Source organism: Gordonia sp. SGD-V-85 (assembly GCF_001456905.1).
Lineage (GTDB): Bacteria > Actinomycetota > Actinomycetes > Mycobacteriales > Mycobacteriaceae > Gordonia > Gordonia hongkongensis.
The window spans coordinates 1-57,671 of sequence record NZ_LNQO01000005.1 but is presented as its reverse complement, the minus strand read 5'-3'; the positions used below and the strand labels follow the sequence as shown (position 1 = coordinate 57,671).

The 57,671-nt window shown below is 68.3% G+C and carries 45 protein-coding genes and 1 pseudogene (1 of these 46 running past the window's edge); 17 read left to right on the top strand and 29 right to left on the bottom strand.

What is annotated here, in order from left to right:
- Window positions 1-1,202, top strand: the final stretch of a protein-coding gene (locus tag AS181_RS07325; RefSeq protein WP_058250941.1) for an arabinosyltransferase domain-containing protein. It extends 2,281 nt beyond the left edge of the window; 1,202 of the gene's 3,483 nt are visible here — the last part of the coding sequence; the start codon falls outside the window, past its left edge; the stop codon is at window positions 1,200-1,202.
- Between the two features lie 229 nt (window positions 1,203-1,431).
- On the opposite strand, the gene AS181_RS07320 is transcribed toward AS181_RS07325, so the two are convergent.
- The 13 genes from AS181_RS07320 to glf form a co-directional block, all read right to left on the bottom strand.
- Window positions 1,432-2,982 (bottom strand): acyl-CoA carboxylase subunit beta, encoded by a 1,551-nt coding sequence (locus AS181_RS07320; RefSeq protein WP_058250940.1) that lies wholly within the window; start codon window positions 2,980-2,982, stop codon window positions 1,432-1,434.
- A gap of 50 nt (window positions 2,983-3,032) precedes the next feature.
- Entirely contained in the window at window positions 3,033-8,363 is a 5,331-nt protein-coding gene (gene pks13, locus AS181_RS07315) for a polyketide synthase Pks13 (RefSeq protein ID WP_058250939.1), read from the bottom strand.
- 116 nt (window positions 8,364-8,479) lie between these two features.
- Entirely contained in the window at window positions 8,480-10,381 is a 1,902-nt protein-coding gene (gene fadD32, locus AS181_RS07310; protein WP_058250938.1) for a long-chain-fatty-acid--AMP ligase FadD32, read from the bottom strand.
- 257 nt (window positions 10,382-10,638) lie between these two features.
- A complete protein-coding gene (locus AS181_RS07305; protein WP_058250937.1) occupies window positions 10,639-11,649 on the bottom strand; it encodes an LLM class F420-dependent oxidoreductase in 1,011 nt (336 codons plus the stop codon).
- Between the two features lie 234 nt (window positions 11,650-11,883).
- Window positions 11,884-12,897: a cutinase family protein gene (locus tag AS181_RS07300; RefSeq protein WP_058250936.1), complete on the bottom strand. Its 1,014-nt coding sequence runs from the start codon at window positions 12,895-12,897 to the stop codon at window positions 11,884-11,886.
- Between the two features lies 1 nt (window position 12,898).
- On the bottom strand, window positions 12,899-13,435 hold the full coding sequence (locus AS181_RS07295; RefSeq protein WP_058251122.1) for a DUF732 domain-containing protein: 537 nt from the start codon (window positions 13,433-13,435) through the stop codon (window positions 12,899-12,901).
- Window positions 13,436-13,705: 270 nt separating this feature from the next.
- Entirely contained in the window at window positions 13,706-15,229 is a 1,524-nt protein-coding gene (locus AS181_RS07290) for an alpha/beta hydrolase-fold protein (RefSeq protein WP_058250935.1), read from the bottom strand.
- Window positions 15,230-15,747: 518 nt separating this feature from the next.
- Window positions 15,748-16,737, bottom strand: coding sequence for an alpha/beta hydrolase (locus tag AS181_RS07285; protein WP_004021369.1), 990 nt, complete (start codon window positions 16,735-16,737; stop codon window positions 15,748-15,750).
- 382 nt (window positions 16,738-17,119) lie between these two features.
- Window positions 17,120-19,207, bottom strand: coding sequence for a flagellar motor control protein ZomB (gene zomB, locus AS181_RS07280; protein WP_058250934.1), 2,088 nt, complete (start codon window positions 19,205-19,207; stop codon window positions 17,120-17,122).
- Complete coding sequence (locus AS181_RS07275) at window positions 19,194-20,114, bottom strand: decaprenyl-phosphate phosphoribosyltransferase (protein ID WP_058250933.1); 921 nt, start codon at window positions 20,112-20,114, stop codon at window positions 19,194-19,196. The genes zomB and AS181_RS07275 overlap by 14 nt, the downstream gene beginning before the upstream one ends.
- Complete coding sequence (locus AS181_RS07270; protein ID WP_396275665.1) at window positions 20,111-20,896, bottom strand: phosphatase PAP2 family protein; 786 nt, start codon at window positions 20,894-20,896, stop codon at window positions 20,111-20,113. The genes AS181_RS07275 and AS181_RS07270 overlap by 4 nt, the downstream gene beginning before the upstream one ends.
- On the bottom strand, window positions 20,880-22,820 hold the full coding sequence (locus AS181_RS07265) for a glycosyltransferase (protein WP_058250932.1): 1,941 nt from the start codon (window positions 22,818-22,820) through the stop codon (window positions 20,880-20,882). Before AS181_RS07265 ends, AS181_RS07270 begins: the two co-directional genes overlap by 17 nt.
- Window positions 22,821-24,029: a UDP-galactopyranose mutase gene (gene glf, locus AS181_RS07260; protein WP_058250931.1), complete on the bottom strand. Its 1,209-nt coding sequence runs from the start codon at window positions 24,027-24,029 to the stop codon at window positions 22,821-22,823.
- A gap of 428 nt (window positions 24,030-24,457) precedes the next feature.
- Here glf and AS181_RS07255 point away from each other — a divergent pair, with 428 nt between their 5' ends.
- From AS181_RS07255 to AS181_RS07235, 5 genes are all read left to right on the top strand, one after another.
- Window positions 24,458-25,129: a glycosyltransferase gene (locus AS181_RS07255; protein ID WP_231742333.1), complete on the top strand. Its 672-nt coding sequence runs from the start codon at window positions 24,458-24,460 to the stop codon at window positions 25,127-25,129.
- Complete coding sequence (locus AS181_RS07250; protein ID WP_058250930.1) at window positions 25,126-26,076, top strand: acyl-CoA dehydrogenase family protein; 951 nt, start codon at window positions 25,126-25,128, stop codon at window positions 26,074-26,076. The genes AS181_RS07255 and AS181_RS07250 overlap by 4 nt, the downstream gene beginning before the upstream one ends.
- The gene (locus tag AS181_RS07245) at window positions 26,073-26,855 is read left to right on the top strand and encodes a PIG-L deacetylase family protein (RefSeq protein WP_058250929.1); all 783 of its coding nucleotides are present in this window, start codon (window positions 26,073-26,075) and stop codon (window positions 26,853-26,855) included. The genes AS181_RS07250 and AS181_RS07245 overlap by 4 nt, the downstream gene beginning before the upstream one ends.
- A gap of 78 nt (window positions 26,856-26,933) precedes the next feature.
- The gene (locus tag AS181_RS07240) at window positions 26,934-27,590 is read left to right on the top strand and encodes a class I SAM-dependent DNA methyltransferase (RefSeq protein WP_058250928.1); all 657 of its coding nucleotides are present in this window, start codon (window positions 26,934-26,936) and stop codon (window positions 27,588-27,590) included.
- Window positions 27,591-27,683: 93 nt separating this feature from the next.
- Window positions 27,684-28,367 (top strand): GAF and ANTAR domain-containing protein, encoded by a 684-nt coding sequence (locus AS181_RS07235; protein ID WP_082652882.1) that lies wholly within the window; start codon window positions 27,684-27,686, stop codon window positions 28,365-28,367.
- Window positions 28,368-28,371: 4 nt separating this feature from the next.
- On the opposite strand, the gene AS181_RS07230 is transcribed toward AS181_RS07235, so the two are convergent.
- Window positions 28,372-29,955 carry a SpoIID/LytB domain-containing protein gene (locus tag AS181_RS07230; protein WP_231742331.1) on the bottom strand — a complete coding sequence of 528 codons (1,584 nt, stop codon included), beginning with the start codon at window positions 29,953-29,955 and terminating at the stop codon, window positions 28,372-28,374.
- 463 nt (window positions 29,956-30,418) lie between these two features.
- On the opposite strand from AS181_RS07230, the gene AS181_RS07225 reads away from it, so the two are divergent.
- Entirely contained in the window at window positions 30,419-32,152 is a 1,734-nt protein-coding gene (locus tag AS181_RS07225; protein ID WP_058250927.1) for a peptidoglycan recognition protein family protein, read from the top strand.
- Between the two features lie 27 nt (window positions 32,153-32,179).
- On the opposite strand, the gene AS181_RS07220 is transcribed toward AS181_RS07225, so the two are convergent.
- Genes AS181_RS07220 through AS181_RS07210 form a run of 3 tightly spaced genes read right to left on the bottom strand, consistent with a single transcriptional unit; the run spans window position 32,180 to window position 34,640 of the window.
- Window positions 32,180-33,019 carry a Cof-type HAD-IIB family hydrolase gene (locus tag AS181_RS07220; RefSeq protein ID WP_058250926.1) on the bottom strand — a complete coding sequence of 280 codons (840 nt, stop codon included), beginning with the start codon at window positions 33,017-33,019 and terminating at the stop codon, window positions 32,180-32,182.
- Window positions 33,019-33,831 carry a lysophospholipid acyltransferase family protein gene (locus AS181_RS07215; RefSeq protein WP_058250925.1) on the bottom strand — a complete coding sequence of 271 codons (813 nt, stop codon included), beginning with the start codon at window positions 33,829-33,831 and terminating at the stop codon, window positions 33,019-33,021. The genes AS181_RS07220 and AS181_RS07215 overlap by 1 nt, the downstream gene beginning before the upstream one ends.
- Before the next feature lie 38 nt (window positions 33,832-33,869).
- The gene (locus AS181_RS07210; protein WP_058250924.1) at window positions 33,870-34,640 is read right to left on the bottom strand and encodes a lysophospholipid acyltransferase family protein; all 771 of its coding nucleotides are present in this window, start codon (window positions 34,638-34,640) and stop codon (window positions 33,870-33,872) included.
- Window positions 34,641-34,854: 214 nt separating this feature from the next.
- On the opposite strand from AS181_RS07210, the gene AS181_RS07205 reads away from it, so the two are divergent.
- From AS181_RS07205 to AS181_RS07195, 3 genes are all read left to right on the top strand, one after another.
- A complete protein-coding gene (locus AS181_RS07205; protein WP_058251117.1) occupies window positions 34,855-36,459 on the top strand; it encodes a Rieske 2Fe-2S domain-containing protein in 1,605 nt (534 codons plus the stop codon).
- A 16-nt stretch (window positions 36,460-36,475) separates the two neighbouring features.
- On the top strand, window positions 36,476-37,090 hold the full coding sequence (locus AS181_RS07200) for a TetR/AcrR family transcriptional regulator (protein WP_058250923.1): 615 nt from the start codon (window positions 36,476-36,478) through the stop codon (window positions 37,088-37,090).
- Between the two features lie 87 nt (window positions 37,091-37,177).
- Window positions 37,178-38,614 (top strand): lipase family protein, encoded by a 1,437-nt coding sequence (locus AS181_RS07195; protein ID WP_058250922.1) that lies wholly within the window; start codon window positions 37,178-37,180, stop codon window positions 38,612-38,614.
- Between the two features lie 51 nt (window positions 38,615-38,665).
- Here AS181_RS07195 and AS181_RS07190 read toward each other — a convergent pair whose 3' ends face one another.
- A complete protein-coding gene (locus tag AS181_RS07190) occupies window positions 38,666-40,996 on the bottom strand; it encodes a molybdopterin oxidoreductase family protein (protein WP_058251116.1) in 2,331 nt (776 codons plus the stop codon).
- A 302-nt stretch (window positions 40,997-41,298) separates the two neighbouring features.
- On the opposite strand from AS181_RS07190, the gene AS181_RS07185 reads away from it, so the two are divergent.
- A complete protein-coding gene (locus tag AS181_RS07185) occupies window positions 41,299-41,511 on the top strand; it encodes a hypothetical protein (protein WP_058250921.1) in 213 nt (70 codons plus the stop codon).
- A 72-nt stretch (window positions 41,512-41,583) separates the two neighbouring features.
- Here the strand turns inward: AS181_RS07185 and AS181_RS07180 are convergent, their stop codons facing one another.
- The 4 genes from AS181_RS07180 to AS181_RS07165 all read right to left on the bottom strand — a co-directional run bounded on the left by AS181_RS07180 (window position 41,584) and on the right by AS181_RS07165 (window position 44,849).
- On the bottom strand, window positions 41,584-42,093 hold the full coding sequence (locus AS181_RS07180; protein WP_058250920.1) for a GNAT family N-acetyltransferase: 510 nt from the start codon (window positions 42,091-42,093) through the stop codon (window positions 41,584-41,586).
- Window positions 42,094-42,133: 40 nt separating this feature from the next.
- Window positions 42,134-43,387 carry a lipase family protein gene (locus AS181_RS07175; protein ID WP_058250919.1) on the bottom strand — a complete coding sequence of 418 codons (1,254 nt, stop codon included), beginning with the start codon at window positions 43,385-43,387 and terminating at the stop codon, window positions 42,134-42,136.
- Between the two features lie 102 nt (window positions 43,388-43,489).
- Window positions 43,490-44,377: a DMT family transporter gene (locus AS181_RS07170; protein WP_058250918.1), complete on the bottom strand. Its 888-nt coding sequence runs from the start codon at window positions 44,375-44,377 to the stop codon at window positions 43,490-43,492.
- Between the two features lie 52 nt (window positions 44,378-44,429).
- Window positions 44,430-44,849: a VOC family protein gene (locus AS181_RS07165; protein WP_058250917.1), complete on the bottom strand. Its 420-nt coding sequence runs from the start codon at window positions 44,847-44,849 to the stop codon at window positions 44,430-44,432.
- Between the two features lie 73 nt (window positions 44,850-44,922).
- On the opposite strand from AS181_RS07165, the gene AS181_RS07160 reads away from it, so the two are divergent.
- Window positions 44,923-45,498 (top strand): helix-turn-helix domain-containing protein, encoded by a 576-nt coding sequence (locus AS181_RS07160; RefSeq protein WP_058250916.1) that lies wholly within the window; start codon window positions 44,923-44,925, stop codon window positions 45,496-45,498.
- 76 nt (window positions 45,499-45,574) lie between these two features.
- On the opposite strand, the gene AS181_RS07155 is transcribed toward AS181_RS07160, so the two are convergent.
- From AS181_RS07155 to AS181_RS07145, 3 genes are all read right to left on the bottom strand, one after another.
- Entirely contained in the window at window positions 45,575-46,510 is a 936-nt protein-coding gene (locus AS181_RS07155) for a hypothetical protein (protein WP_058250915.1), read from the bottom strand.
- A 14-nt stretch (window positions 46,511-46,524) separates the two neighbouring features.
- On the bottom strand, window positions 46,525-47,784 hold the full coding sequence (gene serS / locus AS181_RS07150; protein WP_058250914.1) for a serine--tRNA ligase: 1,260 nt from the start codon (window positions 47,782-47,784) through the stop codon (window positions 46,525-46,527).
- A 66-nt stretch (window positions 47,785-47,850) separates the two neighbouring features.
- Window positions 47,851-48,276, bottom strand: coding sequence for an ankyrin repeat domain-containing protein (locus tag AS181_RS07145; RefSeq protein WP_231742329.1), 426 nt, complete (start codon window positions 48,274-48,276; stop codon window positions 47,851-47,853).
- 81 nt (window positions 48,277-48,357) lie between these two features.
- Between AS181_RS07145 and AS181_RS07140 the strand changes: the two genes are divergently transcribed.
- Window positions 48,358-49,326, top strand: a complete 969-nt coding sequence (locus tag AS181_RS07140) for a cation diffusion facilitator family transporter (protein WP_058250913.1) — start codon at window positions 48,358-48,360, stop codon at window positions 49,324-49,326.
- Window positions 49,327-49,472: 146 nt separating this feature from the next.
- Here the strand turns inward: AS181_RS07140 and AS181_RS07135 are convergent, their stop codons facing one another.
- From AS181_RS07135 to AS181_RS07125, 3 genes and pseudogenes are all read right to left on the bottom strand, one after another.
- The gene (locus tag AS181_RS07135; RefSeq protein ID WP_435082192.1) at window positions 49,473-50,615 is read right to left on the bottom strand and encodes an HNH endonuclease; all 1,143 of its coding nucleotides are present in this window, start codon (window positions 50,613-50,615) and stop codon (window positions 49,473-49,475) included.
- 659 nt (window positions 50,616-51,274) lie between these two features.
- A pseudogene (locus AS181_RS07130) lies at window positions 51,275-52,309 on the bottom strand (crotonase/enoyl-CoA hydratase family protein).
- The gene (locus tag AS181_RS07125) at window positions 52,305-53,954 is read right to left on the bottom strand and encodes an acyl-CoA dehydrogenase family protein (protein ID WP_058250912.1); all 1,650 of its coding nucleotides are present in this window, start codon (window positions 53,952-53,954) and stop codon (window positions 52,305-52,307) included. Before AS181_RS07125 ends, AS181_RS07130 begins: the two are co-directional and overlap by 5 nt.
- A 121-nt stretch (window positions 53,955-54,075) precedes the next feature.
- Here AS181_RS07125 and AS181_RS07120 point away from each other — a divergent pair, with 121 nt between their 5' ends.
- From AS181_RS07120 to AS181_RS07105, 4 genes are all read left to right on the top strand, one after another.
- Complete coding sequence (locus tag AS181_RS07120) at window positions 54,076-54,819, top strand: PaaX family transcriptional regulator C-terminal domain-containing protein (protein ID WP_197414679.1); 744 nt, start codon at window positions 54,076-54,078, stop codon at window positions 54,817-54,819.
- Between the two features lie 110 nt (window positions 54,820-54,929).
- Window positions 54,930-56,063: a septum formation family protein gene (locus tag AS181_RS07115; RefSeq protein WP_058250910.1), complete on the top strand. Its 1,134-nt coding sequence runs from the start codon at window positions 54,930-54,932 to the stop codon at window positions 56,061-56,063.
- A gap of 4 nt (window positions 56,064-56,067) precedes the next feature.
- Window positions 56,068-56,418 carry a metallopeptidase family protein gene (locus tag AS181_RS07110; protein WP_058250909.1) on the top strand — a complete coding sequence of 117 codons (351 nt, stop codon included), beginning with the start codon at window positions 56,068-56,070 and terminating at the stop codon, window positions 56,416-56,418.
- A 105-nt stretch (window positions 56,419-56,523) separates the two neighbouring features.
- A complete protein-coding gene (locus tag AS181_RS07105; protein WP_058250908.1) occupies window positions 56,524-57,024 on the top strand; it encodes a hemerythrin domain-containing protein in 501 nt (166 codons plus the stop codon).
- Window positions 57,025-57,200: 176 nt separating this feature from the next.
- Here the strand turns inward: AS181_RS07105 and AS181_RS07100 are convergent.
- Window positions 57,201-57,671, bottom strand: a 471-nt coding sequence (locus AS181_RS07100) for a transposase (protein WP_175404290.1), incomplete at its 5' end; no start/stop codon positions are given.

Sequence of the window (57,671 nt, the reverse complement as noted above, 5' to 3'; positions counted from 1 at the left end):
GGACGCAGCGCAATTCGTGGTCGTGGCTGAGCTCGAACGTCAACGCGCTCCAAGGACAGCCGTGCGCACTCGCCGATGCCGTACTGGTGGAGGACGATCCGAACGCCGGACTGCTGTCACCCGCGCGAGTGGCGGGACAGGACAACCCGTCGCCGGGCGCCGCGCTGGCCGGAACCGGGATGGAAGGGTTCGACCCCAACGGAGTGGCGTCGGACCTGTCCGAGGAGACCGAAGAGGAAGCCGAGGAGTCCTCGTCGGGCACCTCGACCGCGGAAGTCGACCGCACCCAGTCCGATCCGACCGAGGACGGCACCGGCGCCGAGACCGACACCACGACCGGTTCCAGCGACACCAGCGGTGGGCAGACCGCCCAGGCCGGCGTCAACGGGTCGACCGTGAAGCTGCCGTTCGGTCTGTCACCGAGCCAGACCCCGGTCCTCGGAACCTACAACTCCCCCAGCGGCACCGGTCGCCTCACGTCCGACTGGTATCAGTTGCCGGAGAACCCCTCCGGCGAGCAGCCGCTCGTCACGATGTCGGTGGCGGGGCAGGTCGAGTACATCGACGACCTCGCCGTCACCCGGCCCGGACAGCGAGTGCGACTGCAGTTCGGCCGCGTCGCGCCGGACGGCACGGTGGCACCGGCCGGTCAGATGGTGCCGCTCGACATCGGTGGTGCCCCCGAGTGGCGCAACCTGCGCTTCCCGATGGACCAGGCGCCCCCGGGCGCGACGGTGGTCCGCGTTCTCGCCGAGGACACCTCGACGCTGCGCGACCAGTGGCTGGCCGTCACCCCGCCGCGCGTCTCGTCGATGGTGACGCTGAATTCGCTGGTGGGCAGCGAGGATCCGGTGCTCATCGACTGGGAGGCCGGTCTCGCCTTCCCGTGCCAGCGTCCCGCCCAGGTGAAGTACGGGGTCCTGGAGACACCGGAGTGGCGGATCTCGCCGGACCGCGAAGGCGAACGGGTCAACTCGCAGCGCTGGATGGCCGGCGACTCCGGCGGCCCGCTCGGCATCATCGAGAACGAGTTGCGGCCGCGCGTGTACCCGTCGTACCTGCGCAACGACTGGGCCAAGGATTGGGGCATGCTTCAGAGCCTGACCCCGATCCTCCCGCAGACCGACGCCGAATTGACCATCACCACCGACACCCACCACGGACTCTGGACCCCGGGACCCATGCGGGCGGTGAAGAACTAGGCAGTCCTGCTACCCGCGCACTACCACGCACTCTGCTCCCCGAGGAGCGCCCGGACCTTGCGGAGGGCGCGTCGTCACGAAGGGGTCTTCGCGACCCGAGTCACCAAGACCCTTCGTGACGCTCGCAAGCTCGCTCCTCAGGGAGCAGGGGATCTGCAACTTTCTCGGATCAGGGAGCGGAGGGCGGTACAGGTAGCGCTCGCACCTCAGAGCGGAGCGAGGCCCGTCGCTAGATCGGCATCAGGAAGTGCTTGCGCGGGGTCTTGAGGACCTCCTTGTCGCGCAACTGCGCCAACGCCTTGCGGAGCTGCAACCGGGTCTCGGCGGGTTCGATGACCGCGTCGACGTAGCCACGCTCGGCGGCGAGGTAAGGGGTGGCCATCATCGTGTTGTAGAAGTCGATGAACTCGCGGCGGATCTTGTCCGCCTCGGCGGCCGAGAGACCTTCGGTCTGGCGTCGGGTCAGCACCGCGGCCGCCGACTCGGCGCCCATCACCGCGATCTTCGCTGTCGGCCAGGCGAAGTTGACGTCGGCACCGAGGTGCTTGCTGCCCATCACCGCGTAGGCGCCGCCGTAAGCCTTGCGCAGCACGACGGTCACCTTGGGGACATCGGCTTCGACGTAGGCGTACAGGAAGCGGCCGGAGCGTCGGATGGTGCCCTTCTGCTCCTCCGCGAGACCCGGGAGGATGCCCGGGGTGTCCACCAGGAACACCAACGGGATGCTGAAGGCGTTGCAGATGCGCACGAAACGCGTCGCCTTCTCCGACGAGTCGGTGTCGAGCACACCCGACATCACGCTCGGCTGATTGGCGACCACACCCACCGACCGGCCGTCGACCCGTGCGTACCCGGTGATGATGTTGGGCGCGAACAACTCTCCCACCTCGTGAAAGGCGCCGTCGTCGAACAGCTTGATGATGATGTCGTGCATGTCGTACCCGGCGTTGTCGTTGTCGGGCATGAAGTCGTTGAGCGACAGATCGGACTCGGTGATCTCCGGCTCGAGACCCGGGTTGACGACGGGCGGCCGCTCGTAGGCACTCGACGGCATGTACTGCAGGTACTCACGGACCCAGTCGAACGCGGACTTCTCGTCGGGGGCGACGTGATGGATGTTGCCCCACCGCGCCTGATTGTGCGCGCTGCCGAGGTCCTCGGCCGAGATCTCCTCGCCGTTCACCTGTTTCAGCACATCGGGTCCGGTCACGAACATGTACGACTTGTCCTCGACGGCCACCAGGATGTCGGTGTTGGCGGGGGTGTAGACCGCGCCGCCGGCGCACTTGCCCAGGATCACCGAGATCTGCGGCGCGAGACCGGAGAGCAGATCGTTGCGGCGACCCATCTCGGCGTACCACGCGAGTGAGGTGACGGCGTCCTGAATCCGCGCGCCGGCCGAGTCGTTGATACCGACCATCGGGCAGCCGATCTTGCCCGCCCACTCCATCAGCGAGGCGACCTTGCGGCCGAACATCTCACCGACGGTTCCGCCGAAGACCGACTGGTCGTGGGAGAACGCCGCCACCGGGCGCCCGTGCACCAGCCCGTGTCCGGTGACCACGCCGTCGCCGTAACCACTCTCGGCCGCACCCGGCATCTTCGCCAGCGCACCGATCTCGACGAAGGTCCCGGGATCGAAGAGCATGCTCAGACGCTCACGCGGAGAACAGATCCCCTTCGCCGCGCGTTTCGCGAGCGCCTTCTCGCCTCCCGGCTCGCGAGCGGCCTCCAATTTCTGACGGAGGTCGGCGAGCTTGCCTGCGGTGGTGTCAGCCACGGTGTCTCACTTTCTACGCGACCACTGATTGACGATGAGCAGCCGTGCCGCTACTGCTCATCGAGCCGTCCGACCCGCGCGGCCAGGTCGTTGCCGATCTTGGCGATGTACGGCTCGTCGACGATCGAGAGGTGGTCACCGCCGACGTGGATGATCTCCAGGTCGTCGACGACCTCACCCCAGCGGCCGTCTTCGTCTATCTCGGCCCACTGCGGTTCGAGTTCGACGGCGCCGGCGTGCATCTTGTCGGCCCGGTACAGCACGACCTTGCCGTCGTAGGGTTCCGGCGCGATGCTGCTCAGCACGCGGTTCTCGATGAACGAGGTCCGCTGGTGTTCGATGATGCCGCCGGGGATCTTGGTGCCCGACATCGACATCATCTCCATGATGATCGCGAACTGCCCCTCGTCGTCGGCCTCGACGAGCCGATCCATCGGGATCGGTACATCGGGGTCGAGGTCGTAGTTGCGGATCGCGAACTCCTTCCAGCGCTCGAGCCGCGCCCGCTTGCTGTCCGGCGTCTCGGTCATGTCCGCGCGAGGGCGCACCACGTCGATGAGGCCCACGAAGGCAACTTCTTCCCCGGCCTCACGCAGGAGTTGCGCGACGCCATAGGCGAGCGCACCGCCGAAGGACCAGCCGACCAGCACGTACGGGCCGTTCGGCTGCAGCTCACGCAGGCGCGGAAGGTATTCGCGCACACGGTCTTCGATCGATCCCTCGACTCCACGGTCGAAGCCGATGACGGGCCGGTCCGCCGGCAGACGCTTCAGCAGCGCCTCGTAGGCGGAGGTGTTCCCGCCCGCGGGATGGAACAGCAGGATCGGCGTAGGATCGCCGGCGGACGGGTCATAGACCTTCTTGCCGTCCGGGACGAGGCGCAGGTAGCGCAGGAACCCGTCGGTCGACGCGCCGGCATCGAGATGCTCGCGCACGTAGTTCGACATCTCCTCGATCGTCTCGGAGTCGAGGATGTCCTCGACGTCGAGATCTCCGCCGGTACGCTCGTTGAGGCGATCGGTGAGCTGCTGGGCCACGTCCTCCGACAGCACCGGCAGCTTGTTGAAGATGCCGCCGGCCGAGGCCTTGGTGACCACCGCGTACGTGCCGAAGGTCAATCGCTCGGCGGCATCCCGCGGCGGCACGTCCGAGCCGGCCGCCTCGGCGACGGCCCGCTGCGAGGTGATGTCGGTGGCCGGCTTCGGGGTTGCCGCGGGAGCGGCCGACTCCTCGACCGCCTCCTCGCGTGACGACACCTCCGGTTCGGGCGAGTTCGCGACCGCCTGCTCGACGTCGGCCAGATCCTCGGCGATGTGCCGCTTCGGCTCCGGCGACTGCTCGCCGGGCTTGTCGGACTGGCCGGCCGGTGCGGAGGCTGCCGACTCACCACCGCCGGCGTTCTGCTCGTCGATGTAGGCATTGAGCGCCGCGGTGTCGAGTTCGCCACCGCCGGCGGCATTCTGGGCGAGATCGTCGAGCTGATCGCGATGCGTCACCGCGAAGTCGACGAACTTCTCGACGTCGGCGAGGTTCGCCTGGCGCATCGCCTGCAGTTGCAGCTGCGGGATGTCGAACTCGTACTCGACGCGGTTCTTGATCCGCACCGCCATCAGCGAGTCGAGACCGAGCTCGATCAGCGGGATCTCGCGCGGCAGGTCCTCGGGGTCGTAGCCCATGGACTCGCCGACGATGATTGCGAGCCGATCACCCACCGTCTCACCGGATTCGGGACTCCATCGGTTGCCGATGTCGTCGACGACGTCGTCCTCGACGACCACCGTGTCATCGGCGAACACCTCGGCACCGGACCGTTTCGGGGCTGCGGGCGCGGCCGTGACCTCGCCTGCGGTGTCGTCGAGGTCACCGGTCACCGCCGCCTCGAACAGCAGCTGGAAGTTCTTGTCCGCCTTGGCGTGCACGGTCACCGCCGCACCGCCGGGATGCGGGCTCAGCGTCGTCGTGAGGGTTCCCGATGCCGGGATGGCGCTGTGCGCGACCGACGCCCCGACAGCCGCATTCGCCAGGACCTGGGCCGCCGCGGCACGCACCAGTTCACGCGGATCGGTGACCGCGGCCGCGTTGACCTCCCAGGCGTGACGGCCGTCGGGCAGTGCCACGTGCGATCCCGGGACCGTGCCGGCCGAGCCGCCCGAGGAGATCTTCGCGGTGAGCCAGAACTCTTTGCGCTCGAAGCGGGTACGCGGAATGGCCGCGTGACCACCGCGACCGAACAGCGACGCGACGTCGACCGGATGTCCGTGCACGTAGAGCTTCATCAGCGCGTTGACGAGTCCGTAGCTCTCGTCCTCCTTACGCCGCAGCGTCTCGATGAGCTCGGCGTCGTGCAGCCCAGCCGAGAAGGTCACCGCGGCAACGGAGATCAGGACGGCCGGGTTCGGCGAGAGCTCCAGGAAGGTGCGGTGGCCGTTCTCGACCGACTTCGCGATCGCCTGGCTGAACCACACGCTGTGGCGCAGGCCCTTGGTGAAGTAGTCGATCGTGTGGACGGGCTCGTGGCCGGCGCGGTAGAAGACCTCGCGGTCGACCGAGCTGTAGAACCCGGTGGTGGGCCGCAGCGGCGTGATACCGGTGAGCTCGTAGGCCAGTTCACCCAGCAGCGGGTCCATCTGCGAGGTGTGGCTGGCGCCCTTGGTAGCCAGTTTGCGTCCGAGCTTGCCCTCCTTCTCGGCACGCTCGACGATGGCGTCGACCTGCGACTCCGGTCCGCCGATGACGGTGTGCGTCGGAGCGGCGTAGACGCAGATCTCGAGGTCGGGGTAGTCGGTGAGGACGTCGGTGATGTCCTCGGCGCTGTACTCGACGAGCGCCATCAGGCGGATGTCGTCGCCCTGGAGCATCGACTCGCCCTCGCCCATCAGGCGCGAGCGCTGGCAGATCACCCTGGTCGCGTCTTCGAGCGAGAGGCCGCCGCTGATGTACGCGGCCGAGGCCTCGCCCATCGAATGCGGCACGAGCACACCGGGTTCGGCGCCGTGGTGCCGCAGGGTGTCGGCGAGCGCGACCTGGATCGTGTAGATGCCGACCTGGCTCTGCTCGATGCCGTAGGTCTGCTCGTCGTCGACGAACATCTCCGCGATCGAGTACCCGAGCTCGTTCTGCACCAGCTCGTCGACCCGGTCGACGTACTTGGCGAAGATCGGGTTCTCGGTGTAGAGCTGCTTGGCCATCTTGCGGTGCTGCGAACCGAATCCGGAGAGCAGCCAGACCGCGGACGCGGCGTCGGGCGAATCCGACGAGTAGACAAGCGGATTGCTCTTGCCCTCGGCCACCGCACGGACGCCGGTGATCGCGTCGTCGTGCGTACGGGCCATGACGACGGCGCGCGAGCGTCCGTGGTTGCGGTGTGCCAGCGCGCGGCCGATGTCGGCGAGCGGCGTCGACCGTCCCTCGTCGGACTCGAGCCACTCGAGCAGGTCCGCGGCGGTCTTGCGCCGACGCGACGGCAGGAAGCCCGAGATGACCAGCGGCACAACCGAACCCTCGACCGCGCACGGTGCGAAGCCGGCGGCCGGATCCGACGCGGTCTCTTCGATCACCGGATCGACGTTCTTCGCCTGCGCGGCGAGCACGGCACGCTCGGCCTCGGTCAGGTAGACGTCGTCGTCGAGATCGGGTTCGTCGACGAGCGACGCCGACGCCGGCAACTCGGATGCGCCCGCATGGCCTGCGGGCGCGGACGCCGGCGCGAGATCCTCGGGCCGCACCTCGCGGACGACGACGTGCGCGTTGGTGCCGCCGAAACCGAATCCGGAGACACCGGCGACGGCATGACCGGAATAGCGCGGCCACTCGGTGGCCTCCGGGATGACCTTGAGATTGTTGGCGTCGAACTGGATGTACGGGTTGGGGCCGCTGTAGTTCAGCGACGCCGGGATGGTGCCGTGCTGCATCGCGAGCACGACCTTGGCCAGAGCACCCGCGCCCGCGGCCGACTCCATGTGGCCGTAGTTCGTCTTGACCGATCCGAGCAGCATCGGCGAGCCGGGGAGGCGTCCGCGACCGACCACGCGGCCCAGGGCGTCGGCCTCGATCGGATCGCCGAGGATGGTCCCGGTGCCGTGGGCCTCCACGTAGTCGACGGTGCGCGGATCGATCGCGGCGTCGGCATAGGCGTCCCGCAGGACGTCGACCTGCGCCTCGGGGTTCGGGGCCGGCAGGCCGTTCGAGCGACCGTCGCTGTTGACCGCCGAGCCCGCGATGACCGCGAGGACGTCGTCGCCGTCACGACGCGCGTCGGACAGTCGCTTCAGGACGAACAATCCGCCGCCCTCGGCGCGGATGAATCCGTCCGCGTCGGCGGAGAACGCCTTCACGTGTCCGTCCGCCGCCTGGGCGCCGATCTTGTCGAAACCGAGGGTGGCCGCCGGGTTGATGATCATGTTGACGCCGCCGGCCAGCGCGAGGTCGGATTCGCCGGTCCGCAGGCTGCGGACGGCCTGATGAACGGCCACCAGCGACGACGAGCACGCGGTGTCGAGGGCGATCGACGGCCCGCGGAAGTCGTAGAAGTAGGACACCCGGTTCGCGACGATCGCGGTGGAGGTGCCGGTCAGCGCATACGCGGCGGTGTCCTCGGCGCCCTCGCTCAGGCCGAGGGTCGCCAGCAGCTGGTAGTCGTTCGTGGAGGAGCCGATGAACACACCGACCGGAGCGCCCTTGAGATCGCTCGGCGGGATGTGCGCGTGCTCGAGTGCCTCCCAGGTCAGCTCGAGCGCGAGACGCTGCTGCGGGTCGACCATCTCGACCTCGCGCGGGCTCATCTGGAAGAAGTCGGCGTCGAAGGTGCGGACGTCGTCGAGGTAACCGCCCTTGGTGTTGGCCGCGTCGAGGATCTCGACGAGCCGGGGATCGGACCGGAACTCCGACCACCGATCCGCGGGCAGGTCCGAGACACCGTCGACGCCGGCGATCAGCGCGTCCCACGTCGACTCGGGCGTCGTGCCCGACTTCGGGAACCGGGTCGAGAGCCCGACGATCGCGATGTCGTCGTCCGCGTTGCGCTCGCGCCGCCAGAAGGTGTCCGCATCGCCGTCGGCGCCCTCGTCGGGATCGCCCTCGATGATGCGCTGCGCGAGCGTGGCGATCGTCGGATGGTTGTAGACGACCGTCGCGGTGAGGATCACCCCGGTCTTGTCCTCGACGTCGGCGGCGAGCGCCACGGCGTCGCGAGACGAGAGACCGAGCTCCTCCATGGGACGGTCGACGGCGATCTGCTCGACGGGGAGCCCGGTCGCCTGTGACACCCACTCGCGCAGCCAATCACGAAGCTGGTCGACAGTGAGGTCACCGGCGGTCTCGCCATCGGTGCCGGCCGCGGCGGAATCGATACTGCGGGCCTCGTCGGTATTCAGTTCAGACATCGCTTCCAGACTACTGATCTCGGGGCACCTGAACTGGTGCCGGGTGCATTATCAGCCCGCGGGGTGTCCGGGCGCGGCAACTCGACGCACTCACCCCGCCCGGGTCCGCAGATTCGCTACTCGGCGTCCGGGAACGCCGTCTGCTTGTAGCCGCCCCGGAGACTGCCGTCGATGTAGGCCGCACGGGTCGCGCGCCGCGCGATCTTGCCCGACGACGTGCGCGGGATCGAGCCGGCCGGAACCAGCAGGACGTCGCGGACCATCACGCCATGACGCTGGGCCACCGCGGCACGCACGGTGTCGGCGACCTCCTGCGGGTCGGCCTTGCGGCCGGGTCCGCGCTCGGCGACGATGACCAGTTGCTCGGACGCGTCGTCGGCGTCGGGCTTCAAACCGCTGCCGGCGAACTCGAACACCTCGCCCGGCAACTGATTGGCCGGCACCGAGAACGCGGCGACGAAGCCGGGGCGCAGCGCGTCGCTGGCTTCCTGCGCGCTGTACTCGAGGTCCTGCGGGTAGTGGTTGCGGCCGTCGACGATCACCAGGTCCTTGACTCGCCCGGTGATGTAGAGCTCACCGTCGAGCCAGACCCCGAAGTCGCCGGTGCGCATCCAGATCGCGTCCGCGGGCGCACCCTCGGCGTGACTGTTCTCCGGGAGCGGGGTGACGAGCTTGTTGTGGAATGTCTCCTCGGTCTCCTCCGGCTTGTTCCAGTAGCCGGCGCCGATGTTCAGACCATGCAACCAGATCTCCCCGACATGGCCGTCGGGCTGTTCGGTCGCCGTCTCGGTGTCGACGATGGTGGCCCACTGGCTCACCGCGACCTGACCACACGACACCTGCGCGACCGCGTTGGGCGCGTCGGAGTCGACGAGGGTGAAACTGCCGGCGTTGAGGTCGTCGCGGTCGACGTAGACGACCTTCGCCTCGTTCTCGCGCTGCGTCGCGGACACGAACAGCGTGGCCTCGGCCATGCCGTAACAGGGCTTGATCGCCGTCTTCGGCAGCCCGTACGGCGCGAACGCCTCGTTGAACTTCTTCATCGAGCTGACCGTGACCGGCTCCGACCCGTTGATCAGACCGATGACGTTGGAGAGGTCGAGCTCCTCGCCCTCCTTCGGCAGACCGCGCGCGGCGGCGTGCTCGAAGGCGAAGTTGGGAGCCGCGGCGAAGGTCTCCGCGCCGTCGGCGGCGGCGGCGAGCTCCTTGATCCAGCGACCGGGACGGCGAACGAAGGCCTGCGGGCTCATGATCGTGATGTAGCGGCCGCCGAGCGCAGGCAGGATCACGGTGAGCAGACCCATGTCGTGGAACATCGGCAGCCAGGTGACGCCGCGGGCCTTGCGATCGATGCCGATGGTGTCGGAGATCTGCAGCACGTTCGCGGCGACCGCCTGATAGGTGATCTCCACACCGGCCGGGACGCGCGTCGAACCCGAGGTGTACTGCAGGTAGGCGACGGTGTCCTTGTTTTTGTCCTGACCGGCGACCGGTGCCACCCAGCTCGACCCGACCGAGTCGGGGACGGCGTCGACGGCGATGACGCGCGGTCGCTCCTTGGCCGGCAGCGGCGCGAAGAAGTCACGCACCGCCTCGGCGGACTTCGTCGAGGTGAGGATCGCGGTCGGCTTGCAGTCGTCGAGGACCGCGTGCAGTCGGTCGGTGTGTCCGGGCTCGTCGGGGGAGAACAGCGGGACGGCGACGTTGCTGGCGTAGAGCGCCGCGAAGAACCCGATCACGTACTCCAGCGACTGGGGCGCGAGGATCGCCACGCGGTCGCCCGGCTTGGTGACCTGCTGCAGACGTGCTGCGACGGCGCGGAGTCGCTTGCCGAACTGCGCCCACGTCAGATCCTGGGGCTCGCCATCGCGTTCGCGGCTGTAGTCGATGAACCGGTAGGCCAGTGTGTCGGCCTGTTCGCGGACGTTCTGCTCGACGTAGTCGACCAGGGTCGCTTCCTCGGTGAAAGAGATGTTCCCGGTCTCATCGAGAAAGTCTTCGAGTTCAGTACTCAGCATTCATTACTCCTGTGCCCCCTCGTGGACTCCCCCACGCGGGCGCAGTTCTCCGGCGAGGTCTTGGCGACACCACCACGCAGTCCTGCTGTCCACGTCCTGTGCCGACCGCGGGATACGGTAGCGCACGTCCAGTTACCCAACGAAAAACTCGCGTTCGTCATGCTCGGCTTCGCATGAGCGCGCGTCGCCCTTCGACGCGCGCCCCCGGGTTCACCGACCCGTCACCTCGCTGTTGACTCGCGAGACCGTCGGCCATCCTACTCCCCCTTCAATTGCGCCAGCACGGGCGCAAAAGCATCCATCTGCGTGGGGAACACCCCTACGTAGGACATGGTGGTGCGGCGGCGCACCTCCCGGATCTGGTCGGCGATCTCGTCGAAGCTCCCGATCGCGATGTACGGCGAGGTCAGCACGTCGTCGACGGTGAACTCGGTGTCGTGCGCGATGTTGGGCGGATAGCCCTGTTCGAGCGCCTTCAGCGCCATCTCGGCGGTGGCGACCCGATCGTCGGTGATGACGATGACAGCGATCGTCCAGTTCAGTTCGAGCTCGTCGAACCGGTCGCCGGCGACCTGCCGGATCCGGTCGACACGCTCGGCGGTCTTCTCGATGGTCATGTCGGACAGCTTCATCTTGCCGTCGGTGGTGGTGCCGGGCGCGACGGAGATGATGTCGGCGTGCTTGGCGGCCAGGGCGAGCATCTTGGGTCCACCGCCGCCGACGGCGATCGGCGGACGCGGTCCCTGCCGCGGCCGTGGACTCCCCTCGAGGCCGTTGATCTGATAGAACTCGCCGTCGAAGTTCACCGTCTCCCCGCGCATCAGGCCGTCGAGGACGGTCAGCGCCTCGTCGAGGCGACGGATGCGGACGCCGGGCGACTCGAATTCGATGCCGGCCTTGTCGAACTCCTCTTTCATCCACCCCGCGCCGATGCCCAACTCGAGTCGTCCCCTGCTCAGGACGTCGATCGTGTTGGCCTCCTTGGCGAGGAGGGCGGGATGACGCCAGCCGTTGGCCAGCACCGAGGTCGCGAGGCGGATCGTGCTGGTGGCCTGCGTCAGCGCGCCGAGGGCCGCGAGCGGACCGACCTGGTTGCCGAGGTGGTCGGGCACCGCGAAGGTGTCGTAACCGTATTCCTCGGCCGTCTGCGCCAGCTTGACGAACTTGCGGGCACCGCCCTCGTCCTTGTTGCCCTCACCACCCGCGCCGAAGCGGAACCTCCGCAATCCGGCCGAGGTGGCACCGGCATCGCTCGGGGGTTGCGTCATCGCTGTCCTCTCATCGTGATCGCCGGCTGGTGAGGTCGCGTGCGGCGTCTGCGGCGCACTGCGGTGTTCCTCGGGCCAGCCCAACACGTTAATGCAGCGTGACGGCGCCGCCAAACGAATCGGCCGCAGCCGCGACAAGAGGTTACCGGCCGGTTAGTTCGACGATGCGGGCGGTCGGGTGAGTCGCGTCTGAAGACGCTTCTATCCGGTCAGCCGTGACCGGCAGGCTGCCGGTCAGTTGTGCTTCGGCTGGGGTGCGTCCTCGATGAGATCCTTGGACCAGTCGTACATCCACTGGGTCGCGGTCTGACCGTCGTTCTCCCAGTAGCGGGTGGTCGCGTACATCGCGTGGACGGGGTTCGACGCCGCGTTCGCCAGCTTCGACACCGCCGCCAGCGGGTTGACGATCGTCGGCGAGTCACAGATGAGATCGCCCGGGGCGCAGATGGATTGAACCCGGTCACGGAGGTCGCCGAAACCGCCGGTGCGCGGGCCGGTCATGGAGATGCCGGGAACGAGGTTGCCCATGCCGCCGAGCGCGATCTCGGCACCCACGCCGTTCGGGCTCGGCTCGATGTCGTTCTGCTCACCCGGTTGGCGCCGACCGTCGGCGATCAGCCCGACGCCCAGCACGAGATCCTGGTCACCGTCCTCGAGGACGCCCCGGCCGTTGCCGATGTTGCTGGCCAGATCGCCGGCGATGACCGCACCCTGACTGAATCCCATGATCACGTAGCTCGTCAGCGGGCAGCGTTCGTTGGTGGAGATGATCTTGCCCGCCGCGCGCTTGTACCCCTGCGTGCGTGACACGTTGTAGTCGGCCTGCCGGTCGGCGAGGTTGGTCGGATTCCGGAACTGCGCCGTGTAGGGAACGGTGTAGATCTCGCTGCGGGACGAGTCGAAGTCATTCGAGAGGGCACGCGACACGCGCAGCATCAACGAGTTCGGATTCGCCGACGGCGCGTACGGATCGTCGTCGGCGCTGGACTCCCAGGTCCCGGGCACGACGACGGTCAGGACGTCCGGGCAGTCCGCCGGCTGTGCATCCGGCCGTTCTTTCGACGGCGGGGTCGTCGACGGCCCGCCGGGGCCGATCGGCGCGGGTCCCGGAGCCAGCCACACCAGGACCAGCACGACGATGAGCACGATCGCGATGACCGCGAGCGCGAGGAGGAGCAGCGCGAAAGCGCCGAGCCGCCGGACGGGACCCTTCCGGGTGCGGCCCGCGGCGTTGCGTCGAGCGGCCACGTCAGCAGTAGTGCTGTTCGGCCGCGCGGATGACCTTGTCGGCCTTCGAGTTCGCTTCCTCGACGTTGTCCGCCCCCGGACCCACGGAGGCGGTGACGAAGGCCTTCACCATGCTCGGGTCGGTGCCCTTCTGCTTGGCACCACAGACGTACTTCGCCATCGTCAGGGCCACTGAATTGTCGTTGTCACCCATGAACGTGACGTCCTGCTGCTTCAACGCGGCGAGATACGCGCGGGCCTTGTCGTCGAGCGGCTGGCCGCTGGGTCCGGGGAAGCTGGCCGGGACCTTCGTGCTGGGGTTCGGTTCGGTCGCCGGCAGCTCCGACGTGCCGCCGGGCGTGGACGGGGTGGTCTCCTCGGATGTAGAACCCGGCGACGCGCTCGTCGAGGGAGCGGCCGAGTACAGCGATGTCGTCGTGACCGGGTTGTTGGTGATCGGCGCACTGGCCGTCGAGTCATCGGCGCAGGCCGACACGGACCCGAGCGCGAGAGCGAGGCCCGTCACGGCCAGCACCAGCCGCACACACTTCGTTGTCATCGCCACTTCCTGCCGAACCTTTCGGGTCGAGATCAACGCACCGCCGGACGGTCTCGTCCGGCGACACTCACGTCCGGCCTGCGGCCGATCGCAACGCAGGGGCACCCTGCATCGCACACCACGTCAGGCTACCGTCCGCGCGGGGCCGTTCCGGCCGCCGCACCAGCACCACCTGCGGTAACGGTCCGATTCCTCAGCGAAGTTTCAGGCCGTACACACGTGGGGTCGAGGTTGGGGCACCGTCGGCGCCCCGCCCCCTCCATCTGACCGTCACTTCAGGACCTTGGTGCCGTCCTTCGCCGTCCAGGTGATCCGGCCGTGCTCGAAGTGGTTGACGCGGCCCTTGCCGTCGCGGGTCGGGAGTTCGTCGGTCGTCGGCTTGCCGAGACGTCCGCTCGGTCCACCGGCAGCGACGTAGGCGCCACCGATCGCGCCGGTGACGATCTTCGGACCCTTCGGGCCGGTGAACATGCGTCCGCCGGCGAAGTCCTGTGCCTTGCCACCGGCAACCGCGTACGACGGGGTGAGGCAGCCCCCGAGCGTCGCCTTGTTGGCGTCCCAGACCTTGCGGAAGGCGCCGTCGACGCGGCATGCGACCGCGTCGCGCGACAGTCCGAGTGCCGCGGCGGCCTGCGGCCACGCCTGCATCATCTCGAACTCCCAGTACGGCCAGGTGTGGGTGCCCGACGGCCGGTAGTTCGCCTGGCCCGGAATCCCCTTGCGGTTCAACTGGATCGCGAACTGTTGCGAGGTCACGCGGCTCAGCATCTCGAGTCCGACGCCGGAATAGTTGGTCGCGAGCATCGGGATGTCCGACGGCTTGTCGTGCGGCCCGACCATGCCGTTGCCCGAGGAGACGTACAGGCTCGTGCCCTGCAGTTTGTCGACCATCAGATAGGGGTCGTGCTCTTTCCACGCCGGATCGGAGGGCGGGCCGAACATCTTCATCGAGTCGTAGCCGCCACCGTCGCGCACCGCGAACTGGATGGCCTGCGGCATGCCGAACGAACTCAGCTGCAGGATCCCCGAGAACGACGCCGCGAACTTGTAGAAGCCGGGATTGCGCGCGGCCAGCATCATGGCCGCGGAGCCACCCATCGACAGGCCCTCGATGCCGCGGACGTCCGTGGAGCGCCAGTCGTTCTCCAGGATGGGCGGCAGTTCCCGCATGAGGAACGTCTCCCACTTGTAGTTCTTGCCGCGGTCAGGTTCCTTCCAGTCGGTGTAGAAGCTCGACTCACCACCGATCGGCAGGATGACGTTGACGTTCTTGTCCTTGTAGAAGTCGACGATCTTGGTGTTGATGATCCAGCCGCTCTGATCGTCCTGCGCGCGCAGGCCGTCGAGCATCGTCAGCTGCGGGAACTTCTCCTTCGGCTTCGCGTGCCAGTCACGGGCCAGCAGGATCTGCACCTGGATGTTGGTGTTCATCGCCGGCGAGTAGACCCACAGGGCCACGCGCCGGTCGGTGTACCAGTAGGTGTTCGTCACCCTCGCCGGCTGGGCGGCCGGCTCCGACGCCGGAGCGACCGGGGCGCGCGAGTTCGGTGGCGCGGGCGCGGGAGCGCTCGGCGACGCCGGGGGCGCGGGCGGGGCCGCGGGGGCAGGCGGGGCCGGAGCGGGCTCGGCGCCGGCGAGACCGTTGCCGATGACCAACACCGCGGCGGTTGCCAGCGCGACCACGGCCGCCGTCACCGGGCGAAGGGTCGCCCGACGACCGGCCGGGCGCGCGTCACCCTGTCCTGCGTCAGCCGGTCGCGCGTCGACCCTGCCTATACCACTGTTTCGCCGCATCACTCTCCAGAACTCCTTCGCCCCTGTACGCCGGCGCCCGCAGCGTCGTGACCGATTCCCCGTCAGTCACACATGCCTCATGAGTATCAAACGCCTCAGGAGTTTCTTACACGGCGCAGCGAGACATGTCCGCACGCCACGCTGTGACACGTGGGATTTTTGTGACAGTTGATATCCCGGCCTGCTCCCTGAGGAGCGCCCGGAGCCTGCGGAGGGCGCGGCTGCTTCTGCTCCCTGAGGAGCGCCCGGAGCCTGCGGAGGGCGCGGCTGCTTCTGCTCCCTGAGGAGCGCCCGGAGCCTGCGGAGGGCGCGTCACGAAGGGTTTGGCGACGTCATCTCACCAGGACCCTTCGTGACGGCCTCCGCAAGCTCCGGCCTCCTCAGGGAGCAGTGGTTGGGCTTGTCGTGGTCCACGACGGCCGTCATCCCGCAGATACCGAGGAGCGAGCTGACACGACGACGCCCCGCCCGGAAACCCGGGCGGGGCGTCGTGTGGCCGGCGAACCGGCGATGTCAGATCAGCGGAAGAACCCGCGGTTCTTGGCGTTCCAGATCATGTCCTGCCAGTAGCCCCAGGCGTGGGTGCCGTTGGCGTAGTAGGTCATCAGCGGGACGCCCTGGACGAAGGCCGCGGCCTCGAAGGCCTTGGACTGCGTGAAGGCGAGCAGCTCGAGGGTCGAACCCTTGAACAGGTCGTCGAACACGTTGGGCAGTGCGTTGTAGCGGCCGAACAGACCGTTACCGGAACCGACGAAGACCTTCATTCCGCGCATCAGGCCGATGTTCCAGAAGGGATCGTTCTGGAACCAGCGGATGCTCCACGGCGGGCCCCACATCGCGTCGATGTTCCACGGCTTCGGGTCGACGTCGAGCATCGCGAGGCGCAGCGCGGTACGCATGCCGGGTGCGCTCAGGAAGTTGTAACCCGAGAGCGAGCCGGCGCGGTCGAAGTGCTGGCGGTTCTGGGCACCGAGGACCAGAGCGGCGTTACCGCCCATGGACAGGCCCATGATGGCGTAGCGCTTCGACGGTCCGACGCGGAAGCCGCGGGCGTCGAGCGCACTGATGAGAGTCCGGCTGATGACACAGTTCCAGCGGTACCGGTAGGGCTGCCGGTTGAAGTTGCTGGGTGCGTCCCAGTCCGTGTAGAAGCTCGCGGGTCCACCGATGGGCTCGACGACGTTGACGCCGGACTTCACCATCTCCTGGACGTTGGTGTTGATCTCCCAGCCGCTGTAGTCGTACTGGGCGCGCATGCCGTCGAGGAGGATGACGGTCTTGTAGTTGCCGGGCTTCTTCCAGGCGCGGACCTTGACGTTCGGCATCCCGCAGCCGTTGACCCAGAACTCCTGCTTGCCGACCTGCGTTCCGCCGATCCGGGCGTTGGCCTGGCCGGCGACGACGCCGGTCAGTCCCACAACTGTCAGGATGGCGACGAAAGCGGCGATCAACCGGTTGCTCATCCGGTTGCGCGCAGGCCTCGGCGCCTCGGTGGCAGCTTCACGCATGTACAGAATCTCCCTCTTCAGCCGATCGGCCGGAACTCATGGTCCCCGGTGGCCTACCGGTCCTTGTGCGTCACACATTTTTCGTCCCCCGGCTCATTGCGCGGCGCGACGTCGTCCACGAGTCGTTCTCGCATGCGATTCACCGTCGGCGAGCCTATTCGATGCCCCCGAACGTGACAAACCATGTGATCGCGATCACAACCCCCGTCACTTCGACGTCCCAGCAGTTCAGAACGCCTCAGTCACGACCTTTCTATCGGCCGCGCCCACGGGGACGTTACCGATCCGAGATGTTCGACGGCAACTCCACAGGTTCGACCCCGCGTTTTCTCGGGATTCTCTTGGTGTCGTGTGGTTGGGTGCCGCGCCCGGGCGCGCGTCACTAGCGCGGGTTCACCGGCGGTGGCATCTCCAGGCCGCAGCGCTGGATCTCGTACTCCGGCTCACGCTGGATGCGATAGCTGTTGAAGATGAACGCCTGACGCAGGTTGTGCTTGAAGCGGTCGAAGGACCACGGCGCCTCGAACGAGGCGAACCGGTCCTTGGTCTCCGGGCACTGCAGCGCCACCTGGGCCTGACGGACCAGGTCCTCGTCGAGATAACCGGGCAGCACGGGGCGGCGCGGGTATGCCCCGGCCTCGGCGACGACCCACTCGCTCGGCAGGATCTTGTCGTGGCCGATGCGGCCGTCCTCGAGACGCTCGGTGTGTGCGGCGAGCGGGTACGCCAGACCCATCTGGTCGATGACGCGCACATCCAGCGGGGCGTTCATGCTCGTCATGCCGAGGTTGAGGAAGTAGACGGTCACCTGCCGCTCGGCACCCTTCGGCATCACGCCGGGAAGTTGCGCCACGTACCACTCGTCGTAGTTGAACGACGGCAGGATGACGCCGCCGTCCTCGCGGTACTCGTCGATCTTCTCGACCATCGCGCTCATGCGCGGATAGTCGAGGTAGTCCTCGGCCGTCACCGGGTTCTCGTTGCCCATGTTGGTGACGTAGAAGCGGCGCTCGTCGACGATGCCGCTGCGTCCGATGTCGATCCCCGCGTTCGGCAGCACGTTGGCGTGGGTGGAGACCGCCCACACGACGACGGTGATCCACATGGCGCTCATGGCGACCGCGCCGACCAGTTGGGCCCGCGCGCGCCGGCGGTCGGCGGGGTCGGGTGCGGTCACCGGTGGAGCGGCGTCGTCCACCGGGTCGGAGATCACGGACTCGGAGTCCGTCGACGGCCGGCGACGGAACGCCGCACCGACGTGGGCGGGAATCGTCACCGGCACGACCATCAAGGGCAACAGGGTGATGAAGATCGGAACGAGCAGCACCCGGCCGTGCATGAAGTCGCCGCCCTGACGCATCCAGTAGACGATCAGCACGATGCCGGCGAGGACCACGACGGTCACGACCGCGGTCGAGGACTGCAGCCGGCGCGACCATCCGGCGAGTCGCGACGGCCGGGTGTCCGTCGTCGAGTCGGCCGTTGCGTCACCCGAATCCGCGGTCGCGTCGGCACCGGTGGCGTCGGCCCTCGTCGACCGCATGCGGCCGCCGACGACCAGCAGCACCCCGGCCACCGCCGCCAGGACGACCGGCAGCACGAGCACGTAGGGGCCGAAGAGGTTGGTCAGGTAGGCGAAGCCCTGGTCCCACTTGGCACCGCTGGCGTCCTTCGCGACCGCGGGGTTGGGAACCAGCAGGGCGTAGTAGCCCATGCGGAAGATCTGGTAGCCGACCGGCAGGGTCCCCGCGACCACGACGACGCCCAGACGCATCTTCCAGCCGAGGGGCGCGAAGAACACCAGCAGCAGGACGAGGCCGCCGAGGATCGCCAGTTCGGGCCGGATCAGCGGCGCCAGACCGGCGGTGAAGGCGAGTACGAGCGTGGCCGCCGCGCTCCTGCGGCTCGTGCGCGGGCCGCGCCGCGCCCAGGCGACGAGCTGGCACCACAGGACGGCCGCCCAGAAGATGCAGAGTCCGTTCTCGAGCCCGCTCGTGGCGAAGTCGCGCGCGGGCGGAATGGCGATGTAGATGACCGCGCCGAACGGCAGCAGCAGGGTCCAGCCGTCGCCGGTGAGCCCGCCGATGCGTGTCCCGAACAGGCGCGCGCTGCCGTACATCGCGATCGGGATCGCGGCGACCGAGCACACCAGCGCCACCCAGAGCGCGACGTACTCGAGTTGACCGTCGGTGATCCACGCCCAGAACCACAGCAGGTAGGTCCAGGCGGTTGACGTGTTCGCCTCGACCCGCTCCCCGGCGTTGAAGACCGGACCGTTGCCGGCGAAGAGGTTGCGCAGCGTCCGCAGGACGATGAGCCCGTCGTCGGCGATCCACCGGCGCTGCCACGCACCGATAGCGAAGAACGTCGTGACGACGGCGGCCCCGACGACGAAACTGACGGCCGCGACCTTGGTGCGGCCGGTCGTCAGCGCCCGGAATCCGGTTGGCGATCCGTCAATTGACTGCATAGACCGCGACACCCACACACACCAGCCACGCCACGGCGAGCAGCTGCAGGACACGATCGCCGAGCGCGATCTCCTCGGGCTCGCCCGCGGCACCCCCGTCGACGTCGACGGCGTAGCGCAGGATCGCCACGGTGAACGGCACCATCGAGATGGCGTACGCGACGTTGGTGTCGTGGTCGGAGCCCTTGTCGAAGGCCCACAGGCCGTAGAAGATCACGACCGCGGTCGCCGACAGGGTCCACACGAAGCGCAGGTAGGTGGTCGTGTAGTACTCGAGGGCCTTGCGGATCTTGGCGCCCGTGCGTTCGGCGAGCTGGAGTTCGGCGTAGCGCTTACCGGCCGCCATGAAGAGCGACCCGAAGGCCATCACGAGCAGGAACCACTGCGACAGCACGATCTCGGCGGCCACACCACCGGCGATGGCGCGCAGCAGGAAGCCCGACGACACGATGCAGATGTCGATGACGGCCTGGTTCTTCAGGCCGAAGCAGTAGCCGAGCTGGATCACCAGGTAGATGGCGATGACGACGGCCGTCTGCCAGTTGGCGAGGAACGCGATGCCGATCGAGCCGACGAGGAGGACGACGGCGAGGACATAGGCCAGGGTCACCGGGACGACGCCGGCCGCGATCGGCCGGAACCGCTTGGTCGGGTGGTTGCGGTCGGACTCGACGTCCATCGCGTCGTTGACCAGGTAGATGCTCGACGCGGCGAGGCAGAAGGCGACGAAGGCGATACCGGCGGAGCCCAGCACCGAGACGTCGGTGATGTTGCCCGCGGCGAGCGGAGCGGCGAGCACCAGGACGTTCTTGACCCACTGCCGCGGCCGGACGGCCTTGATCAGCCCGGACGTCAGGTTCTTCGGCGGTCCGAGAACCTTCCCGTGCTCGATCGGCTCCTCGCTCATGCACTCTCCCTGTGTCGTGTCACCCGCGCGATGACGGGGGACGCGGCAAGACGCAGCGTCCCGCCGGGGACCGCGGCCGTCAGGCCGAGCCGGGCCAGGACGCGCGCCGCGCGGCGGGCACGTCCGGACTCCTGGTCATTCCGGGTGGGTTCGAGCAGCACCTTATCGCCCGCGATGACCGCCGCTGCGCTCGCGGCACCGATCGCGGCACCCGCGGTGACGTCGGTCGGGTAGTGCACGCCCAGCACCAGTCGGGACAGCAGCATCGGCGGGACCAGCACAGCGGGCAGCACCTTCGGGTCCCAGCCGGCGGCGCGGCCGATGAGGATCGCGGCCGCGGTGGTCGAGGTGGCGTGTGAGGACGGGAAACTCAGTTTGCTCGGCGTCGACACCCCGATGGCGATCGCCGGGTGTGCGGGCCGCGGGCGGCGCACGATCCGCTTGATGATCACCGACGCGGCGTGCGCGCCGAAGGCGCCCACTCCCGCCTCGAGCCAGAGCTGTTGCGCCCGTACGTCACCGCGGCGGCGGGCCAGGGCCCAACCGGTCCCCGAGATCGCGAGCCAGCCCAGCGCGTGCTCGCCCACGTGCGACAGTCCGCGCGCGGCCGGGCGGACGCCCGGGCGGGCGCCGAGCCCGGCCTGGATGGCGACCAGCGCCTTCTCCTCGCCGTTCAGGGGACGCGGGGTGTCGTCGGCCGGGACCTTCCCCGTCTCCGCACGGTCCTCCAGGACCGTGTCGCCCCCGCTGCCGATCACCGGACCATCAGATTCCGAAGACACCCGCCCAGCTCTCCTTCGACGTCAGGTCGCGGTGTGCGGACCTGTACTGCTGCTTCATCTCCGGGAACTTGTCCTGCAATTCCTTCACGAGGGCGAAATGTTCCCGGGCGAGCTCGATCATCTTCTCGCGGTCGCGCTGCCGGTAGACGACGCCGCGGCCGTCGGCGGTGGTGACCGTGACACCGTCGACCCGTCCGAGGGAGAACCATCGCGCCTCGATCGGTGGGAAGTTGGCCTGCGGCACCTCGTGATGCCGGGGATCGGCCGGGCGGACATTGTTCACCACCGCGGCGGTCAGCGCCTTGATCTTGCTGATCGGGTTCAGCGGTATCGAGGTCCCGAGATGCGTTGCCTCGCCCGAGGTCCGCGGCAGCTCGGTCGCCGAGGGGAGGACGACCGCGTCCGGATACTGCTTGCGCATCTGCGCGACCTTCGGCAGCGCGGTGGGCAGCAGACTGCGGATGTGATCGGGTCCGGCGAGGAAGTCCCGGATCGCCTCGTTCTGGATCGCGACCGTCGAATACTCCAGGCAGAGGAGGTGTTTCGCGGTCGCCTTGGTCATCGACCGGACGATCCCCTTGATGGGACCGTCGTGGTGGATCGAAGCGACGACGAGCCGGTTGCGCAGGTGGAAGTACGCCTGCCAGTCGATCGCGTCGTCCTTGTCGCTCCAGGCCATGTGCCAGATCGCGATACCCGGCACGGTGGCGGTGGGGTAACCGGCCTTCGACGCGCGGAGTGCGAACTCCCAGTCGTCCCACTTGATGAACAGGGGCATCGGGAGGCCGATCTGCTCCGCACATTCGCGCGGGATCATGCACATCCACCAACCGTTGCCCTCGACGTCGATCCGCCGGTGCAGGTTCTTCGAGTTCTCGCGGTCGCGCAGTGGGTGTTTGGAGAAGTTGTGGTCGTACTCGACGAACGGCGCCGCGGTCCACATGAAGGTGTCGCGCCGGATGACCTCACCCATGCAGTGGAGGTGACTGCGGTCCTGCAGGTTCAGCATCTGACCGCCGACGAGCATGGGCGCCTTCGCGAATCGCGACATGGCCAGCGCCCGCAGGATCGAGTCGGGTTCGATCGCGATGTCGTCGTCCATGTAGAGGACGTAGGGCGAGTCGGTGAGCCGCAGCGCCTCGTACATGATGCGCGCGTACCCGCCCGAGCCGCCGAGGTTGCCCTGGTCGAAGATGTGCAGCCGGTCGCCGAGAGCGGCCGCGGCCTCGGTGTACCCGGGTTCGTCGACGACCTTCTTGGTGCCCTGGTCGGGCATCATCACCGCGTCGATCACCTCGTCGACCATGGGGTCGGAGGTCAACGCGGCCAACGCGTTCACCGCGTCGGTGGGGCGGTTGAAGGTCGGGATGCCCACCGTGACGCGCTTGGTCTCCGCGTCCGGGGTCGGCGCCTCGATGGGCGCGTACCAACCGGCGGAGACGATCTCGGTGTCGGTGTCGGTGGTGACGTCGAACCAGATCCAGCCGCCGTCTTCGAAGGGGCCGAGGTCCAGCTCGAATTCGACTACGCCGCGGCCGGTTTCGTCGGTGTCGACGAGATCACCGCCGATGCCGATACGCGACCCGTCGATCTTGGAGCGGTACAGGTCGACGCGGCAGGTGCCGATCACCTCGACGCGGAGCACCACGGAGTCGAGGATGCTCCAGCGGCGCCAGTAGGCCGCGGCGAAGGCGTTGAAGTAGGTCTCGAAGCTCACCTCGGACTCGGCACCGAGGAGCACCGAGGTCCGGCTGGGGGCGTGCGCCCGGCGGTTGTTGCTCTCGGACTCCACGACGTACAGCGACCGGACGTCGAGGGGTTCGCCTGCGCGCGGGAAGATCACCCGCTGCAGAAGGGCTTTCGCCTTCGACGGCCCCACTCCGGCGTCGGGGATGTCGGAGTGGTTCACGGGAGTCACCGTCATCTATTCGGCTCCTGCGGGGTCGGCCACCAGCGGCGCACCATCACGCAGATGCGGTGCCAGGGTGTTGTCGAACATGGTGAGCGCACTCGCGATCGCCATGTGCATGTCGAGGTACTGATAGGTGCCCAGGCGACCACCGAACAACACTCCGGCACTTGCGGTCTCGGTGCGGGCGAGGTCACGGTAGGTGGTCAGCATCGCCCGGTCCTCGGGTGTGTTGATCGGGTAGTACGGCTCGTCGTCGTTCTCGGCGAACCGGCTGAACTCCCGCATGATGACCGTCTTGTCGTCGGGGTAGGAGTCCCGCTCGGGATGGAAATGTCGGAACTCGTGGATACGGGTGAACGGGACGTCGGCGTCGTTGTAGTTCATCACCGGTGTGCCCTGGAAGTCGCCGGTGTCGAGCACCTCGGTCTCGAAGTCGAGTGTGCGCCAGCCGAGTCGGCCGGCCGAGTATTCGAAGTACCGGTCCACGGGGCCGGTGTAGACGACCGGGGCGTCGGGACTGTCCGCGCGCAATTGCTCACGGACGTCGAACCAGTCGGTGGACAGGCGCACCTCGATGCGGTCGTCGGCCGCCATGTTCTCGAGCCACGCGGTGTAACCGTCGACCGGTAGACCCTCGTAGGTGTCGTTGAAGTAGCGGTTGTCGAAGGTGTAGCGGACCGGAAGCCGGGTGATGTTTCCCGCGGGCAGTTCCTTGGGATCGGTCTGCCACTGCTTGGCGGTGTAGTGCTTGATGAACGCCTCGTAGAGCGGGCGGCCGATCAGGCTGATCGCCTTCTCCTCGAGGTTGCGCGCCTCGGCGGTCTCGATCTCGCTGGCCTGCTCGGCGATCAGCTTCCGCGCCTCGTCGGGACTGAAGTAACGGCCGAAGAACTGGCTGACCAGCCCGAGGCCCATCGGGAACTGGTAGGCCTGCCCGTTGTGCAGGGCGAACACCCGGTGCTGGTAGCCGGTGAAGTCGGTGAACTGGTTGACGTACTCCCACACCCGCTCGTTGGAGGTGTGGAACAGGTGCGCCCCGTACTTGTGGATCTCGATGCCGGTCGTCGGCTCGGCCTCGGAGTACGCGTTGCCACCGAGGTGGTCGCGCCGATCGAGCACGAGGACCCGTTTGCCCAGCTGCGTCGCGGCCCGCTCGGCGACGGTGAGGCCGAAGAATCCGGAGCCGACGACGATCAGGTCATAGCTGCTACTGGTTGCCACGGGTCCTCAGGGTAACGGACCCTCCCTGAGTAATCTCCGAGCAACGTGGCCTGGCACGGAAGCCGGGTATTGTTTCGAACGTCGGCCTGTAGCCCCCGGGCCCCATCCTCTCCTGTGACCAGTTCGGGGTTTGAGTGACGCCGCTGTTCGTACGATCGCCCGACGACCGGGTGTCCCCGACCCTTCGTGACGCCCCTCCGCAGGCTCCGGGGCTCCTCAGGGAGCAGACACAAACACCCCCGCAAGCTCCGGGGCTCCTCAGGGAGCAGACGAAACCACCTCCGCAGGCTCCGGGGCTCCTCAGGGAGCAGACACAAACACCCCCGCAAGCTCCGGGGCTCCTCAGGGAGCAGACACAAACACCCCCGCAGGCTGAGGGGCTCCCCAGGGAACACCAGGCAACGGCTCCGATCGAGCGCATCGTCGTCGTGGTGCCCGTCCACAACGAGGCCGAGCGACTGCCCGCGTGCCTCGAAGCCCTGCAGGCCGCGGCCACGGCGGTGCCGATCCCCGTGGAGGTGATCGTGGTGCTCGACGCCTGCGACGACGACTCCGCGACGCTGGTCACGGACGAGTTGTCGACCGTGGTGGTCGATGTCCGCTGTGTCGGCGCGGCGCGCGGAGCCGGTTTCGCGTCCGTGGGTCCGTCGTCGTCGGAACCGGCCACCACGTGGTTCGCGACCACCGACGCCGATTCGACGGTTCCGCGCGACTGGCTCGCCGAGCATGTCGCCGCCGCGGCCGCGGGGGCGGACGCGTACGTGGGCACGGTCACCCCGGACGGTTTCGACGAGTGGCCGGCGGGAACCGACGAGATGTACCTGCGGGAGTACGACCCGTCCCCCGGGCACGGTCACGTCCACGGCGCCAATCTCGGCGTCCGCGCCTCGACCTACGCCGACGTCGGCGGTTTCCGCGAGCTCGACACCGACGAGGACGTCGATCTCGTCGACCGCCTGCATGCCGCGGGCGCGGTCATCGAACGGGGTGCGCACGCGCCGGTCCGCACCTCTACGCGACGCGACGGGCGCGCACGGCACGGCTTCGCGGGCTACCTGCGGCAACTGTCCGGGGCCCGGCCCGACGAGGTCGCCGGGTGACGCCCGCACGGGCACGCGCGATCGTCGGCGACCCGTCCTTCACGCTCCCCCGCCCGGGCGGCGGATGCACCCTCGACCGGTTCGCCGCCCTCGTCCGGGCCTGCTCCGACGACATCAGCACGGGTCGCCTCGTCGAGGCGCACGCCGACGCCGACGCCATCCTCGCCGAGATCTGCGACGGCGGCACCTCCCCGGGCGAGTTCTGGGGTGTATGGGCGGCCGAGACCCGCGGGAGCGGCGTCGACGCCCGCCGCGGCGCATACGGCTGGGAACTGAGCGGGACCAAGGAGTGGTGCTCCGGCGCGACGTCGTGCACCCACGCGCTGGTCACCGCGCGCACCGACACCGGCAACCGGTTGTTCGGCGTCGACCTCGGCCACCCGGGGGTGTCCGCGGACAGCTCCGGGTGGGCCAACGCGGGCATGCGCGACTCCGACACCGGGACCGTCACGTTCGACGCCGTGCCCGCCGACGCGATCGGCGAACCGGGCGCATACCTCGACCGGCCGGGATTCTGGCACGGCGGGATCGGGGTCGCGGCATGCTGGTTCGGCGGGGCCCGCAAGGTCGCGGCGCCGCTCTACCGCGCGGCCGCCCGTTCCGACGACCCGCTGCTGCTGATGCACGCCGGCGCGGTCGACGCCCATCTCGCGTCCGGTTGGGCGCATCTGCAGGCCGCGGCACGCGAGATCGACACCGACCCGGGCGCGCCGTCGAAACGACTCGCCTTCGCCGTGCGCTGGTCGGTCGAACAGGTCGCGACCGCGGTGATCGACCGGGTGGGACGCGCGCTCGGTCCCGGCCCGCTGTCCGCCGACGCCGGTCACGCGCAAGCCGTCGCCGATCTCACCGTCTACATCCGGCAGTCCCACGCCGATCGAGACCTCGCAGTCCTCGGTGCTCTGACCGACGGCGTCCCACCCGGACCGGGATCGGCGGGTCCGTGACCGCCGACGGCTCCCCCTCGGCGCACCGCTTCGGCGCCACCCCCACCTCGGCGGAGGGAACTCCGGAATCGGAATGGCAGCGGTGGTTCGCCGCGCGGGGTCCGTGGCCCGACTTCGAGCCGGGCGTCCGGCGGCTCGTGGTCCTGGCCGCCCATCCCGACGACGAGGTACTCGGGGTCGGCGGGCTGATGGCGGCTGCCCACCGACGTGGCATCGAGGTCGTCGCGCTCTGCCTGTCCGACGGCTCGGCGTCGCACCCTGGTTCGCCCACGCTCTCGCCCACCGAGCTGGCGATCCGACGACGCGCCGAAGTGGACTCCGCGACATCGGTTCTGGGCATCGAACCGACGCGATGGTGCGGGCTCGGCGACGGCACGCTCGCCGACCACGAGGACGAGATCGAGGCCATCGTCGAGCACACCCTCGCCGAGCAGCCCGAGACCCCGACGGCCCTGCTGGCGGTGTGGGCGCACGACGGTCATCCCGACCACGAGGCCGTCGGACGGGGTGCCCGACGCGTCGGCGACCGATGTGGCGTCCCCGTCTGGATGTATCCGATCTGGATGTGGCACTGGGCCACACCCGACGATCCCCACATCCCGTGGGAGCGGATGCGGACCTTCGTCCTCGACGACGATCTCGAGGCCGCCAAACGAGAGGCCGTGCAGGCCTTCGACACCCAGATCCGCCCGCTGTCACCCGCCCCCGAAGACGCCACCGTCCTCGGACGGCACATCCTCGACCGCCTGCTCCGCGATCGGGAGTTCGTCTTCGTGTGAACTCAAGACGCTCACGACATCGGCATCGACGAGGGCCCGGGACGGCAACCGACACCGACGATCATCAGGACGGATGACATGGCCGACGACCACACCGCCGGGAGCCGAGAAGGGCTCGCCGACAACTATTTCCACGACATGTACCGAGACAGCGACGACCCCTGGGGCTTCACGTCGCGGTGGTACGAACAACGAAAGTACGCCCTCAGCCTGGCGGCCTTGAGCTCTCCCCGGTACGGGTCGGTGTTCGAGCCCGGCTGCTCGGTCGGCGTGCTCAGCGCGCAGTTGGCGACGCGCGCCGATCATCTGCTCTGCACGGACGTCAGTCCGCGCGCGGTGGAGCTCGCACGCGAGCGACTCGACGGCCACGACTCCGTCGAGGTGCGCGTCGGCGACATCGTCTCCGACTGGCCGCCCGGCCGGTTCGACCTGATCGTCCTCAGTGAGGTCCTCTATTACCTCGGTGACGCGGATCTCGACGAACTGATCACGCGGTTGCCGGAATGTCTGACCCCGACGGGCGAGGTGCTCGCGGTGCACTGGCGGTGGCGGGTCGAGGAGTACCCGCGAACCGGTGACGAGGTGCACGCCGCCCTGCGGTCGTCGGCGTTGCACCCGTCAGCGTCGTACTCGGACACGGACTTCTGCGTCGACGTGATGACTTCGTCACCCATCGGGTCGGTCGCGCAACGAGAAGGACTCGTCACCGTCGCGGACGCGCACCGTACGGCATAATGATCTCTTTGAACACCCGGGGGAGTTCGAAGCCCGCGCTTTGCTGTCGGTCCAGTCGAAGCGCTCTGAACAACGTCTCACGAGGAGGCAGGAGTGACCGAGTTGGCGGACTTCGGGGCTCAGATGACGCGCATCGCCGGCGAGATGCGCCGCGAGAGTGACGACACCGAAGCAGCGCTTCGTTCGATGACCAAATTCGCGGTCGACGCCATTCCGGGAGCCGAGTACGCGACCGTGACCCTCGTCGCGAACGGCACCATCGAGACGCCGGTTATGGTCGGCGACCTCGGCGGCCAGTCCGACAATCTGCAGCGAGAACTGGGCGAGGGCCCGTGCATCCGGGCCGCGGTCTCCGATCGCACCGTCTGGATCGACGACATGCGGACCGAGACGCGCTGGCCGAACTTCGCGGCTGCGGCAGCCGATCTCGGTATCCGGTCGATGGCCTGCTTCTACCTCTACATCGACGGCGATGACTCGGCCGCGCTGAATCTTCACAGCACCGAACCGGCGGCATTCACCGCCGAGGCCCGTCAACTCGGCGAGCTGTTCGCCGCGCACGCCGCGACCGCCTTCGGGGCCATCCAGGAGAAGCAGCAGCTGCGCGCCGCGCTCGGCTCGCGCGACATCATCGGCCAGGCCAAGGGCATGATCATGGAACGCTACAAGCTCGACGCGGGCGAGGCGTTCGCACTGCTCGCGCGCCTGTCACAGGACACCAACACCAAGCTCGTCGATGTCGCCGTCCAGATCGTGGAGGCCGGGCCGGAGCCCTGACCGATCAGCGGAAGGCGTCCCGCTTCGGGAACCCGAGCGCGGGGATGCCGCCGCGATCCTGGTAGCGCTCGAGCCCCTTGCCGACGAGGACCCGCGGTCCGGTGGCCGGGGTGAAGAACATCATCCCCTTCTCGAAGAGCTGGGTGACGCCCGCGGCGTCGGGGGTCAGGGTCGGCACACCGAGCGCCTGGCCCAGCGGTCCGGTGATCCCGCCCAGGTCAGCGAACCGTCCGTTCATCGCCGACGTCGCCATGTCGAGGAACTTCGACGATCCCGGCAGGATCTGTTCGGCGAGCTGGTTGAGGCTGCCGAAATCGATACCCCCGCCGCCGGGCGACGCCGGGCCGGTGGGCGGTTTGACGATCCGCGGCGGCGAGGGCTGACCCTGGACCGCGAACCACGACGACTTCAGCTGCAGCTTGGTTCGAGCTTCCTCGCCACTCACCTCCGCGGTCCCGCCGGAGCCGACCGCGCGCACCTTGATCGCGCGTCCGTGTTCGGCGCCCAGGCCGTTGGCCTCGATGACCTCGAAGCTCCGCAGCGCACCGACTCCGAACGCCGATCCGATGCTGCCCGCGCTGACGGTGGCGGTCCAGTTGTGGTTGGGCGAGACCGTGTCGCCCTCGTCGACGACGGCCGGGAAACGTCCGCCGGCCGTGTAGCCGCCGGTCGACGCGGAGAACTCGGTGAAGGCCGGTTGACCGTTCTGCATCAGGATCTGGCCGGCGGTGGCGTCGGCGGCCGCGTTGGTCCGGCGGTCCTCGCCCGAGACACCGCCGTAGACCTGCGAATTCTGGGTGTCGTCGATCTTCTTGCCACCCGCGATCGCCGCAAGTGCGTAGGTGCGGGCCGCCACGGCCTGCGCCTGCAGCGCCGCCGCGCCGCCGGAGTCGCCCCAGGCGGGCAGGCTCTCGCGCGGGATGACGCCCTTGACGTAGTCGTCGATGTGGATGCGGTTCACCACGCGCCCGCCTTCGAGGCCCATGGCCCCGCGGTAGGCCTTGTTCGATCCGCAGAATTTGAGGAATTCACCGGCCGGGCGGTTGGGCGCCATGCTGAGGGGTTCGACGAAGGTGGCCGGCACCGACCGCACCACACCGCCGCCGCACCCGCTGCGGATGGTGGCCGTGCCCCCGGACAGGCTGACCGCCTGCCCGGGAGCCACCGTCTGACCACCGACTCGCATGCCGGCGTCCGCGTGCACATTCACCGAGCCCTGACCCGTGAGGGCCACCAGGATCTCGGGCCTGTCCACCTTCCCCGCGGTGGTGCCACCGTAGTAGTGGCGCAGGATCTGCTGTGCCGTCCAGCCCTTGCGGGCGTAGCCGTACGCTCCCCATTGCCCCATTCCGCGGCCGTGGCCATGACCGTGCCCGATCAGCGTCACCGTCGACCCGACCGAGAGCTCGACCTGATCGGCCGATTCCGATGAGCTCGCGACAGCGAGTCCACCGGCCAGCAGTGCGGGCGCCAGCCCCGCCGCGGCCCAGGTCAACGCGCGGTTGCGGGCCCGTCCGGGCCGCGCACCGCTCGCCGTCCATCGCGGCAGAAGCCGTGTAGGTCGGGCTTTGGTCACTGCAGAACACATCCTTCGGTCGCGACGACACCAGCCGCGGGCGGCGAACTTCTGCACCGCCCGTAACGCGTGTGACTGATGTGACGATTGGGACTTAAGTGACCCTAGTGAACTCAGATGCCGATCTCCAACCCGAGGGGATCACAACCGGATCACGAGTTGTCCGGGCCGCCGTGACTCGGGCGCGGGGGTCAGGCCCCCGGATTCGTGGCCACCCCATCGTCCGGCGTCAGCACACCAGCCACATCCGTCACACAGATAACAAGAACATCACGAGTTACCGATGCGCGGCGTGTGTCGCCGCCGTCGTCGATGCCTGACGGCGACGATGACCGCCGTACCGAGCACGGTCGACGACTTCGAAGTCCTGGTGGCTTCGACGCCGTCGGCTGCGCAGATGTCGACGGCTGACCGGACCCGACCACACCCCCGGAGCACCAGTGCCGCGGTCCGACCAACCTGCGAGGAGACCTGAGTGCGTTACCCCAGACCGAAACCTTCGATCGCGCTCGCCGCGATCGCCGCCGCGGTCGTCGCGAGCCCGTTCGTGGTGATCGCGAGCCAGTCCGAACCACAGCTGGTGGACAACAAGCAGACGGTCTCCAACACCGAGATCGAGCAGGTCCCGTTACGGGAACTGCCCGCCGCCATCGTCGACGTGGCGACGTCCGGCCTCGCCGCGGCGGGGGTCGAACTGCCGCCGATCGACCCGGACGCGTTCCCGCTGCCGGATCTGACGGTCCCGCTGCCGAAGGGTCTCGTCCCGGGAGCCGGCTCATCGTCGAGCACCGATCCCTCTGCCCCGTCGGGATCGCCGTCGAGGGAGTCATCGGCAGAATCGTCGCCGCCGGAATCCCCCTCGACAGAATCGTCACCGTCGGAAACCGGATCGGAGACAACCGAACCCGCCGCCACCCCGACGACCGAGGCGCCCAGCAGCAGCGAGCGGTCGGCACCGTCGACGACGCGGGACCAGCCGGCGCCTCGAGATGACCGGGCACCGGGGACCCCGACCCGATCGAACCCGAGCAGCACGACCCCGGCGACACCCACGATGGCCGACGGCCGCGAGGTCGGGGCGGCGGTCACGCACATCGCGCGCGAGGCGCCGATCAAGATGGTGGCGTTCACCTGGGAGCGACCCGTGGACGTCGACCTCAAGCTGCGTGCGAAGAACCCCGACGGCAAGTGGGGACCGTGGACGGTCCTGGAGCAGATCAGCCGCGGACAGGCGCCCAGCGCGAAGAACCCGGTCGGTACCGAACCGGTCTGGGTGGGCGACGCACGTGAGGTGCAGGTCGCCGCGAGCAAGGACGGCCTCGCGATCCCGGCGGCGGAAACCCAGGGCGGCGATCTCGCCCAGCTGGCCGTCGGCACCGCGAGCACGGTGGTGACGGAGTTGGCCACCGTTGCCCTCAATGCGCTGAAGGCGACGCTCATCAGCCCCGAGAGCCTGCTCGGCCTGGGTTCGTCGTTGCTCTCGCCGCTGACCGGCGGACCGCAAGTCGTGGCCCGCCAGGCCTGGGGCGCCGACGAGTCCATCCGCTGTTCGCAGCCGGTGTACTCGCCGCAGATGCGCGGAGCGATCGTGCACCACACGGCCGGCAGCAACGACTACACCCCGCAGCAGTCCGCGGAGATCGTCCGGGGCATCTACGCCTATCACGCACGCAGCCTGAACTGGTGCGACATCGGGTACAACGTGCTCATCGACAAGTACGGCCAGATCTTCGAGGGCGCGTTCGGCGGACTCGACCGCAATGTCGAGGGCACGCACACCGGCGGGTTCAACAAGGAGACCCTCGGGGTGTCGATGATCGGCAACCTCGAGGAGGTGCCGCCGACCGCGGCGATGGTGTCGGCGACCGGCAAGTTCCTGCGCTGGCGCCTCGGCAAGGCCGGACTCAACCCGGCGGGCACGGCGACGCTGACCTCAGAGGGGTTCGCGGGCACCAAGTTCGCGGCGGGCACGCAGTCGAACCTGCCGGTCATCTCCGGGCACCGCGACTACAACAGCACCAGCTGTCCGGGAGTCCACGGCTACGCGGCGCTCACCGCGATCCGGGCGCTCGCCGGCGGTGCGCCGCCGGCACCCGAACCGACTCCGCCTGCCGATCCCGCAGCCCCGGCACCTCCGCCGGCCGCACCCGGCGCCCCCGCGCCGCCGGTCGAACCGGGTGCCCCCGCCCCGGTACCGCCGGCGACCTGAGCCGGGTCCGCGATCCGCGGGGACGGATCAGGTTCCGGCGAACCAGCGCTCGAGCACCTTCGCGACGCCGTCGTCGTTGTTGCCCACGGTGACCTCGTCGGCGGCGTCGAGTGCGGTCGGATGACCGTGTCCCATCGCGACTCCGAGGCCCGCCCAGGTGAGCATCTCGGCGTCGTTGGGCATGTCGCCGAACGCGATCACCGCGTCGACGGGGAGTCCGGCGAGCTCGGCGAGCCGGGCTAGTCCGGACGCCTTGTGTGTGCCCGGTACGGACAGCTCGATGAGTCCGTTGTCGGTGGAGAAGGTCACCTGGGCGAGGTCGCCGACCATCGGCTCCAGACGACGAGCCATCTCGTCGGAGGCCATACCCGGCTTGCGGACGAGGAGTTTCACGGCCGGATCACCGAACACCTCGTCGTCACCGACCTCGACGTGGTCGGGGTTGAGCCATGCGTGTTCGTAGCCGGCGCTCGCGACGAACGGCGCGGTCGCGGCGTCGTGTGCGGAACGGCCCGCCCGCTCGGCCGCGATGCCGCATCCCGGGATCTGCTGGTAGGCGATCTCGCCGAGTTTGACCAGGGCGTCGGGTTCGAGATTGGCCGACCACAGCACGCGGTCGTGCTCGGCGTCGTAGATGATGGCGCCGTTGGCGCACACCGCGTACCGGACGAACGCGTCGGTGCCGGCGAACTGGTCGGTGATCTCGGCGATCCAGCGCGGGGGTCGACCGGTGGCCAGCACGAATTCCGTACCGGCAGCACGGGCGGCGGCGAGCACGGCCAGCGTGCGCGGGGAGACCCGGTTCTCGTCGTCGATGAGGGTTCCGTCCACGTCGCTGGCGATGAGTGTGGGTGGACCGAATGTCATCAGCGTCTGCTTTCTCTCGACCGTGATCTCTCGGCGGCTCGTCTCGCCCGCGCCTCGGCTTTGCGGAGCGCCTCGTCGGCTTCGATCACCGCGGCTTCCTGAGGTGTCGGTGCCGAACCGCCCAGTCGCGACGGAACCCAGAACTCACCCGGCGGGTGGGGACCGTAGGCGTCCTGGACTTCGAGGAGCATCGAGTTCATGGTGTCGCGGAGCCTCAGGGTCTCACGCTCGGGGGACTCGCCCGGAGCTGGGGTGAACGGCAGACCGAACCGGACATGCACCGGCAGCCGGCTCCGGCCGATGTTCCGCAGTCCGCCCTTCGTCCACTGGCGGTGGGCGCCCCACACGATCGCCGGGATGATGGGCACCCCGGTCTCGGCGGCCATCCGGGCCGCACCGCTCTTGAACTCCTTGAGCTCGAAGCTGCGGCTGATCGTCGCCTCCGGATAGACCGCGACGATGTAGCCGTCCCGCAGCCGACCGAGCGCGGCTCGATACGCCTCGGCACCGCGCGACCGGTCCACCGGGACGGTCTTGGTGTGGTTGACCAGGAACCGCATGATCCCGATGTCCATGACCTCGGACTTGATGAGAAAACGGGTCCGGCGTCCGGCCCGCTGCACCCCGAGCGCGAGCGGCAGGAAGTCGACGTAGCCGGTGTGGTTGACGCACAGCACGGCGCCGCCGGAGTCGGGGATGTTCTCGATGCCGGTGAAGTGCAGGTCGAGAGCCTGCGCCCGGACGATCCCGTTGGCGATCAGCTCCAAGGTGCGATACACCGGCTCGCGGTGTCCGTGCCTGGCTGCGCTCATGGGTCCAGGTTAACGCCGCCTCACCGGCCGACAGTCGATCAGACGACCCCGGGGTCGTCCTTCCGCGGCTCGCGTTTGGCGGCACGTTCGGCCTGCTCCTGGGCGTCCATCCGGTTGGCCTCCTCGAGTGTCGGCGCCGAACCGCCGAGCCGGGCGGGGACCCAGAACTCACCCTTCGGGTGCTCGCCGTAGGCATCCTGCAGTTCGAGGAGTTTCGCACTCATGACCTCGTGCAGCTTGGCCGTGAGGGCGTCGGCGCTGCCCGTGGCCTCGAGGGGCTCGCAGACGCCGATGGAGATCTTGTACCCGGTGCGCCCCAGCTGTTTGGGGTGCCCCTTGGTCCACACGCGCTGCGCACCCCAGATCACCGTGGGGACGATCGGCGCGCCGGATTCGATCGCCATGCGGGCGGCACCGGACTTGAAGGCCTTCAGCTCGAAGCTCCGGCTGATCGTCGCCTCGGGGTAGACCCCGACGAGCTCGCCGCGCTTGAGGTACTCGACCGCGTTGCGGTAGCTGTCCGCACCTTGCGCGCGGTCGACGGGAATGTGCTTGAGCGAACGCATGATCGGCCCGGAGATCTTGTTGTCGAAGACCTCCTTCTTCGCCATGAAGCGGACCTTGCGACGGCCCTGCAGGTAGGCCGGGATACCCGCGTAGGTGAAGTCCAGGTAGCCGGTGTGGTTGATCGCGACGACGCCGGGGCCGTCGGCCGGTACGTGTTCCACACCCGACACCTTGAACTTCAGACCTTCGGCCAGCCACAACAGGCGGGCGGCGGTGATCACGGTGTCGTACACGGGTTCCATGCGAGAGAGCTTAGCCACTGTCCCCGGAGCCCTCGCCGCCGTCGGCAGCCTGGTCGCCGTGACCGGCCGTTCATCACGACGGGACCCGTGAGACTCCTCACGGTGAGCATCCCGCGGGACTCATGGCCCACGCACCAGCACGGCACGGCTCGATACCCTGGACGTCTGTAGTGCCCTGCCGCGCAGCCCCGCGCACACCATGAAAGGCCCCTTCGTGCAGATCACCAGCATCGGTCATGCCGGTTTCCACATCCAGACCACCGCCGGATCGATCCTCTGCGACCCCTGGGTCAACCCGACGTACTTCGCCTCCTGGGTGCCCTTCCCGGACAACTCCGGACTCGACTGGAAGGCGCTCGGCGACTGCGATTACCTCTACGTCTCGCATCTGCACCGCGATCACTTCGACGAGCAGAACCTGCGCGAGAACGTGAACAAGGACGCCACCGTCCTGCTCCCCGACTACCCGGTGCCGGACCTGCGCCGCGAACTCGAGAAGCTCGGATTCTCCAAGTTCGTGGAGACCACCGACTCGGTCAAGACGACGGTCACGAACGACAAGGGTTCGCTGGACGTCATGATCATCGCGTTGCGGGCGCCCGCCGACGGCCCGATCGGCGACAGTGGACTCATCGTCTCCGACGGCGAGACGGTGTGCTTCAACATGAACGACGCCCGGCCGATCGACCTGGACGTCGTCGACGAGGCGTTCGGGCACGTCGACGTCCACCTGCTGCAGTACTCCGGCGCGATCTGGTACCCGATGGTCTACGACATCCCGCGGAAGTCCAAGGCCAACTTCGCCTCTCAGAAACGACAGCGCGGAATGGACCGTGCGCGTTCCTATATCGAGCAGGTCGGGGCGACGTGGGTGGTGCCGTCGGCCGGACCGCCGATGTTCCTCGACGAGGACCTGTTCTACCTCAACGACTTCGGGTCCGCCGAGACCGCGGACACCACGTCGATCTTCCCGGACCAGGAAACCTTCCTGGAGCAGATGCGCATCCACGGCACCGACGACGGCGAGAAGCACCGCGGCCTGATGATGGTGTCGGGTTCGGTCGCCGACTTCTCGGGACCGACGCTGAACGAGGTGACCCATCCCTACGCGCCCGCCGATGTCTTCGGCGAGAACAAGCGGGCCTACCTCGAGCGGATGAAGGAGAAGTTCGCACCGGTCATCGCCGCGGAGAAGGCCACGTGGGCACCGGCCGAGGGCGAGCCGCTGATCGGCGCCCTCCGCGAGCTGTTCGAGCCGATCATGGCGCAGTCGGATCTGATCTGCGACGGCATCGGCTACCCCGTCGGACTGGTGATGACCCCCGGCGGCGGCCCGGCCAACGACGCCACCGAGACCGTCGTGATCGACTTCCCGAACCGCATCGTGCGCGAGCCCAAGGAAGGAGAGGGCAAGTACCGCTACGGTTTCCGGATCGCCACCGAGCTGGTCCGGACCGTCCTGCGCGACAACGAGCCCGACTGGGTCAACACCATCTTCCTGTCGACGCGGTTCACCACCTGGCGCATCGGCGGTTACAACGAGTTCCTCTACACCTTCTTCAAGTGCCTGACCGACGAACGGATCGCTTACGCCGACGGCTGGTTCGCCGAAGCACACGACGACTCGGCGTCGATCACCAAGGACGGTTGGGAGATCCAGCGGCGCTGCCCGCACCTCAAGGCCGATCTCGGCAAGTTCGGGGTCATCGAGGGCGAGAAGCTGACCTGCAATCTGCACGGATGGCAGTGGGATCTGCCCACGGGACGCTGCCTGACGTCGAAGGGGCATGAACTCCGCGCGTCGAAGCTCGACTCGTAGCCGGATCGCCACCTCGATGACCTCCGAACGCACCTACGGTGGCCGTTCGGTGAGCGACCGGGCCGCCGAACGGCGGCAGCGTTTTCTCGACGCCGCGCTGGCCGAGTTCACCGACACCGGTTACGCGAAGTCATCGGTCACGTCGATCTGCCGGGTGGCCGGGCTGTCGCGACGCCAGTTCTACGCGGAGTTCACCGACCGCGAGGAACTCCTGGTGGCCCTGTACGACACCGTGCAGGGCGCCGCCCGCAGTGCGGTGGCAGAAGCATTGGCCGACTGCCCTTCTCGAGATCTTCGCGATCTGAGCACCGCAGCGATGCGCGCCTATATGGCATCCGTGGGCACCGATCCCCGGCGCGCGGCGGTGTCGTTCGTCCAGATCGTCGGCGTGAGCCCGCGCGTCGAGCAGCACCGCCTCGACGGACGTGAGGAGTGGGTCGAGTTCTTCGTGTCCGCCATGTCGGAGTTCGCCGACCGGCCCGCAACGCCGCGGCAGCGTCACCTCGCGATCGCCTTCGTCGGAGCGCTCACCGGCTTGGTCCATCGCTGGAGCGAGGCGCCCGACCCCGACACCCTCGACGACGTCGTCGCGGTGCTGGCCGACATCCTGCTCGCCTTCACCACCCTCTGACCACCGGGCCATTGTGTCCTCCGACACACCGGGTGTATGTTCTCCCGAAGTGTGAGACACAAACGTCTCACTTTCGGAAGGGTTGCCATGCGGGGATGGAAACGCCACGGATCACGGGGATTCGTGCGCTTGATGGTGGGATTCGGACTTGTGGCGCTCGTCGCCGGCGGGCCGTTCGGGCCGGTCACTGCCTCCGCGGAGCCGTCGTCGGTCCCGGTGGCGCCGGTGCTCCCGTTCCCGGTTCCGCCCGCGATCCCGGAGTTCGACACGGACTTCTACCTGCCACCGCAGGCGGTGGTCGCGGCCAAGAAACCCGGTGAGCTCATCGCCGCGCGACGAGTGCATGTCGCGGCCCTGTCGGTGATCCCGATCAACGTCGACGCCTGGCAGATCTCGTACCGATCGACCAACACCCGGGGCGAGCCGATCCCGGCCGTGGCGACACTGCTCAAACCGAAGGGCCGAGCGAAGCCCGGACCGTCGAAACTCGTGTCGTGGCAGTCCGCGGAGGACTCCACCGCGATGTACTGCGCGCCGTCGTATGCGTTGCAGCAGGGCTCCATTCCGGGACAACTGACCGGCTCGGTGGACTCGAGCCTCGAGGTCCTGCAGATCACCTCGCTGGTCGGCGCCGGATGGTCGGTTGTCATTCCCGACCATCAGGGCCCCGAATCCGCCTTCGCGGCAGGCCCTCTCGCGGGCCGAATCACCCTCGACGGAATCCGGGGCGCGCGGAACTTCGCGCCGTTGGGCCTCGAAGACGACCTGCGTGTGGGCCTGATGGGCTACTCCGGCGGGGCGATCGCCACGGGCTGGGCAGCCGAGCTGGCTTCGCGATACGCCCCGGAGCTGCCGATCGTCGGCGCTGCCGAAGGTGGCGTGCCCGCGGACATCCGCGCTCTGGTCGATCTCGCCGACAAGAACGCGGCGTCGGGCCTGATCATGGCCGGGATCATCGGGGTCAGCCGGGAGTACCCCGAACTCGACCGGTTCCTGCAGCGGCATATCAACCCACTCGGCAGAGCCCTGCTGGCGAGCAAGAATCCGCTGTGCCTCACCTACCAGGCGGCGCTCGCACCGTTCGTGAACATCAAGGGCCTGATCAACCTGCCGGGCGATCCGCTGGACTACCCCGTCCCACGAAAGGTATTGGCAAACCTCCGAATGGGCGGCTCGACACCTGAGTTCCCGATGTTCATCTATCAGTCGAACCCCGACTGGATCGCCCCTGTGGGCCCGGTCAACGAGTTGGTCCGCACCTACTGCGCCGATGGCGCGAGTGTGCGATACGTGCGCGACCACTTCAGCGAACACATCACCCTCGCCGTTGAGGGGTTTGCGCCGGCCATCGTGTGGATGCGGGATCGCCTGGACGGCAAACCGGCACAGACCGGTTGCACCACAAGCGATCAGGGATCGATGGCGCTCGACCCGGCGACGTGGCGCGCGTTCGTCAATCTGGTGGGCAACAATCTCGCCCTGGCCATCAATCAGCAGTTGGGGAATCCGCCGCGGGTGCCGTGACAGAGCCTCTCGAGGAGTGAGGGATTCGTACCGGATTCCGGTACGAATCCCTCACTTCGCAGTCACGGGCGTCATCGACGCGGCACCCATCTTGAAGATCGGCTGCTTCGACGCCGGGTCCCAGTCGGTGATGGTCAGCTCGTTGGCCGCACGGTGGTGCCCGGTGTCGTCGTCTGCGTGGGCGTCCCAGTACCCGTAGTGGAAGGGCACGAACAGCACGCCGCGACGGATGGCGGCGATCCGCACCGTTGCGCTGATTGCGCCGCGCGGGCTGGCGATCTCGACGAGGTCGCCGTCGTGCACACCGCTGCGCGCGGCATCCAGTGCGTTGACCTCCACCCACACCTCCGGCGCCGCCCCGTCGAGTTCGGGTGCTCGCCCCGTCTTGGTGCGGGTGTGGAAGTGGTAGACCGTTCGTCCCGTGATCAGCGCGAAAGGGTGTTCGGCACTGGGACTCTCGGGAGGTGGCAGGTGTGGCGCCGCCTTGATCAGCGCCCGCGCCCCCGGGTTGAGGTCGCGGTACTCATCGGGTTGTAGCGGCTCGCCGGTGAGCAGATCCTTGCCGTACGACTCGCAGTAGTCCGCCGCGCTGTAGAACCGGCCGTCGGCGTAGAGACGCTCGGTGCCCTCGGGAGCGTCCGCGGTGCACGGCCACTGCACGCCACCGCGGGCCCGCAGCAACTCGTACGTCATCCCGCTGTAGTCGCAGGGCCGGCCCGCGCTGCACTCACGCCAGGATTCGAAAGCGGATTCGGCATCCGTCCACGGGGGCAACGGCTTCCCATCCCGGTCACGGAAGTCCATCCGACGGGCGTAGTCGAGAAAGATGTCGAGGTCGGCTCTGGCCTCGCCGGGCGGATCGACGGCCTTCTCCGACAGGTGCACGGTGCGATCGGCGTTGGTGAACGTGCCCGTCTTCTCACCCCATCCAGCTGCCGGGAGTACGACATCGGCGAGTGCGGTCGTCTCATTCGGGAACATGTCCTGCGCCACGACGAACACATCGTCCCGTTCGAGGATCGCGCGGATTCGCCCCAGCTCCGGCAGCGACACGGCGGGATTCGTGGCACTGATCCACAGCATCCGTATCGTCCCCTCTTCGGCGAGGCGGAAGATCTCCATCGCGTGGGTGGGCGGGTTTTCATGCGGGAGCCGGTCTTTCTCGATGTTCCACAGGTCGGCCAGTTCGCGCACGTGCGCGTCGTTCTCCCAGTTGCGGAACCCCGCGAGATCGCCGTCGGCCCCGCACTCTCTGGTGTTCTCGGCGGTGGGCTGGCCGTTCATCTGCAGCAGACCACAACCGGGCCGCCCGAGCATCCCCCGGATGAGGTGGATGTTGTTGACCTGAACCGCCGCGGCGGTCGCCTGGTGCGATTGGTAGAAGCCCTGCAACACCGTCGACACCAGTCGTTCGGCGCTGCCCAACAGACGTGCGGCGTGACGGAGATCGTCGGCCGGGACATCGCAGATCTCGGCGACGCGTTCCGGTGGATAGTCGTCGACCATCCGACGCAGGTCGTCGAAACCGACTGTGTGCGCGTCGATGTAACCGTGGTCGATCCAGTCGTTGGCGATGATTTCGTGCAGCAGCCCGTTCATGAGCGCGACGTTCGTGCCGGGTAGCGGTGCCAGGTGGACGGTGGCATGCCGGGCCACCGGCGTCGTCCGCGGGTCGACGCAGATGATGGCCGGCGGGTGGGGACCCGCGAGTCGGTCGAGGATGCGCATCCACGTGACGCTCTGGGTCTCGGCGATGTTGTGACCGAACAGCGCGATGGTGTCGGCATGGTCGAGGTCGGTGTAGGTGCCGGGCTGACCGTCGCTGGCGAACGAGGCCTTCAGTGCTTCCGCGGCCGTCGCGGTGCACAACCGGGTGTTGCCGTCCACGTGGTCGGTGCCGATGGCTCCGTGGGCGATGACCCCGAGCGTGTAGTACTCCTCCAAGAAGAGCTGTCCGGACGTGTAGAAGCCGATCGCGGCGGGTCCGTGTTCGTCGAGCAGGGTCCGGGACCGTTCGACGATGCGTCCCATTGCGTCGTCCCACGTGGCGTTGACCAGGCGTCCGTGCTCGCGGATCAGTGGGCGGGTCAGTCGGTCCCGAGACGAACTGGCCTGCCATCCGTAGAGATCCTTGACGTCGACGCGACCACGGTTGACACGGTCATCGGCCCGGCCGCGGACGCCGACGATCCGGTCGTCGACCACCGCAATGTCGAGGGCGTCGCCGTTGGAATGCAGGACCGACGCCGAGCGAACCCAGCGTTGCACCTCGTCAGGACTGATCCCGTCGCCCAGATGCTGATCGACCCGGGCCGGCCATCGTTCACCCGGCGCATACGGGGTGCGCCCACCCCAGAGGTCATCGATGCGATCGGCCACGATTCCCTCCCCACGACGGCACGACGCCTTCGGACCGTCGGGGTGTACCCAACCGCGTCCGGAGTCATTCGTCGTCCGTGGACCGCGATTCGACGCCGGCCGATTACTCCGACGCGATTGTGGGTAGCCCTCCGGCACGTTCGCTCGCGACCCGTTACCGACCCGTTGCGCGCGACACGATCCGAGCTCGACGACCTCGGCAAGAGGTCCCGGGCGCGGACAGATTTCTACGATGAGGAACAGGGCTCACGGCCGGACACGACGTCGGACCGCGAGTCGCACACAACGACCGTGAGGAGAACATCATGGCCAAGTACCGCGTCATCGATTCGAGCGAGAACGTCGTCGAGGAGAAGGAGTTCGACGACGCCACCGGCGCATACGACTGGTTCAAGACCGTCGCCGCACCGGACGACAGCCTCGGCACCGTCATGCAGGTGCACGACGACGGCGAGTGGAAGAACTTCGAGGTCTCGGACGGGGGCACCAACGCCAGCCCGTCCGCCGACGCCGACTGAACCGCCTCCCCTCGGCAGGACGAGGTCGGCCACCCTTCGCGCCCCGGGTCTCCCGGGGCGCGAAGTCCGTTCTCAGACCCCGAACGCAGCCGGATAGGCGATCGTCCCGCTCGGCACCGGGCGCGCATCGTCGAGCACCAGCGCCATCATCGCCTCGTCCGGGACGTCGAACGGTGCGCGGATTCCGAATCGGGACGCCGGGACGAAACCGAATCTCGGGTAGTACTCGGCATGGCCGAGCACCACCACCACATTCTCGCGGTGCGCGCGGGCAACGTCGAGACCCGCGACGATGGCCGCGGAGCCCGCCCCGGACCGTTGACACGACGGCAACACGGCGCAGGGTCCGAGCGTGAGCGCCGGTGCCGCGTCGACGCGGCACCGCGAATACGACGCGTACCCGACGATCGTGCCGTCGGCGTCGGTCGTGACGATGGAGAGCCCGTCGATCCAGGCGTCGCTGTCGGCCCGCAGCTCATCGACGATCCGCGCCTCGTCGGGGGTCGGGAACGCTGCGAGCACCACGTCGCGGATCGCGTCGGCATCCCCGTCACGCTCGGCGCGGGTCGCCCACCTGCTCACGGGTTGTCCGCACGCCGTCGTGATGCTGTGACGGTCGCTGTCACCGACCGCACCCGCCGGCCGGCTGCCCGGAGAAGCGACTGTTGAGGAAGCCGAACGCCTCGGCGCTCCACGGGATGAACGCCCGGGTGTGGTTCGAGCCGCGGTACTCGGTGAACGTCGTCGGCACCCCGCGGTTGCAGAACGAGCCGGCGAGGCGCGCGACATCGGCCGCGATCATCACACCGTCGCCGGTGCCGTCGACATTGCCGACCCCGAGCATCATGGGGCTGCGCGGAGTGCCGAGCGTCCCCATCACATTCTGCGAGATCGCCTGTCGGACACCGGGAACGTCCAGCAGGCCGCCGACCGTCGACACGAGGAGCTGGTGATCGGTCAGACCCGGGTACTTGTCGGCGAACGCCTCGATGCACTCCCCCGCGACCTGTCCGAGGACCCGCTTGCCCTTCGGGGACAGGTAGGACTGCATGTCGATGCCATAGGTCTCGGCGTACACCGCCATCAGCGCCGGGATCACGCCGGCCCAGTTCTGACTGCCGTTGACGTACCCCAGATTGTTCGCCGGGTTCACCAGCACACCACCCGCGGCGGCCCCGACGATGTTCAGCTCCGGCGCGTAGCGCGGCGCCAGCTCCGCACCGAAGCCGGTGGGGATCGATCCGCCGGAGTAGCCGAACAGTCCGACCGGCGTCCGGGCCGGCGCCCGCAGGTGACCGAGTGCGGCCCGCACGCCGTCCAGCGCGGCGTACCCCGATTCGCGCGCCATCGTCCAGCGCAGCCCGCGGCCCTCGTAGTCGGGGGCGGCGACGGTGTAACCGGCGGCGAGGAGCCCGGAGATGAGCGTGATGTCGATCGGCGCCTCCGCGGCATTACCGCCGCGCAGCGTGTACGACGGGTCGCACTGCGAGCCGAGTGCGTCGTAGAACGAGTGGTACGAGACGATGCGTCGTGGCGCTCCGGCAGCCGCGCCCGGCGGGGAGATGACCGTGGTGACCGTCGCCGTCGGCCTGCCGAACTGGTTCGTCGTCCGGTAGAGGATCTGGGTGGCCGAGATCGGGATACTGGTTCCGCGCCAACCCAACTCGACCTGCCGCGTCCGCAGCGCTGCGCCTGGTGACCGCGATTCGTAGCCCGCGGGCGGATCGTAGAACGGGTCCTGCGACGGCAACTGCCCCGGCGCTGCCGCTGGTACCGGAACGGGCGCCGCCGACACCGTGGGCGCGAGGAGGGACAGGGTCGTCGTCAGCCCGAGGATCGCGGTCAGCGTTCCGAGGCCGCGGGAGAGAAGCCGCATGGATCGTCATCCTGCCCGATATGCGGCGTCTGCTGTGTCGTTCGGTTCCGACTCGGCACGAGACCGCGCCCGGATGTCACACCGAAGGTCACACCCGGGGCGTCAGCCAGGGGTGGCGTCCGGCACCGGGTTCTCGCCGGCCCGCTCGACCGCCTCGACCACCGGCGACATCGCCACCACCACTGCGCCGGCCACGGCAGCGACGAAGGCGATCACGGCGACGGCGCCCCAACCGGCACGCGTGGTGTCGCCGAGCACCAGGATGCCGATGACACCGGGGACGACCGTCTCGCCGACGACCAGAGCGGCCGACGCCGCGCTGACCGACCCCTTCTGGAGGGCAACGGTGAACATGTAGAAGCCACCCGGGCCACACAGGATGATCGCGTAGAGCGCCGGGTCGGTGAGCAGTTCACCGAGATCGAAGGGGTCGAGGCCGTCGAGGATGCGCACCGCGACCGCGAGGACCCCGAACAGCACACCGGCGGAGAGGCCCGCCAGTACCGCGACACGACTCTGCATCCGTGGCAGGATCGCGGCGCCGAGTCCCAGGATCGCTGCTCCCACGACGAGCACCGCCCAGTGCAGCCACCATTCGTGCTCGTGACCCTCGTCGCCGGCCGAGAAGCCCAGCAGGACCAGCGATACGACGACGACCGCGATCGCCGTCCAGTCGCGGACCGACAACCGCGCGTGCAGGAACAGCGTGGCGAGCACGACGGTCACGACGAGGTTCGCACTGACGATCGGTTGTGCCAGGAACAGCGGGATCATGCGGGCGGCGACCATGTTGCCGAGGAATCCGATGCCGTCGAGCGCCGTGCCCGCGAGGAACGACACCGTCAGCATCGCGGTGATCGTCGACCGCAACGACGGCGCCTCCCCCGGTGCGCCGGTGTCCTCGACACTCTGCGCGCCACGCGCCTGCAACACCGACGCGGTGCCGTACGCCAGCGCCGCGAACACCGCCGCGAGGATCCCGATCAGCATGGTCGAACAGTAACCACCGTCGAGCGGTCGTGCGGGACGATGACGATCGCGATCAGTTCGTCGACGCGTCGGCGACGTAGGCGTCGGCGAACCCACCGATCGCGGGGATCGGCTGGACGCAGTCGAGGAGTACGCCGTCGGGACCTTCGACGATGAAATGCCGCTGACCGAAGTCCTCGTCGCGCAACTCGAGCACCGGACGGAGTCCGTGTTCGTCCGTGAGACGCCGGTAGAGCACGTCGACGTCGTCGACCTCGATGTTGACCAGCAGTCCGGCGGCGGGTCGGCGGTGGCCCTCGGGGATCGTCGGATGAGTCGCATCCACGAGCGCCAGCTCGAACACGCCGGTGCGCATGCTGACGTACCAGTCCGCGGCGAAGGTGACCTCGAAGCCGAGAACCCGCCGGTAGAAGTCGGCGGCCGTGGCCACGTCGGTGGACATGAGGACCGGGTAGACGCTGGTGACGTTCATGTTGGAGCTCCTTTACGTACGATGTGTTTGTATAACCGACTATACATACGCAGCGTACGTAAAGGAACCTTCCGTGCCGAGAGCCTCCGCCGCGGCCGCAGCCGAGACGGCCCGTGCCGTCCTCGCCGCCGCCACCCGCCAGTTCGCCGATCGTGGATTCTCCGACGTGTCCCTCGACGACGTCGCCGAGGCCGCGGGCGTCACCCGCGGCGCCGTCTATCACCACTTCCGCAACAAGGGCGCGCTGTTCGCGGCGGTGGCCGCGGCCTGCCACCAGCAGGTCGCCGATGCGGTCGTCGCGGCGGCCGAAGCCGCCGGCACCGACCCGGCCGGTCAGTTGAGTGCCGGGTCGCACGCGTTCGTGGACGCGATCACCAGCGGAGCCGCCGTGCGCATCCTGCTGATCGACGGACCTGCGGTGGTCGGCTGGGACGAGTGGCGCCGACTCGACGAGGCCGGGTCGGCGACCCATCTGCGCGAGGCCCTCGTGGCAGTCGGCGTCGATGGCGAGTTGGTCGACGTGATGACGATGCTGTTGTCGGGTGCGATGAACGAAGCCGCCCTCTGGCTCGCCCGGCATCCCGACGACGACACCGCACGCGAACGCGCCCACCGCGCGCTGGATCGGCTGCTGGCCGCGATCGTGTGAGGAATCCAATAGAATCTCAATGCGATTCGTCCCGGAAGGCGGCTCGAATCGCAACGCGAACGGTGGGCCTTGCGGCCTATCGCCGTTCGACCTCGCGCGGCGGATGGCCGTACCCGCGAGGCGCATTCGTCGCATCGGCCTTCTCGACCGCGGTGACCGCACCCGACGACGCCAGTACGACGCCGCCGAGAACTGCGCCGAGGAAGGCCACGATCGCGACCGGACCCCATCCGGCACGCGTGACGTCGCCGAGGAACGCGATGCCGACCGCCCCGGGCAGGACCGTCTGACCGACGACCAGCGCGGCGGCCGCGCCGTTGACCGAGCCGGTCTGCAGCGCCACGGTGAACAGGTAGAAACCGCCGATCCCGCTGAGCAGCAACGCATACAGCGCGGGGTCGGTGAACAACACCGACAGATCGAGTGGGTCGAGACCGTCCAGGATGCGAGAGGCCACCGCCATCACACCGAAGACGGCCCCGGCGATGAGACCGGTCACCGCCGCGATGTGCTTACGCAAGCGGCGCATCACGATCACGCCCAGCGCAATCAGGGCCGGTCCGGCAACGAGTACCGCCCAGTGCATCCACGCATCGTGCTCCACACCTTCGCGACCCGCCGAGAGCGCGAGCAGCACCAACGACAGCACGATCACCGCCCCGGAGATCCAATCCCGCAGCATCAGACCAACTTTCAGGACCACCATCGCCAGCAGCGCGGTGGCCACGAGCCGTGCGGAGATGATCGTCTGCGACAAGAAGAGCGGGATCAGCCGTGCCGACGCGATGGTCGCGACGAAACCGATGATGTCGAAGACGAATCCGACGAGGAACGGCACCGTGAGCATGGTGGCCGCCGTGGAGCGCAACGACGGATGCGCGGCGGCCGACCGACGGCGCTCCTCACGGATCGCCGCTCGCTGCGCGACCTGCTCGGCGCCCAGCGCCTGCAGCACCGCTGCGGCGGCGAACGCCAGCGACCCGATCACCGCGATCACGATGCCGGCGGTCATGACAGGAGCTCAGCTCAACGCGGGGTGAGCACGTCGGTGCCCACGAACTTGGCGAGTTCGGCGGGCAGCCGGACCGAACCGTCGGGTTGCTGGTGATTCTCGAGGATCGCGACCAGCCAGCGGGTGGTCGCCAGCGTTCCGTTGAGCGTCGCGGCGGTCTGCGGTTTGCCGTTCTCGTCGCGGTAGCGGATCGAGAGGCGTCGTGCCTGGAACGTGGTGCAGTTCGACGTCGAGGTCAGCTCGCGGTAGGTGCCCTGCGTCGGTACCCAGGCTTCGCAGTCGTACTTCCGCGAGGCCGACGAGCCGAGGTCGCCGCCGGCGACATCGATCACGCGGTACGGCACGTCGATGGCGGCGAGCATGTCCTTCTCCCAGCCCAGCAGGCGCTGGTGCTCGGCCTCGGCGTCCTCGGGCCGGCAGTAGACGAAGCCCTCGACCTTGTCGAACTGGTGGACGCGGATGATGCCCCGGGTGTCCTTGCCGTAGCTGCCGGCCTCGCGTCGGAAACAGGTCGACCAGCCGGCGTAGCGCTTCGGACCGTCGGACAGGTCGAGGATCTCGTCCATGTGGTACCCCGCGAGCGGCACCTCCGACGTGCCGACCAGGTACAGGTCGTCGTCCTTGTCGAGGTGGTAGACCTCGTCGGCATGGGCGCCGAGGAACCCGGTTCCCTCCATGACCTCCGGCCGGACCAGCACCGGCGGGATCATCAAGGTGAACCCGTTCGCGGTGGCCTTCGCCGCGGCCATGTTCAGCAGTGCGAGCTGGAGCTGCGCACCCTGGCCGGTGAGGAAGTAGAACCTCGAGCCCGACACCTTGGCGCCGCGCTCCATGTCGAGCAGTCCGAGCGACTCACCGAGTTCGAGGTGATCCTTCGGGTTCTCGATGGCGCGGGGCTCGCCGACGTGCTCGAGGACCACGTAGTCGTCCTCACCGCCGGCGGGCGCCCCATCGGCGACGATGTTGGAGATGGCCCGATGGGCCTTCGCCGCGGCCGCATCGGCCTCGGACTGGCGCGCCACCGCGGCCTTGACCTGCTCGGCAAGCTCCTTGCCCTTGGCCAGCAGCGCTTGCTTGTCGTCGCCCTGTGCCTTACCGACCTGCTTGCCGAGAGCTTTCTGCTCGGAGCGCAAAGCGTCCGCCTCGACGATGGCCGCCCGGCGCTCGGCGTCGGCGGCGAGCAGCGCGTCCACCAGGCCCGGGTCCTCACCGCGGGAGCGCTGTGAGGTGCGGACGAGGTCGGGGTTGTCGCGAACAGTCTTCAGGTCGATCACGACTTCAAACCCTACTTGAGAGCGCGATGCGAACCCGATCACGCCGCCGCGGTCCCCGGGGAGGTCTCAGCTCCACAGCCGACGCAGGTCCTCACGGCCGAACATGGCCGCTGCGGTATCGGCAGTCGGAGTCCCCACGTCCGGGTCCGCCCCGGCGTCGACGAGCGCCCGCACCACGTCGTCGAAACCCTTGAGCACCGCGCCCGCCAACGGCGTCTGCCCCTTGTCGTTGGCGAGGTCGGCGTCGGCACCGCGGTCGAGGAGGGCCGACACCGTCGACGCGTGGCCGTGGTAGGCCGCGAGCATCAGGAGCGAATCACCGGACTGGTTACGCAAATCGGCCGGGACGCCGGCGTCGAGGTAACCGGCGAGCGTGTCGGTGGCACCGGACCGCGCCATGTCGAAGAGTCGGGTGGCCAGTTCGACGACCTCGGGGCCCGGGGCGTCGATGCCGGGCCCGGCCTCGAGTGGATCGTCGGAATGGGCTGCCACTCCCGCGAGTGTAGGCGCGGCCGACACTCCCTCGATCTGGGTGAGGCCGCGGGCACCGCATCGTGTGGGAGACTCGGCGCAGTGACTCCTCCCGACGCGCAGCACGAATCCGGCGGACCCGGCGAGAGTTTCCTGACGGTCGTCATCGCGTTCGTGTCGAACCTCTTGATCGCCGTCGCCAAGACCGGCGCCGCGATGATCACCGGCTCCGCGTCGCTCGTCGCCGAAGCGGCCCACTCGTGGGCCGACACCGGGAACGAGATCCTGCTGCTGATCGCGGAGCGACGTGCCCATCGGCCCCGGGATGCCCGTCATCCACAGGGCTACGGACGCGAGGCGTACATCTGGTCGATGTTCGCGGCCTTCGGATTGTTCGCGGTCGGAGCCGCGGTGTCGGTGCAGCACGGCATCACCGAACTGCTGTCACCGGAGCCGGCGACGGATTACGGCATCGCCTATGCGGTCCTGGCGATCGCCGCGGTACTCGAGGGCATCTCGTTCGTGCGGTCGTATCAACAGGCGAAGCGCGGCGCGGTCAAGCGTCGGATCGGTCTGCTGCGACAGGTCTTCCGCACCTCCGACCCGACTCTGCGTGCCGTATTCGCCGAGGACGCGGCCGCGCTCATCGGTCTGGCCATCGCCTTCGTCGGAGTGCTCCTGCACCAGATCACCGGGTCGGCCACCTACGACGCGATCGGGTCGATCCTGGTGGGCGTGCTCCTCGGAGTCGTCGCCATCGTCCTGATCAACCAGAACAGGCGATTCCTGCTCGGACAGGCCGTCGACGACGCCGTCCAGCAGCGCGTCCTCCGGGACCTGCTCGCACACAACAACATCGAGCGCGTCACCTACCTGCACGTCGAGTACACCGGGCCCGTTCAGCTGTTCCTCGTCGCCGCCGTCGATTTCACGGGTGACGACGCCGAGTCCTCGGTGGCCACCGCTCTCCGGCAACTCGAGAACGAGCTGGAGCGCGACCCGCGAATCACGGAGGCGGTACTCACCCTCTCCGCCCCCGGCGACGCGGACCTCGTGCCCGACGCACCCTGATCTCACCGGGGTCTCGTAGCGCAAGCGCACGGATCGGGTCGTGCCTTCGCTACGAGATCCCTGGTGATTCCGTTTCACACTGTGGAGTTGTCAAAGGTCTTGTGGCGCCGGGGTCGACGCCGGAGGGTCTGGTCTGCGCGGGGCAGTTATACGAGAGCGTCGTCGAGTCGCATGGTGCGCCGGTTGTAGGCGGGTCGGGGTAGGCGTTTCGGGTCGATGTCGGCGGGTGGGATGAGCCATGGGTGCCGGTCGGGACCCATCACCACCTGCCAGCCGTGGTGATGGACCTGGGTGTGACAGCGTTGGCACAACAGGCACCCGTTGTCCAGATCGGTGGGACCACCATCGACCCAATGGACCAAGTGGTGAACTTGCGTATGCGCTGCTGGCGCACCGCATTTCACACAACACCGATCGCGGACGATGATCGCCTGCCGCAGATGGTGCGGGAACAGTCGCTTCGTGGTGCCCATCCGCAACGGCACCCCTTCGTCGTCGAGGACGATCTCGGCCACCGCACCATCACACGACAGCCGTCTTGTCGTCGACTCCGAGACCGCCCCCATCCACGGCAGCCGTGCCGGATCAGCGCCGTCGGCGGGGATGGTCACCATCAGTTGGGTGCGGGGTGCGCCGGCGGTGGTCATCGCCGCGCCGATCGCGGCTTGATCCAACAGCAACTCCAGCGCGTCGGCGCGTCGCTCGGCCGCACCGCGACGATCGGCGGCGCCGTCGGGTTCGGGACGCGGACAGGACCGTTCGTCGATCATGGACACGAACTTCTCTCCGATCACCGCGGTCACATCTCCGGCGATCGCGACCCGCCCGTCTTCGGTGATCCTGGTGTGCACGGTGTTCAGCGATGCGTCATCGGCCGCCGGCACAATGCTGGGGTCGGTGGGGGCGACCCGGATGGCGATCCCACGGGCGTGGTCGTCGATCTGGGCGGGGGTGGCTCCGGAGAACGCCTGCGCAAGCAACTCACTCTCATATCCGCTGCGATCGTCGTCGGACAGCGCTGTGGCAGAAAGTTTGTCGATGAGCGTTAGTCCGCGGATCACTGCGTCGACACATTCGGCGGACAGATAGCCCTCGGCGGCACAGTCTCCGACCTTCGGCACCGACTCCAGCCCGCCGGCGATCCGTACATAGCGGTACGCGGCCGCGGGTGGCATGCCCATCTCGATCAGTGCGTTCCGTGTGGTCGACCCCGCCCGCGCTGCCGCACTCGTGGCGTCGAAAAGTGCTGTGTGTACGGCGATCTGATGATCGAGCACGTTGCGCAACATCCGCAGCTCGTCGAGCCGCTCGTGCAGAGCACGGCCACTACCGTCGTCGGGTGGTGACGGCAGTGAGATGAGGGTGTCGCGGAGCTCGGTGATCTACGGCATGACACCAAGCTACTCGCAATCACGTTCGACGACGATGTTTCTCCACAGCCCTCATAGTCATCGAATCCTGTTGCACAGCAGTCGCTGTCACTCGTGCCCCAGCGGTGGGCCGTAGTGGACTGTGGTGAACAGAAACCCCACCAGTCACAGACGCCGGAGGGGTGCACCGGGGGGGCACCGCCTCGGACGCCGGACCCTTCGTGACGCGCCCTCCACAAGCCCCGGACGCTCCTCAGACTCAGGGGGCGGTGGGGGCCGCGCCCTCCGCAAGCTCCGGGCACTCCTCAGCATCTGCGCCTTGCGGGCTGTTGTGGACTATGAAAGAACACTCGTGAGCGTCCAAACTTCTGCTCCCTGGGGTGCGAGCAAAGCGGGCAACGAAGGACCTCGCACGGTGCCTCACCAGGCCCTTCGTGGCTCGTCGCTCGCGCTCCTCGCACCTCGGGGACCATGGGTTTTGCGGTTCTCTCCGATTAGGAAGCAGGGGTTGATCGCCGCCCTCCGCAAGCTCAGGGAGCAGAGCGGGGCGCACTTCGCTCACGTCAGTGCGGCGTCGATCACTCTGTCGGCGAACGGAATTGGGCACGCTTCCAGTCGCCGTTGATCTCATCGCGTTCGCGGACGGCGTCCCGGAACCCGACGGTCGCGGCCCGCTGCTGGAAGGCGTAGCCCTCGCGGGTGTGGCGGGAGACGCCGTCGAAGACCGTGCTGATCATGCCCGAATTCGCGACGCCCTGGGCCAGGAGCACACTGTTGAGCGCCAGTTTGGCCATCACGAGCTGATTGATCGGCATGCGGGCGATCCGCTCGAGCAATGCCTCCGTCCGGTCGTCGAGCTCGTCCGCCGGGGGCGCCTCGACGGCCAGCCCCCACTCGTGCGCCTGTGCGTCCGACAGGCAATCGCCGGTGAACAGCAGACGTTTGGCGCGCTGATCGCCGAGCCGATGAGCCCACATCCCCGCGGCGGGGATGCCCCACACCCGGGTCGGCGGATAGCCGATCTTGGTGTCGTCGGCGCAGATGATCTGGTCGGCGTAGAGGGCGATGTCCGTCCCGCCGGCGACGGCGAACCCGTGCAGCTTGGCGACCGTCGGCTTGTTCGCGTGGAGCAGGCTGGCGAAACCGCGGTTGAACCTGCTCATCATCGCGTAGTCGATCATGGGATCGATCCCAGGTGCGGACCGGGTCGTGATTGCGTGCCTGCACAACGGGATCGAGCACGGTGCCGGTCCGTGGGTTGACGGTATGGGGATCGACGTCCTGCGACGGGTCGCCGCCGTTCTCGGCGAAGATCGACAGGTCGTATCCGCCGCAGAAACCCTTGCCCCGCCCGGATACGACGATCACGTGGACACCGGGGTCGAGATCGGCGCGCTCCACCGCGTGCGACAGTTCTACGGGGTGTCGACGGTGATCGCGTTGCCCTGATCGGGTCGGTTGAAGGTGATACGGGCGATCCGGCCGGTGACCTCGTAGGTGAGCGTGCGGTAGTCGGCATCCGGCTCGCGTCCGGCGCGGCCGGCGAACAACGAGTCCGCACCGTCGCGCAGGTCGTCGCGCCACGCGGCCGGCCGCGAGCCGGACGACTCAATGACGGACGTTGTCCTGCACGGTCTTCGGCGTCACCCGTTCGATGATCGACGCCGTGTCGATCCCCGACGGCAGGGTGCCGAACACGTCCCCCCGGTCGTTGCCGAGCCGACTCGCGGCGAACGCGTCGGCGACCGCCGGATGGCCGTACCGCACCAGCAGGGAGGCCTGGAGGAGCTGGGCCATGCGGCCGACGACCCGCCGGGCCCGGTATTGCATCGCGTCGAGGTCGCCCAGCTCGCGTCGGAGTTCGTCGGCCGCGGCGTCGAGGTGCCGATCCGCCCCTGCCGCACTGTCGATCTCGTCGAGGAACACGGTCACCGTGTCGGGCTGTTTGGCCATCGCCCGCAACACATCGAGCGCGGCCACATTCCCCGACCCCTCCCAGATCGACATGAGCGGTGACTCCCGGAAGAGCCGCGGCATCCGTGACTCCTCCACATATCCGTTGCCGCCCAGGCACTCCAGCGCTTCGGCGGCATGGATCGGGGCGCGTTTGCACACGTAGTACTTGCTGACCGCCAGCGAGATCCGCCGCAGCGCATCCGCCCGGGTGTCGCCTGCGGTCGCCTTGTCGGTCAGTTCCGCGAGCCACAGTGCTGTCATCGTGGCCCCTTCCGACTCGACCGCGAGATCGGCGAGCACGTTGCGCATCAGCGGTTGGTCGACGAGCGCGGCGCCGAAGGCCCGGCGGTGGGTGGCGTGATGGGCGGCCTGGGCGACGCCGACCCGCATGCCGGTCGCCGAGCCGAGAGTGCAGTCCAGGCGGGTCATGTTCACCATCTCGATGATCGTCGCCACCCCGCGGCCCTCGTCACCGACGAGCCACCCGACTGTGTCGTCGTACTCGACTTCGCTGCTCGCGTTGGAGTGGTTGCCCAACTTGGCCTTCAGCCGCTGCAGCATAAAGGTGTTGCGGGATCCGTCGGGCAGCACCCGCGGCACGAAGAAGCACGACAGACCTCCCGGCGCCTGCGCCAGCACCAGGAACACATCGCACATGGGTGCGGAGGTGAACCATTTGTGGCCGGTGATGCGGTACGTCCCGTCCGGTTGGACGACGGCCGTGGTGGTGTTCGCGCGAACGTCGGAGCCGCCCTGCTTCTCGGTCATCGACATTCCGGCGGTCAGCCCCGCTTTCGACAGCGGCACCCGGAGACCGGGATCGTAGGTCGTCGAGACGAGCAGCGGCTCGTACAGCCCGGCGAGTTCGGGGTTGGCCCGCAGTGCCGGCACCACCCCGTAGGTCATCGACAACGGGCAGCCGTGCCCGGCGTCCACCGAACCCCACACGCTCGACTTCACCGCACGCTCGAAGTGCGCCGTCGGGCTCGGGTCCGACCATGCGGTACCACCGAGACCGAAACCGATACCCGTCCGCATGAGGTGGTGATAGGCGGGGTCGTAGGTGACCTCGTCCACCCGGTTGCCGTAGCGGTCGTGGGTCCGCAGTTCCGGCGGGTGGGACTCGGCGAGGTCGCCCCATCCGAGCGCTTCCGCACCACCGGCGAGACGGCCGATCCGGTGCAGGTCCTCGAGCATGTGGTCGGCGCCCGCGCGGTGAACCGCCTCGGAGATGGCCGGAATGTCCGCGGCGTCGAAGTCGACGAGTTCGGGGACCTGATTGGTGACGACGTGGGTGGACATGGCGGAACCCGCTTCCTGGTGGAGGTCGTAACCCACGGTATTACATGATTCTGCTGTGCGCCAGAGTCTTGTAATACCCGTCGTCGCCGCCGAGCCGATCCCGCCCGATAGCATCGACGCCGTGCCCGGACGCGTGGACATTCCCAAGCTCACGGCGCGATCGGTCATCCTCAGCGCCCTCCTCGGCCTCGACTCCCCCGATGCGTCGATCAACGGGCTCCTGGCCACGGCCACCGAGCTCGGGCTCCGGGAATCGACCGTGCGGGTGGCGCTGACGCGTCTGGTCGCGGCGGGAGACCTGGAACGCACCGACGGCAGATGCCGACTCTCGCCCCGCCTGGTCGAACGACAGCAGCGCCAGGATCGGGCACTCCATCCGGCACGACGGGACTGGGACGGCAGCTGGGATCTCGCGATCGTGACGATCGGTTCGGAGAGCTCGACCGAACGAGCCCTGCTGCGCGACACGCTGCGGAAGGCCCGGCTCGGCGAGATCCGGGAGGGCGTCTGGGCCCGCCCGGCCAACCTCGACATCGAGCTCCCACCCGAACTGCGCCGCCGTCTGAGCCTCTTCCGGGCGGCTCCCGAGGAGGCGTCTACCGAGCTGGCCGCACGACTGTTCACGCCGTCGACCTGGGCCGCGACCGCGGACGAATTGCTCGACGCACTCGCCGCCGCGGCGACGGTCGCCGATCGATTCGAGGTCGCCGCCGCCATCGTGCGGCACATCCTCCGCGACCCGCTCCTGCCCGCGGAACTCCTCCCCAACGCTTGGCCCGGGGATCGGCTCCGCGAGGGTTACGAGGGCTTTCGCAGCGAGCTCACCGGACTCACCGCCCGGCACCTGTCACCCGACGGGGAGTGAGGAACCGGTCTCAGAACCCGACCGGCGCGGTCATGCGGTGCATCGGCCCGGTCCGGCCATCGGCGCACGAGGGTGTGCCCCGTCCGATCCGTTAGGCATGATGGATCCCGATGAACGCGCCCGACCCCGACCGCAGCCACCCCGCCGACGCCGACGCACCGGCCGGCGGACCCCGCCGACCAGGCGCTTTCGCCCGCAACCCGGTCTTCGTGGTCCTGGGCGCGATCGTCGTCGGCGCACTCGTGGCCGGCGGGATCGCCTTCGCTGCGGGGGTCTTCGACGACAGCGGCAGCGTCGGCGGCAGCAACATCGGCGAGGGTGAGCGGTTGGTCGAGAACGCCTTCACGAAGTCGGTCGCGGGCGACTGTCTGGACTGGCCGGCCGGCAACCCCGGCCAGCCGGTCGATGTGCCGTGCGAGCAGAAACACCGCTTCGAGGTCGCGGGAGCCATCGACACCGCATTGATCCCCGGCGCGGAGTTCGGCGAAGACGCTCTCTGGCCCGGCGCCGAGCGGTTCGCGACGATCCGCGACGAACAGTGCCCGGTGATGGTGGACCAGTATCTCGCCGGGCGCCTCGACCCGCAGGGACGCTTCGCTGTCGGGATGATGTACCCCTCCCAGGTGCAGTGGGACAAGGGCGCGCGTCAGCTGCGGTGCGGGGTCCAGGAGAACGGCGCCGACGGAGCCCCGGTCCAGTTCTCCGGCCGGGTCGCCGACCAGAACCAGTCGTACGTCTGGCCCGAGGGCACCTGCGTCGGCATCGATCCCGAAACGCGCGCCCCGACCGGTTTCGCGGTGAGTTGTGCTGAGCCGCATGCCTTCCAGACGACCGGGATCGTCGATCTGTCGGTCCGCTTCGGCGACCGGATGTCGAACAAGCCGTGGCCGCCGACCGGCGCCCAGAACAGCTACCTCGGCTCGATCTGCCCGGTCCAGGCCGAACGGTTCGTGGGCGGGCGCAAGCAGCTCGACGCGACCACGCTCAACGTCCAGTGGTCGGTGCTCAGCGAGCCGAGTTGGCTCGCCGGAAGCCGCAAGGTGGTGTGCTACCTCGGGCTACCCGACAAGCGCGGCGGCTTCGCGACCCTGGTGGGCGACGCCAAGGGCGGCGCGCTGCTGATCAACGGGCGCGCGCCGGTCGCACCTCCGGAGGCGCCCCCGGGCCGGGCCCTGCCGACGCCGGTGCCGCTCCCGCCGGGCATCGCGCCCAACCCCGCCGAAGCACCGGCCCCGGCGGGCTGACCCGATGGCCGTGTACATGTCCGACGACGAGTTCGACGGGCTGGTCTCCGACGCGCTGGACACCATCCCCGGCGAACTGACCGACGCCATGAACAACGTCGTGATCCTCGTCGAACCGCACAACCCGGAAGAACCCGGCATCCTCGGGCTGTATCACGGTGTGGCACTGACGATGCGGACCACCGACTATGGCGGATTCCTGCCCGACACCATCACCATCTACCGCGACCCCATCCTCGCGATGTGCCACTCGCGGGAGGAGGTCGTCCACGAGGTGGCGGTCACCGTCGTCCATGAGATCGCACACCACTTCGGCATCGACGACGAGTGGCTGCACGCCAACGGTTGGGGCTAGTGGTGTGGCCGGCGCCCCGATTCCGCCGACTCGATGTTTGACCTGCGGCGGAACGCGGTACGAGGGGTAGCAGATCGAGCAGCCCTCTATCTCAGGAGTACGTCCATGTCCTCAGACGCCATCGTCATCCTCCGGGACGACCACAAGGAGATCCGCAAACTGTTCCGCGACTTCAGGTCGCAGGGCGACAACGCCGTGAAGACCAAGGGCAAGATCGTCGACAAGATCATCGAGGCCCTCACCGTGCACACCTACATCGAGAACGAGGTGATGTACCCCGAGATCCGCAAGCGGGTCCCCGATCTCGAGGACGACATCCTCGAGTCCTACGAGGAGCACCACGTCGCCGACGTGCTCGTCGTCGAGTTGGCCGCTCTCTCACCGGACAACGAGCGGTTCGACGCCAAGACCACCGTCCTGATCGAGAACGTGGAGCACCACATCGAGGAGGAAGAGGACGAGTGGTTCCCGAAGGTCCGAGAGGCGCTGAGCCGCAAGGAACTCCGGGAGATCGGTGAGGAGATGCTGCGCCGGCGGGAGAAGGCTCCCCGACGCCCGTCGCAACCGTCGGCGCTGAAGAAGACGGTCGACGCCATCATCAAGTAACCCTTCGTGACGCTCGCAAGCTCGCTCCTCAGCCTGAATCCGTGGAAGGGTTTCAGGTGGGGTGGGTTGGGGCGCGTGATCGTCTGATTGTGTTGTGGGCGTGTGGTATTCGCTGACCTGTGTCAGCCTTTTCACTGGGGTTCCTTGGTGGTGGGTGGGCGGGTGTGGTTGGTAGGTCAGGGAGTATGCACTGCGGCCCACAGCGTGGTGAAGGCGTGTTGGGTTGGCCAGTGTCGGGGTAGGTGCAGGACCGGTGTTCGTGCTGGTCGCGCTAGTCGGGCGGGTACCGCGATGAGTGTGCGGCGCAGCGTAGCGCCCCGCGCGGCCCGCAGTCTGGGGGTGTTGGTGAGTGCGGCGAGGGTGCGCATCAGGTTGTGGCTGATCGCGGTCAGTGCCAGCCAGGCGGCGTTGGCACCGAACCGTCCGGAGGGCAGATGGGCCAGCGGTCCGTCGATGAGGTCGGCGAACACGGTTTCGATGATGGCGTGGCGGCGGTGGGTGATGTCGGCGGTGACGGTGTCGTCGGTGGTGTTGGTGAAAAACGAGTGGTACCGCCAGGCGGGCATCAGGGTGTCGGTGCCGGCGGGGTGGTGGGCTGTGACCCGACGCACGATCAGGCGGGCGGTGACCGGCTGGGTGGAGTCCGG

Coding starts and splice junctions, on each gene's coding strand:
- AS181_RS07295 (WP_058251122.1), bottom strand. CDS start 13,435: ATGACAACGAAGTGTGTGCGGCTGGTGCTGGCCGTGACGGGCCTCGCT.
- AS181_RS07170 (WP_058250918.1), bottom strand. CDS start 44,377: ATGCTGATCGGGATCCTCGCGGCGGTGTTCGCGGCGCTGGCGTACGGC.
- AS181_RS07275 (WP_058250933.1), bottom strand. CDS start 20,114: ATGAGCGAGGAGCCGATCGAGCACGGGAAGGTTCTCGGACCGCCGAAG.
- AS181_RS07285 (WP_004021369.1), bottom strand. CDS start 16,737: ATGCGTGAAGCTGCCACCGAGGCGCCGAGGCCTGCGCGCAACCGGATG.
- pks13 (WP_058250939.1), bottom strand. CDS start 8,363: ATGTCTGAACTGAATACCGACGAGGCCCGCAGTATCGATTCCGCCGCG.
- AS181_RS07155 (WP_058250915.1), bottom strand. CDS start 46,510: ATGACCGCCGGCATCGTGATCGCGGTGATCGGGTCGCTGGCGTTCGCC.
- AS181_RS07135 (WP_435082192.1), bottom strand. CDS start 50,615: ATGTTGCGCAACGTGCTCGATCATCAGATCGCCGTACACACAGCACTT.
- AS181_RS07220 (WP_058250926.1), bottom strand. CDS start 33,019: ATGACATTCGGTCCACCCACACTCATCGCCAGCGACGTGGACGGAACC.
- AS181_RS07210 (WP_058250924.1), bottom strand. CDS start 34,640: ATGGAACCCGTGTACGACACCGTGATCACCGCCGCCCGCCTGTTGTGG.
- zomB (WP_058250934.1), bottom strand. CDS start 19,207: ATGCAGTCAATTGACGGATCGCCAACCGGATTCCGGGCGCTGACGACC.
- AS181_RS07200 (WP_058250923.1), top strand. CDS start 36,476: ATGACCTCCGAACGCACCTACGGTGGCCGTTCGGTGAGCGACCGGGCC.
- AS181_RS07305 (WP_058250937.1), bottom strand. CDS start 11,649: ATGACGCAACCCCCGAGCGATGCCGGTGCCACCTCGGCCGGATTGCGG.
- AS181_RS07240 (WP_058250928.1), top strand. CDS start 26,934: ATGGCCGACGACCACACCGCCGGGAGCCGAGAAGGGCTCGCCGACAAC.
- AS181_RS07115 (WP_058250910.1), top strand. CDS start 54,930: ATGAACGCGCCCGACCCCGACCGCAGCCACCCCGCCGACGCCGACGCA.
- AS181_RS07195 (WP_058250922.1), top strand. CDS start 37,178: ATGCGGGGATGGAAACGCCACGGATCACGGGGATTCGTGCGCTTGATG.
- AS181_RS07265 (WP_058250932.1), bottom strand. CDS start 22,820: ATGACGGTGACTCCCGTGAACCACTCCGACATCCCCGACGCCGGAGTG.
- AS181_RS07230 (WP_231742331.1), bottom strand. CDS start 29,955: ATGTGTTCTGCAGTGACCAAAGCCCGACCTACACGGCTTCTGCCGCGA.
- AS181_RS07185 (WP_058250921.1), top strand. CDS start 41,299: ATGGCCAAGTACCGCGTCATCGATTCGAGCGAGAACGTCGTCGAGGAG.
- AS181_RS07105 (WP_058250908.1), top strand. CDS start 56,524: ATGTCCTCAGACGCCATCGTCATCCTCCGGGACGACCACAAGGAGATC.
- AS181_RS07215 (WP_058250925.1), bottom strand. CDS start 33,831: ATGAGCGCAGCCAGGCACGGACACCGCGAGCCGGTGTATCGCACCTTG.
- AS181_RS07175 (WP_058250919.1), bottom strand. CDS start 43,387: ATGCGGCTTCTCTCCCGCGGCCTCGGAACGCTGACCGCGATCCTCGGG.
- AS181_RS07290 (WP_058250935.1), bottom strand. CDS start 15,229: ATGCGGCGAAACAGTGGTATAGGCAGGGTCGACGCGCGACCGGCTGAC.
- AS181_RS07110 (WP_058250909.1), top strand. CDS start 56,068: ATGGCCGTGTACATGTCCGACGACGAGTTCGACGGGCTGGTCTCCGAC.
- AS181_RS07165 (WP_058250917.1), bottom strand. CDS start 44,849: ATGAACGTCACCAGCGTCTACCCGGTCCTCATGTCCACCGACGTGGCC.
- fadD32 (WP_058250938.1), bottom strand. CDS start 10,381: ATGCTGAGTACTGAACTCGAAGACTTTCTCGATGAGACCGGGAACATC.
- AS181_RS07125 (WP_058250912.1), bottom strand. CDS start 53,954: ATGTCCACCCACGTCGTCACCAATCAGGTCCCCGAACTCGTCGACTTC.